51 protein-coding genes, 3 tRNA genes and 1 other RNA gene (1 of these 55 cut by a window edge) are annotated in these 57,671 nt (G+C 59.0%); 28 read left to right on the top strand and 27 right to left on the bottom strand.

Annotated features, from left to right (window positions below):
• The 4 genes from RE418_RS14330 to fruB form a co-directional block, all read right to left on the bottom strand.
• Positions 1-227, bottom strand: partial view of a DJ-1/PfpI family protein gene (locus tag RE418_RS14330; protein WP_080350738.1) — the beginning only. 367 nt of this gene lie to the left of the window's left edge; 227 of the gene's 594 nt are visible here — the first part of the coding sequence; it begins with the start codon at positions 225-227; its stop codon lies off the left edge, out of view.
• Positions 228-387: 160 nt separating this feature from the next.
• Positions 388-2,073 (bottom strand): PTS fructose transporter subunit IIBC, encoded by a 1,686-nt coding sequence (gene fruA, locus RE418_RS14325; protein ID WP_060433639.1) that lies wholly within the window; start codon positions 2,071-2,073, stop codon positions 388-390.
• 11 nt (positions 2,074-2,084) lie between these two features.
• Positions 2,085-3,026: a 1-phosphofructokinase gene (gene fruK, locus RE418_RS14320; protein ID WP_089181133.1), complete on the bottom strand. Its 942-nt coding sequence runs from the start codon at positions 3,024-3,026 to the stop codon at positions 2,085-2,087.
• Positions 3,023-4,156, bottom strand: coding sequence for a fused PTS fructose transporter subunit IIA/HPr protein (gene fruB, locus RE418_RS14315; protein ID WP_049294865.1), 1,134 nt, complete (start codon positions 4,154-4,156; stop codon positions 3,023-3,025). The genes fruK and fruB overlap by 4 nt, the downstream gene beginning before the upstream one ends.
• 247 nt (positions 4,157-4,403) lie before the next feature.
• Between fruB and RE418_RS14310 the strand changes: the two genes are divergently transcribed.
• The 4 genes from RE418_RS14310 (at position 4,404) to RE418_RS14295 (ending at position 10,019) form a co-directional block, all read left to right on the top strand.
• On the top strand, positions 4,404-4,826 hold the full coding sequence (locus RE418_RS14310) for an NUDIX hydrolase (RefSeq protein WP_043136420.1): 423 nt from the start codon (positions 4,404-4,406) through the stop codon (positions 4,824-4,826).
• 215 nt (positions 4,827-5,041) lie between these two features.
• Positions 5,042-6,202, top strand: a complete 1,161-nt coding sequence (locus tag RE418_RS14305; protein ID WP_043136424.1) for a NapC/NirT family cytochrome c — start codon at positions 5,042-5,044, stop codon at positions 6,200-6,202.
• A 12-nt stretch (positions 6,203-6,214) separates the two neighbouring features.
• Positions 6,215-8,689, top strand: a complete 2,475-nt coding sequence (torA, locus tag RE418_RS14300) for a trimethylamine-N-oxide reductase TorA (protein ID WP_089181134.1) — start codon at positions 6,215-6,217, stop codon at positions 8,687-8,689.
• Positions 8,690-8,843: 154 nt separating this feature from the next.
• Positions 8,844-10,019 carry a sugar efflux transporter gene (locus RE418_RS14295; RefSeq protein ID WP_025303547.1) on the top strand — a complete coding sequence of 392 codons (1,176 nt, stop codon included), beginning with the start codon at positions 8,844-8,846 and terminating at the stop codon, positions 10,017-10,019.
• Here RE418_RS14295 and RE418_RS14290 read toward each other — a convergent pair.
• Positions 10,016-10,270, bottom strand: coding sequence for a YkgJ family cysteine cluster protein (locus RE418_RS14290; RefSeq protein WP_019453627.1), 255 nt, complete (start codon positions 10,268-10,270; stop codon positions 10,016-10,018). The two genes, RE418_RS14295 and RE418_RS14290, sit on opposite strands and share 4 nt — an antisense overlap.
• A gap of 272 nt (positions 10,271-10,542) precedes the next feature.
• On the opposite strand from RE418_RS14290, the gene mtr reads away from it, so the two are divergent.
• Positions 10,543-11,787 (top strand): tryptophan permease, encoded by a 1,245-nt coding sequence (mtr, locus tag RE418_RS14285; protein ID WP_089181135.1) that lies wholly within the window; start codon positions 10,543-10,545, stop codon positions 11,785-11,787.
• A 126-nt stretch (positions 11,788-11,913) separates the two neighbouring features.
• Entirely contained in the window at positions 11,914-12,486 is a 573-nt protein-coding gene (gene yeiP, locus RE418_RS14280) for an elongation factor P-like protein YeiP (RefSeq protein WP_004935725.1), read from the top strand.
• A 43-nt stretch (positions 12,487-12,529) separates the two neighbouring features.
• Here the strand turns inward: yeiP and uxuA are convergent, their stop codons facing one another.
• Positions 12,530-13,720 (bottom strand): mannonate dehydratase, encoded by a 1,191-nt coding sequence (uxuA, locus tag RE418_RS14275; protein ID WP_049205260.1) that lies wholly within the window; start codon positions 13,718-13,720, stop codon positions 12,530-12,532.
• Positions 13,721-14,013: 293 nt separating this feature from the next.
• Here uxuA and RE418_RS14270 point away from each other — a divergent pair, with 293 nt between their 5' ends.
• Positions 14,014-15,486, top strand: a complete 1,473-nt coding sequence (locus tag RE418_RS14270) for a mannitol dehydrogenase family protein (protein ID WP_089181136.1) — start codon at positions 14,014-14,016, stop codon at positions 15,484-15,486.
• A 62-nt stretch (positions 15,487-15,548) separates the two neighbouring features.
• Here the strand turns inward: RE418_RS14270 and RE418_RS14265 are convergent, their stop codons facing one another.
• The gene (locus RE418_RS14265; protein WP_004935734.1) at positions 15,549-15,857 is read right to left on the bottom strand and encodes a type 1 fimbrial protein; all 309 of its coding nucleotides are present in this window, start codon (positions 15,855-15,857) and stop codon (positions 15,549-15,551) included.
• Between the two features lie 318 nt (positions 15,858-16,175).
• On the opposite strand from RE418_RS14265, the gene RE418_RS14260 reads away from it, so the two are divergent.
• The 8 genes from RE418_RS14260 (at position 16,176) to yejF (ending at position 26,557) form a co-directional block, all read left to right on the top strand.
• Positions 16,176-17,150 carry a GTP-binding protein gene (locus RE418_RS14260; protein WP_089181137.1) on the top strand — a complete coding sequence of 325 codons (975 nt, stop codon included), beginning with the start codon at positions 16,176-16,178 and terminating at the stop codon, positions 17,148-17,150.
• 78 nt (positions 17,151-17,228) lie between these two features.
• On the top strand, positions 17,229-17,939 hold the full coding sequence (locus RE418_RS14255; RefSeq protein ID WP_025303552.1) for a phosphatase PAP2 family protein: 711 nt from the start codon (positions 17,229-17,231) through the stop codon (positions 17,937-17,939).
• Between the two features lie 410 nt (positions 17,940-18,349).
• Positions 18,350-18,925: a bifunctional murein DD-endopeptidase/murein LD-carboxypeptidase gene (gene mepS / locus RE418_RS14250; RefSeq protein ID WP_025303553.1), complete on the top strand. Its 576-nt coding sequence runs from the start codon at positions 18,350-18,352 to the stop codon at positions 18,923-18,925.
• A 412-nt stretch (positions 18,926-19,337) separates the two neighbouring features.
• Complete coding sequence (locus RE418_RS14245) at positions 19,338-20,924, top strand: cyclic di-GMP phosphodiesterase (RefSeq protein ID WP_025303554.1); 1,587 nt, start codon at positions 19,338-19,340, stop codon at positions 20,922-20,924.
• 89 nt (positions 20,925-21,013) lie between these two features.
• Entirely contained in the window at positions 21,014-22,822 is a 1,809-nt protein-coding gene (locus RE418_RS14240) for an extracellular solute-binding protein (RefSeq protein ID WP_025303555.1), read from the top strand.
• 9 nt (positions 22,823-22,831) lie between these two features.
• Complete coding sequence (locus RE418_RS14235) at positions 22,832-23,923, top strand: microcin C ABC transporter permease YejB (RefSeq protein WP_025303556.1); 1,092 nt, start codon at positions 22,832-22,834, stop codon at positions 23,921-23,923.
• The gene (locus RE418_RS14230) at positions 23,920-24,945 is read left to right on the top strand and encodes an ABC transporter permease (RefSeq protein WP_089181138.1); all 1,026 of its coding nucleotides are present in this window, start codon (positions 23,920-23,922) and stop codon (positions 24,943-24,945) included. The genes RE418_RS14235 and RE418_RS14230 overlap by 4 nt, the downstream gene beginning before the upstream one ends.
• 1 nt (position 24,946) lies before the next feature.
• Complete coding sequence (gene yejF / locus RE418_RS14225; protein WP_043136443.1) at positions 24,947-26,557, top strand: microcin C ABC transporter ATP-binding protein YejF; 1,611 nt, start codon at positions 24,947-24,949, stop codon at positions 26,555-26,557.
• A gap of 8 nt (positions 26,558-26,565) precedes the next feature.
• Here the strand turns inward: yejF and RE418_RS14220 are convergent, their stop codons facing one another.
• From RE418_RS14220 to rsuA, 3 genes are all read right to left on the bottom strand, one after another.
• The gene (locus RE418_RS14220; RefSeq protein WP_004935763.1) at positions 26,566-26,910 is read right to left on the bottom strand and encodes a YejG family protein; all 345 of its coding nucleotides are present in this window, start codon (positions 26,908-26,910) and stop codon (positions 26,566-26,568) included.
• Positions 26,911-27,504: 594 nt separating this feature from the next.
• Positions 27,505-28,701 (bottom strand): Bcr/CflA family multidrug efflux MFS transporter, encoded by a 1,197-nt coding sequence (locus tag RE418_RS14215; RefSeq protein WP_025303559.1) that lies wholly within the window; start codon positions 28,699-28,701, stop codon positions 27,505-27,507.
• A gap of 41 nt (positions 28,702-28,742) precedes the next feature.
• Positions 28,743-29,456 carry a 16S rRNA pseudouridine(516) synthase RsuA gene (rsuA, locus tag RE418_RS14210; protein WP_025303560.1) on the bottom strand — a complete coding sequence of 238 codons (714 nt, stop codon included), beginning with the start codon at positions 29,454-29,456 and terminating at the stop codon, positions 28,743-28,745.
• Between the two features lie 318 nt (positions 29,457-29,774).
• On the opposite strand from rsuA, the gene RE418_RS14205 reads away from it, so the two are divergent.
• Together RE418_RS14205 and rplY are read left to right on the top strand one after the other, a co-directional pair.
• Entirely contained in the window at positions 29,775-31,532 is a 1,758-nt protein-coding gene (locus RE418_RS14205) for a DEAD/DEAH box helicase (protein ID WP_089181139.1), read from the top strand.
• A 162-nt stretch (positions 31,533-31,694) separates the two neighbouring features.
• Positions 31,695-31,979: a 50S ribosomal protein L25 gene (gene rplY, locus RE418_RS14200; RefSeq protein ID WP_019453645.1), complete on the top strand. Its 285-nt coding sequence runs from the start codon at positions 31,695-31,697 to the stop codon at positions 31,977-31,979.
• A gap of 84 nt (positions 31,980-32,063) precedes the next feature.
• Here rplY and yejK read toward each other — a convergent pair whose 3' ends face one another.
• Positions 32,064-33,071, bottom strand: coding sequence for a nucleoid-associated protein YejK (gene yejK, locus RE418_RS14195; protein WP_025303563.1), 1,008 nt, complete (start codon positions 33,069-33,071; stop codon positions 32,064-32,066).
• 210 nt (positions 33,072-33,281) lie between these two features.
• Between yejK and RE418_RS14190 the strand changes: the two genes are divergently transcribed.
• The 4 genes from RE418_RS14190 (at position 33,282) to RE418_RS14175 (ending at position 35,619) form a co-directional block, all read left to right on the top strand.
• Positions 33,282-33,509, top strand: coding sequence for a YejL family protein (locus RE418_RS14190; protein WP_004935782.1), 228 nt, complete (start codon positions 33,282-33,284; stop codon positions 33,507-33,509).
• Between the two features lie 9 nt (positions 33,510-33,518).
• Positions 33,519-35,300, top strand: a complete 1,782-nt coding sequence (yejM, locus tag RE418_RS14185; RefSeq protein ID WP_025303564.1) for an LPS biosynthesis-modulating metalloenzyme YejM — start codon at positions 33,519-33,521, stop codon at positions 35,298-35,300.
• A 78-nt stretch (positions 35,301-35,378) separates the two neighbouring features.
• Positions 35,379-35,455 (top strand) — tRNA-Pro (locus tag RE418_RS14180).
• 35 nt (positions 35,456-35,490) lie between these two features.
• Positions 35,491-35,619, top strand: a non-coding RNA gene (locus RE418_RS14175) — RtT sRNA.
• Between the two features lie 112 nt (positions 35,620-35,731).
• On the opposite strand, the gene RE418_RS14170 is transcribed toward RE418_RS14175, so the two are convergent.
• Genes RE418_RS14170 through RE418_RS14150 form a run of 5 tightly spaced genes read right to left on the bottom strand, consistent with a single transcriptional unit; the run spans position 35,732 to position 40,731 of the window.
• Positions 35,732-36,925 carry a 3-hydroxybenzoate 6-monooxygenase gene (locus tag RE418_RS14170; protein WP_043136451.1) on the bottom strand — a complete coding sequence of 398 codons (1,194 nt, stop codon included), beginning with the start codon at positions 36,923-36,925 and terminating at the stop codon, positions 35,732-35,734.
• 19 nt (positions 36,926-36,944) lie between these two features.
• Positions 36,945-37,589, bottom strand: a complete 645-nt coding sequence (gene maiA, locus RE418_RS14165; RefSeq protein ID WP_025303615.1) for a maleylacetoacetate isomerase — start codon at positions 37,587-37,589, stop codon at positions 36,945-36,947.
• Positions 37,590-37,608: 19 nt separating this feature from the next.
• Positions 37,609-38,310 carry a fumarylacetoacetate hydrolase family protein gene (locus tag RE418_RS14160; protein ID WP_060447936.1) on the bottom strand — a complete coding sequence of 234 codons (702 nt, stop codon included), beginning with the start codon at positions 38,308-38,310 and terminating at the stop codon, positions 37,609-37,611.
• Between the two features lie 15 nt (positions 38,311-38,325).
• Positions 38,326-39,363 (bottom strand): gentisate 1,2-dioxygenase, encoded by a 1,038-nt coding sequence (gene gtdA, locus RE418_RS14155; RefSeq protein ID WP_089181140.1) that lies wholly within the window; start codon positions 39,361-39,363, stop codon positions 38,326-38,328.
• 18 nt (positions 39,364-39,381) lie between these two features.
• A complete protein-coding gene (locus RE418_RS14150; RefSeq protein WP_025303618.1) occupies positions 39,382-40,731 on the bottom strand; it encodes an aromatic acid/H+ symport family MFS transporter in 1,350 nt (449 codons plus the stop codon).
• Between the two features lie 125 nt (positions 40,732-40,856).
• Here RE418_RS14150 and RE418_RS14145 point away from each other — a divergent pair, with 125 nt between their 5' ends.
• Complete coding sequence (locus RE418_RS14145) at positions 40,857-41,765, top strand: LysR family transcriptional regulator (RefSeq protein WP_043136460.1); 909 nt, start codon at positions 40,857-40,859, stop codon at positions 41,763-41,765.
• A 38-nt stretch (positions 41,766-41,803) separates the two neighbouring features.
• On the opposite strand, the gene ttrA is transcribed toward RE418_RS14145, so the two are convergent.
• From ttrA to ttrB, 3 genes are read right to left on the bottom strand one after another with little or no spacing between them, the layout of a single operon-like run.
• Complete coding sequence (ttrA, locus tag RE418_RS14140) at positions 41,804-44,875, bottom strand: tetrathionate reductase subunit TtrA (protein ID WP_089181141.1); 3,072 nt, start codon at positions 44,873-44,875, stop codon at positions 41,804-41,806.
• The gene (gene ttrC, locus RE418_RS14135; protein ID WP_049294873.1) at positions 44,868-45,893 is read right to left on the bottom strand and encodes a tetrathionate reductase subunit TtrC; all 1,026 of its coding nucleotides are present in this window, start codon (positions 45,891-45,893) and stop codon (positions 44,868-44,870) included. The genes ttrA and ttrC overlap by 8 nt, the downstream gene beginning before the upstream one ends.
• Positions 45,890-46,627 (bottom strand): tetrathionate reductase subunit TtrB, encoded by a 738-nt coding sequence (ttrB, locus tag RE418_RS14130; protein WP_049208488.1) that lies wholly within the window; start codon positions 46,625-46,627, stop codon positions 45,890-45,892. Before ttrB ends, ttrC begins: the two co-directional genes overlap by 4 nt.
• 228 nt (positions 46,628-46,855) lie before the next feature.
• Between ttrB and ttrS the strand changes: the two genes are divergently transcribed.
• The 4 genes from ttrS (at position 46,856) to RE418_RS14110 (ending at position 50,900) form a co-directional block, all read left to right on the top strand.
• Positions 46,856-48,577, top strand: coding sequence for a tetrathionate respiration histidine kinase TtrS (gene ttrS / locus RE418_RS14125; protein ID WP_233494408.1), 1,722 nt, complete (start codon positions 46,856-46,858; stop codon positions 48,575-48,577).
• Entirely contained in the window at positions 48,549-49,148 is a 600-nt protein-coding gene (ttrR, locus tag RE418_RS14120; RefSeq protein ID WP_399675174.1) for a tetrathionate respiration response regulator TtrR, read from the top strand. The genes ttrS and ttrR overlap by 29 nt, the downstream gene beginning before the upstream one ends.
• 340 nt (positions 49,149-49,488) lie before the next feature.
• On the top strand, positions 49,489-50,151 hold the full coding sequence (locus RE418_RS14115) for a VUT family protein (RefSeq protein WP_089181143.1): 663 nt from the start codon (positions 49,489-49,491) through the stop codon (positions 50,149-50,151).
• Positions 50,152-50,168: 17 nt separating this feature from the next.
• The gene (locus RE418_RS14110) at positions 50,169-50,900 is read left to right on the top strand and encodes a metallophosphoesterase (protein WP_049203389.1); all 732 of its coding nucleotides are present in this window, start codon (positions 50,169-50,171) and stop codon (positions 50,898-50,900) included.
• Here RE418_RS14110 and RE418_RS14105 read toward each other — a convergent pair.
• Positions 50,893-51,381, bottom strand: coding sequence for a hypothetical protein (locus RE418_RS14105; protein WP_043136490.1), 489 nt, complete (start codon positions 51,379-51,381; stop codon positions 50,893-50,895). The two genes, RE418_RS14110 and RE418_RS14105, sit on opposite strands and share 8 nt — an antisense overlap.
• Complete coding sequence (locus RE418_RS14100) at positions 51,382-52,035, bottom strand: helix-turn-helix domain-containing protein (RefSeq protein WP_043136493.1); 654 nt, start codon at positions 52,033-52,035, stop codon at positions 51,382-51,384. It abuts the gene before it with no gap.
• A gap of 871 nt (positions 52,036-52,906) precedes the next feature.
• Between RE418_RS14100 and RE418_RS14095 the strand changes: the two genes are divergently transcribed.
• Positions 52,907-53,149, top strand: a complete 243-nt coding sequence (locus tag RE418_RS14095) for a DinI family protein (RefSeq protein ID WP_399675173.1) — start codon at positions 52,907-52,909, stop codon at positions 53,147-53,149.
• Between the two features lie 225 nt (positions 53,150-53,374).
• On the opposite strand, the gene RE418_RS14090 is transcribed toward RE418_RS14095, so the two are convergent.
• The 4 genes from RE418_RS14090 to RE418_RS14075 all read right to left on the bottom strand — a co-directional run bounded on the left by RE418_RS14090 (position 53,375) and on the right by RE418_RS14075 (position 54,625).
• A tRNA-Thr gene (locus RE418_RS14090) sits at positions 53,375-53,450 on the bottom strand.
• 6 nt (positions 53,451-53,456) lie between these two features.
• Positions 53,457-53,544, bottom strand: a tRNA-Ser gene (locus tag RE418_RS14085).
• A gap of 157 nt (positions 53,545-53,701) precedes the next feature.
• Complete coding sequence (gene osmE / locus RE418_RS14080; RefSeq protein WP_025303630.1) at positions 53,702-54,031, bottom strand: osmotically-inducible lipoprotein OsmE; 330 nt, start codon at positions 54,029-54,031, stop codon at positions 53,702-53,704.
• Positions 54,032-54,157: 126 nt separating this feature from the next.
• Entirely contained in the window at positions 54,158-54,625 is a 468-nt protein-coding gene (locus RE418_RS14075; RefSeq protein ID WP_025303631.1) for a nuclear transport factor 2 family protein, read from the bottom strand.
• A gap of 107 nt (positions 54,626-54,732) precedes the next feature.
• Between RE418_RS14075 and RE418_RS14070 the strand changes: the two genes are divergently transcribed.
• Positions 54,733-55,311, top strand: a complete 579-nt coding sequence (locus tag RE418_RS14070; RefSeq protein WP_049203662.1) for a TetR/AcrR family transcriptional regulator — start codon at positions 54,733-54,735, stop codon at positions 55,309-55,311.
• Here the strand turns inward: RE418_RS14070 and RE418_RS14065 are convergent.
• Complete coding sequence (locus RE418_RS14065) at positions 55,305-55,721, bottom strand: VOC family protein (protein ID WP_025303633.1); 417 nt, start codon at positions 55,719-55,721, stop codon at positions 55,305-55,307. The two genes, RE418_RS14070 and RE418_RS14065, sit on opposite strands and share 7 nt — an antisense overlap.
• 158 nt (positions 55,722-55,879) lie before the next feature.
• Complete coding sequence (gene ompC / locus RE418_RS14060; protein ID WP_025303634.1) at positions 55,880-57,010, bottom strand: porin OmpC; 1,131 nt, start codon at positions 57,008-57,010, stop codon at positions 55,880-55,882.
• Positions 57,011-57,671 lie beyond the last annotated feature (661 nt).

Genomic DNA, 57,671 nt, shown 5'->3' with positions numbered 1-57,671 from the left:
CACAGGGTGCCGCCGACCACCACCAGCACCTCGGGGCGCCAATCCGCCAGTTCGGCCACGCTTTTTTCAACCTCGACCGTCAGCCCGCCCTGTGAGCGAAGCGTTCCGGCCTGCGGCGCAAAAAACGCCACCTCCAGCCCATAAAACGGGCCGCCAACGCCGGCAATCAGCGCGTATTCCCAATCGGCGAAACCGGGTGTGAGTACGATCGCCACTTTTTTAGCCACGGATGAATCTCCTTGAGTCATTGCTTGTTCGCAGGAACAAAGTCGCGCTATCAGCTTAGAAAGCGTTGTGGTTTCTGACCAGGGGTAAATCGTGCTAACTGCCTAAGGCACAAACAAAAACGCGCAGCTCGGGGCTGCGCGTTTTGCGGTATCGCGAGGCTTACGCCGCGGCGGTAACCGGTACTTCAGCACGTTTCAGCAGGGCATAAGCTACGCCCGCCAGCAGCGTACCGGCGGCGATCGCCACCAGGTACAGCAACACCGGCGAAATCGCGCCCGGGATCAGCAGCACGAACAGCCCGCCGTGCGGTGCCATCAGTTTGGCGCCGAAGGCCATCGACAGCGCGCCGGTCAGCGCCCCGCCGGCGATGCAGCACGGCAACACGCGCATCGGGTCGCGGGCGGCGAACGGAATCGCCCCTTCGGTGATGAAGCACAGCCCCAGCACCAACGCCGCCTTGCCGCCTTCCTGTTCGGATTTCGGGAACTTGCGGCGCGCCAGCAGCGTCGCCAGACCCATCGCCAGCGGTGGCACCATGCCCGCCGCCATGATGGCCGCCATCGGCGCATACACCGAAGAGCTGAGCAGCGCCACGCCGAACGCGTAGGCCGCTTTGTTCACCGGGCCGCCCATGTCGGTACACATCATGCCGCCGAGGATTGCCCCCAGCAGTACGGCGTTGGCGGTGCCCAGCGATTGCAGCCAATGGGTCAGACCTTCCATGATTTTCGCCACCGGCGTGCCGACCACGTAAATCATGATGAGGCCGGTGATCAGGCTGGCGACCAGCGGAATGATCAAGATGGGCTTCAGCGCTTCCATACTTTGCGGCAGGCGCAGCTTGCTGCTGATCGCCTTGGCGACATAACCCGCCAGGAAGCCGGCGATGATGCCGCCGAGGAACCCGGCGCCGGTGCTCACCGCCAGCATGCCGCCGATCAGGCCCGGCGTCAGGCCCGGACGATCCGCGATGGAGAAGGCGATAAAACCGGCCAACACCGGCACCATCAGCGCAAAGGCGGAGCCGCCGCCGATCTGCATCAGCGCCGCCGCCAACGTGCCTTTGACTTCAAACGCCTTGATGCCGAACACGAACGACAGCGCGATGCACAGACCGCCGGCCACCACCATCGGCAGCATGTAGGACACGCCGGTCAGCAGGTGGCGATACGGGCCGCTGCCCTCTTTCTTTTTCGCCGCCGGCGCCGCGCTACCGCGCTGCTGCGGCTGGAACACCTCCGCCTCGGCCTGCGCCTTGTCCAGTTCCTGCGCGGTTTTCTTCAGCGCCAGACCGGTGGAAGTACGATACATCGGCTTACCGGCAAACTTGTCCAGATCCACTTCGATGTCCGCCGCGACGATCACCAGATCCGCCGCCGCCACTTCTTCCGGGGTGATGGCGTTGCCGGCGCCGACGGAACCGCGCGTTTCCACCTTCACCCACCAGCCGCGTTTCTTGGCTTCACTTTCAATGGCTTCGGCCGCCATAAAGGTATGCGCCACGCCGGTTGGGCAAGCGGTGATCGCCACGATGCGTTTTTGCCCATTGGCTTTCACCGGTGCCGCCGCCTGCGGCACCTGATAGGTTTCAGCTTCGGCCTTGGCACGCGCCAGAAAAGCGTCCGGTTCCCGCACCGCCTGTTCGACATCGCCCACATACACCAATTTGCCGTTCAGCCCGGCGTCAGCAGGAGCAGCCTGCCCCGCCACCACCACCAGTTCGGCGTCCTGCAGTGACTCGACCAGCGTCAGGCCTGTTTTGGCCGCGGCGGCCTCCAGCATGCGTTTCGCCAGGTGGCCACGGGCCTGCCCCAGCGAACTGTCTACCATCAGCAGCGTTTTCATTCTGCCTCCTGCTATTGATTGAAAGGTTTCAGATCGACGCGCGCCATCATCGCGGCCAACTGGGGACGATCGGTCACGCCGACGTTGCTTTGGCTGACCGCCAGCGCCGCTACCGCCGTGGCCAGACGCAGAGTGTGTTCGCTGGATTCGCGCATCAGCAGGCCGTAAATCAGGCCGCCGACCATCGAATCGCCGGCGCCCACGGTGCTGACCACCTCACAGGACGGCGGTTTGGCGATCCAGGCGCCGGAGGCGTTAACCCACAGCGCGCCTTCCGCGCCGAGGGAGATGACCACGTGGGCGATGCCCTGTTCACGCAGCGCATGCGCGGCCTCGACCACGTCCGCCAGCGTCGGCAGCGGGCGACCGGCCCAGATTTCCAGCTCGCGGCGGTTCGGCTTCACCAGCCACGGCGAGGCCTTCAGCCCGGCGACCAGCGCTTCGCGGCTGCTGTCGAAAATGATGCACGGGCACTTGGCGCGCAGCTGGGTCATCCAGTCGGTAAAGGCGTCGGGATCGACACCGGCCGGCAGACTGCCGCTCACCGCCACCATGTCGAACTGGCCCAGCCAGCTCAGCGAGTCGCTGACGAAGCGCTCCCAGTCCTGTGATGTCACTTCAAAGCCGGAGAAGTTGAAATCGGTCACCTCGCCGTCTTTTTCCGTCAGCTTGACGTTGATGCGGGTGCGGCCCGGCACCACCTGAAAGCGATTGGCGATCCCCAGATCGCTGAACAGCAGTTGGAAACCGTCCTGATTGTCTTTGCCCAAGAAGCCGCCGACGGTGACGTCGATGCCTAAATCCTTCAACACTTTGGCGACGTTAATGCCCTTACCGGCGGCGTGCAGGCCGGCAGTTTTTACCCGGTTGACTTCCCCGCGCTCGATCTGCGGGCAGAAACCCACCAGATCGTACGCCGGGTTCAGGGTGATTGTTGCTACTCTTCTGCTCATGCTGCGCCCTCGCCCAGTCCTTCATTAATCGCTTCGCCAATCGCCTTCAGCGCGGCTTCAGCATCTTCTCCATTGGCGGTAAAGCGCAGGTGATGCCCTTTCTTCACGCCCAACGCCACCACCTTCATCAGGCTGCGCCCGTTGGCCGGCTTGCCGCTGCCGTCCAGGTTGGTGACGGTGATGTCACTGTTGAAACTTTTGATCACGTTGACCAGCGCCGTGCCGGGCCGCGCGTGCAGGCCATGCTCGTTGCGGATCACGAATTCGGCGCTCAGCACGCTGCTCTCTTCCGCCACGTCGCTGGTCAGCAGCGCCAGCACCCCGGCGGCATCCGCCTTCAGCAAGCGTTCAGCTTTGTTGGCCAGCAGCAGATCGCTGAGGTAGTTGAGCACCGCCAGCGGCTGCGCGTCGGCGACCGACACCGTCAGCAGCAGCGCCACCGGCTCGCCGTCTTCCACGAAAGCCTGCGCCGGGCGGCTGACGGTGGCCGCGCTGGCCAGGTTGCCTTCAACGCTGTCGCTCAGCCAAATGCCCTGCCCCAGATTCAGCGGCCTGCGGGTGATGACATCGCTGACGAACTGCGCGTTGACCGCCCCGATTTTTTGCAGACGGCCGGCGTTCAGCGCCTGCAGCGTCATCAGGCTGTCGGCCGCGACGTCGAGCGCAATCAGCGAAACGTCGAACTGGAATTCAGCGCTCTGCCGTTCGCCCATCAACAGGCTGCGCAGCTCTTCCGCGGAGGTGGTTTTCGCCAGCCGCTCCGCCACGCTGTCATCACTCAGCACGTGGGTGAGCTGACGCAGCAGCGCCAAATGCTCGTCGGAACGGGCGGCGATGCCGATCGCCACATAGGCGGTCTGGCCTTCCCCCCACGCGATGCCCTGCGGGAACTGGAACACCTGCACGCCGGTTTTCAACACCAGATCGCGGGTATCGGTGGTGCCGTGCGGAATGGCGATGCCGTTGCCCAGGTAGGTGGACGTCTGCAGTTCGCGCTGCAGCATGCCGTCCACGTAACCGGCGCTGACGCAGCCGGCTTCGGTCAGCGCGGCGGCCACCTGACGGATGGCCCCCTGCTTATCGGCGGCAGCGGCGCCCAGATGAATGTCTTGCGGTGACAACTGGAACATGATTCTCCTCTCCTGCTGAATTGAATCGTTTCAGCTTTATTGAGAAAAAGGAGCGTTACCCGCTGCCCACAAGCGGTCGGATAACGCTGAAACGTTTCAAGGAGTGTGTAAGCAGCGCAAGATGAAAGCAAGCTTTCTCCCTTTCGCCATTGCAGATTTTTGAGCTTACGCACACTTTCATCGGCGCATTGGTCAGCGCCGGGGCAAAGTGACATACTGTGCTGAAACTTTGCTGACGGAGAAAAGCATGAATGTAGTGACGGGCGTCGGGGTGATCATCGTCAACCCGCAAGGCGAGATTTTGCTGGGCAAACGCTGCGGCTCCCACGCGCCCTTTTGGTCGATCCCCGGCGGGCATCTGGATGCCGGTGAAACCTTCGAGCAGTGCGCCCAGCGCGAAATTGCCGAAGAAACCGGGTTGATCATCGATCCGCCGCGCTTCGTTGGCGTCAGCAACAATCTGCAAACCTGGCACGCCGAAGGCAAACACACCGTGTCTATCTGCCTGCAGGTGGATCACCCCGGCGGCGAAGCGGAGCTGAAAGAACCCGAAAAATGCGCCGAATGGCGTTGGTGCGCGCCAGACTCTCTGCCGGAACCCCATTTCGAAGCCAGCCGCACAGCGATCCGCCTGTGGCTGAGCGGCCAGGCCTATCTGCCCACGGCCTGACCCATCGCGAGCGCGTGCTGCGCCGCCCCACCGCTATATAAATTAGAATATAACGCTATTTTTTGCGATATAAACCATTTTTTTGACTACGGATAACCCCATGGGGTTAACCCTCTTCTATTATTACCCCTGCAATCGACGTGGCATTCTGACCTCCGGTCGGTGGCCTTTTGGCAAGATTTTATTTTAAATTCATAATTATAAGCGGGTTTACCATGAGCAAAAAACTGACTGGCTTTGAAAAAAAGCGCCGGTGGGGATGGTTATGGCTTTTGCTGCTGGGGATTATCCTCGGCGCGGCGCTGTTGGCCGGGACTGCCACCGTATTCCATAAAACCAGCGATACCGCCTTCTGCGTTTCCTGCCACACCATGCAACAACCGCTGGCCGAATATCAGGGCAGCGTCCACTTCCAAAACACCAAGGGCATCCGCGCCGAGTGCGCCGACTGCCACGTCCCCCATCAGCCGATCGATTACCTGTGGACCAAGATCCGCGCGGTAAAAGACATCTACGGCGAGATGGTCGGCACCATCGATACGCCGGAAAAATACGAAGCGCACAAGCTGGCGATGGCGCAGTCGGTCTGGAAGACGCTGAAAGAAAACGATTCGGCCACCTGCCGTTCCTGCCACAGCTACGACGCCATGGACATCACCGCCCAGCGCCCTGAGGCGCGCCTGCAGCACCCGGTGGCGATCAAACAGGGCGAAACCTGCATCGACTGCCATAAAGGCGTGGCCCACATCCTGCCGGACATGAGCGGCGAAACCCAGGCTGGCGCCGCCGAGCTGGCCAAGGCCGCAGCGCTGACCGCACCGGGCGCCACCACCCTCTACACCATCGCCACCGAACCGTTCTTCCTCAGCGCAGACGACAGCCATAATGCCGGCAACCTGATGCCGTCCACCGAAGTGCAGGTGGTGAAACAGGAGGGCGACAAGGTGCTGGCCACCGTGAGCGGCTGGCAGCAAGACGGCGTCAGCGAAGTGTTCTACGCCGCGCAGGGCAAGCGCATCCTCAGCGTGCTGCTGGGTGAAGACGCGCGCAAACAGCTGAAGACCGCGTCCACCCAGACCGATGCGGAAACCGGCCTGGTCTGGCATCAGGTCTCTCTGCAGGTGTGGCTGCCGCGCAAGCAGCTGATCGACGATCAGCAAAAAATCTGGCGCTACGCCGCGGACATGATGTCGGCCAACTGCACCGGCTGCCACGGGCTGACCGCGCTCGATCGCTTCAACGCCAACCAATGGATCGGCGTCATCAAAGGCATGGCGCCGCGCACCTCGCTGACGCAGGAACAGCTGCGCGTGCTGACACAATACGTACAAAAACACGCCAGCGACATGCCACCTGCCGCACCGGCCAAGCTTTAAGGGAGAAGCGCAATGAGCAACCAAAAACCGTTAACCATGAGCCGCCGCCGCTTTCTGACCGGCGCCGCCGCGCTGACCGCCGCCCCGCTGCTGGCGGGCTTATGGCCCAAAGCGGCGCTGGCGCAGGCCATCAGCGAAGCGCTGCCGCAGTTCATCGTCTTGCGTCAGGCGCAAAAAGGCATCCTGACCGGCGCCCACTGGGGCGCGTTTGAGGCCATCGTGCAGGACGGCAAGATGGTCGGCGTGCAGCCGGTGCAGGACGACCCGTATCCCAATGAGCTGATCACCATGGCGCCTTATCAGGTGCACGCCGAGAACCGCATCAAATACCCGATGGTGCGCAAAAGCTGGCTGGAAGGCGGCCCCGGCAGCCGCACCGAGCTGCGCGGCCGCGACGAGTGGGTGCGCGTCAGCTGGGACAAAGCGACCGAGCTGGTGTGCAATGAGATCACCCGCCTGCAGAAAGATCACGGCCCGCAGTCGATCTACGCCGGTTCCTACGGCTGGAAAAGCGTCGGCATGCTGCACAACAGCCGCACGCTGCTGCAGCGCCTGATGAACCTGACCGGCGGCTTCCTCGGCTACGCCGGCGACTACTCCACCGGCGCGGCGCAGGTGATCATGTCGCACGTGGTCGGCTCGATGGAGGTCTACGAACAGCAGACCGCCTGGCCGAACGTGATCGAAAACAGCGAGCTGGTGATCCTGTGGGGCTGCAACCCGATGGTCACGCTGAAAAACAGCTGGAACGTGCCGGATCACGTCGGCCAGACCGGCTTCGAGGCGCTGAAGAAAAAAGGCATCCGGGTGATCAGCATCGATCCGGTGCACAACGACAGCGCCAAGTTCGTCAATGCGCAGTGGATCGCCCCGCGCCCTTACACCGACGGCGCCATGCTGATCGGCATCGCCCATACGCTGCTGACCGAGAAGCTGCATAATCCGGACTTCCTGAAAACCTATACCGTCGGCTTCGACAAGTTCCAGGCCTACCTGCTGGGCGAGAGCGACGGCGTGGCGAAAACCGCCGAATGGGCGGCCGACATCAGCGGCGTCGATGCCGACACGCTACGCGGTCTGGCGCGCGAAATGGCGAAGCATCGCACCATGATCATGGGCGGCTGGGGCATTCAGCGCCAGCACCACGGCGAACAGCAGCACTGGCTGCTGGTGACGGTGGCGGCGATGCTCGGCCAGATCGGCCTGCCGGGCGGCGGCTTCGGCTTCAGCTACCACTATTCGTCCGGCGGCAGCCCGACCGCCAAGGGTGGCATCATCGCCGGCATCTCCGCCGGCAATGCGCCGAAAAACTCACCGGCGCCGATCCCGGTGGCGCGCATCGCCGAATGCCTGAGCAACCCGGGCAAAACCATCGACTTCAACGGCGCCAAGGTCACCTACCCCGAGGTGAAAATGGTGTATGTGGCGGGCGGTAACACCTTCCACCAGCATCAGGACACCAATAACCTGGTCAAAGCCTGGCAGCGGCCGGACACCATCGTGGTCAACGAACCTTATTGGACCGCCACCGCCAAGCATGCCGATATCGTGCTGCCGGCCACCACCAGCTACGAGCGCAACGATCTGGAGATGGGGGGTGACTATTCGCAGCTCTATGTGTTCCCGATGCATCAATGCGTGCCGCCGCAGCACGAATCGCGCAGTGACTTCGACATCTTCTCGGCGATGGCGGCCAGGCTGGGCGTGCAGGAGGCCTTTACCGAGGGCAAGGATGAAACCCAGTGGCTGAAAGGCATGTATGACGACATGAAAAACCAGGCGCGCGCCGCGCGGGTGGCGCTGCCGCCGTTCGACATGTTCTGGCAATCCAATAACTACGTGCGTTTCCCGGTGCCCGAGGCCAATAAGCAGTGGGTGCGCTTCGCCGATTATCGTGACAACCCGCTGCTGAACCCGCTGGGCACGCCGTCGGGCAAGATCGAGATCTACTCCGACGCGATCGCCAAAATGCATTATGCGGATTGCCCCGGCATCCCGACCTGGATGCCGCCGCACGAGTGGTATCGCGGGCCGGAAGCGGCCAAGTATCCGCTGTCGCTCAATACCGCGCACCCGACCAACCGGCTGCACTCTCAGCTCGACAACACGCCGCTGCGCGAGAAATACGCGGTAGCGGATCGTGAAGCGATCCTGATCCACCCGCAGGACGCGCAGCCGCGCGGCATCACTGGCGGCGATCTGGTACGGGCGTACAACGATCGCGGCCAGATCCTGGTGGGCGCGGTGGTCAGCGAAGACGTGCGGCCCGGCGTGGTGCGCATCAGCGAAGGCGCCTGGTTCGATCCGGCCGATCCGGCGCAGCCCGGCTCGCTGTGCAAGAACGGTAACGTCAACTGCCTGACCTTCGACATCGGCTCTTCCAGCCTGGCGCAGGGCAACTGCGGGCAGATGGCGCAGCTGCAGATCGAGAAATATCAGGGGCCGGCGCTGAAAAATACCGCGCACGCGGTGCCGCAAGGCGCCTGATTTACCAGCAAGCAAGGGGGCGCAACGCGCCCCTTTTTTCTCGTCGCCGCGCGACATATCCGTTTACCCTTCGCCGCAAAGGAGCGGTTTGCGTTTCATTTCAACGGGCGTATGATGCGCGCGACCTTCCTTTTTCGACGAATTCTCAACCACCATGCCGACTTCATCCGCAGTAACGCGACGCGCGCCCGATCTCACTTCGCTGGCCTTTTTGGCGGTGGCGTTTCTTACCGGCATCGCCGGCGCCCTGCAAACCCCGACGCTGAGCCTGTTTCTGGAAACCGAGGTCAAGGTGCGGCCGGCGCTGGTCGGGCTGTTCTTTACCGGCAGCGCGGTGATCGGCATACTGGTCAGCCAGTTTCTCGCCGGCCGCTCGGATAAAAAAGGCGACCGCAAATCACTGATTTTTCTCTGTTGCATGCTGGGTGCGCTGGGGTTCACTCTGTTCGCCTGGAGCCGCAACTATTACCTGCTGCTGCTCGTCGGCGTACTGCTCACCAGCTTCGGCTCCACCGCTAACCCGCAAATGTTCGCTCTGGCGCGCGAACACGCCGATCGCACCGGCCGCGAGGCGGTCATGTTCACCTCCATCATGCGCGCCCAGGTCTCGCTCGCCTGGGTCATTGGCCCGCCGATCGCCTTCGCGCTGGCGCTGGGCTTCGGCTTCAAGGCCATGTATCTGGCGGGCGCGGCGGCCTTTGTGCTGTGCGGCCTGCTGGTGTGGAAACGGCTGCCTTCCATGCCGAAAACTGCCGCGGCGAGTGCGCCCCTGGCCGCACCGCGCCAGCATCGCCGCGATGCGCTACTGCTGTTTGGCGCCAGCACTTTGATGTGGACCGCCAACAGCATGTACCTGATCAACATGCCGCTGTATATGGTGCACGAACTGCGGCTGCCGGAGCGGCTGGTCGGCGTGCTGATGGGCACCGCCGCCGGGCTGGAAATCCCGATCATGCTGATCGCCGGTCTGGTGGCGAAACGCTGCGGCAAGCGTTGTTTGATGCGCGGCGCCGCCGTCGCCGGCGTATTGTTCTATTGCAGCCTGCTGTTTATCACCGGCAGTTGGCAACTCATCGCCCTGCAGCTGCTGAATGCGGCGTTTATCGGCGTGCTGGCGGGGATCGGCATGCTCTACTTCCAGGATTTGATGCCCGGCCAGGCCGGCACGGCCACCACGCTGTTCACCAACACCATTCGGGTCGGCTGGGTCATTGCCGGCGCCATCGCCGGTGCGGTGGCGGAAATCTGGAACTACCATGCGGTATTTTACGCCGCGCTGGCGATGGCGGCAGGTGCGACGCTGTGTCTGTGGAAGCTGAGGGAAGCTTAGGGCGCGGTGTCCGCTTCCAGCCTGGCGAGGTAGATCAGCGCCTGATCGCGGTGATCGTGGCACATATCGCGGCTCGGCTGCAGGCTGCCGCACACTTTCGGCCGCAGCGGCGAATGAAACAGGCCGCAGCGCAGTTGTTCATCCAGATGAATGCAGCGGGTATTGGCGGGCTTACCGTTCGGCATGCCGGGGATCGGGCTGGATATTGACGGCGCGATACAGCAGGCGCCGCAGTCGCTGCGACAGTCCATCAGCGCTACTCCTGGTGGGCTGGGGAAAAGAAGCGCGACAATAGCAGCCGCGCGCGGTGGCCGCCAGCAGAATCCCTGCGCCTTGGCGATCTTTACACTCGTCCCGCAACCGTCTTGCCCCGGCCGATTCGCCGCCTGGCGAATAAACACCCAAAAAGCCGCAATTTAAAGACAAAAAACGCGTGAAACGTGCAATCCCCCCGCTTTACATGCGCCATGCACCCATGTACCATTGCGCTAGTACAAAAGAACTTCTTCCATCAGGAGCACGCATGTCTACGGACACCATCCAGAAGCTAGCCCGCCCTTCCGTCCTCGGCGGCGCGATGATCATTGCCGGAACCGCCGTTGGCGCCGGCATGTTTTCCATTCCGATCGTCACTTCCGGTGTCTGGTTCAGCGGCTCCGTCGCGCTGCTGGTGTATACCTGGGCCTGCATGTTGCTTTCCGGCCTGATGATCCTCGAAGCCACGCTGCACTACCCGAGCGGCGCCAGCTTCAACACCATGGTCAAGGATCTGCTGGGCAAAGGCTGGAACGCCGTGAACGGCCTGTCGGTGGCGTTCGTGCTGTACATCCTGACCTACGCCTATATCTCCGCGGGCGGTTCGATCATCGCGCACACGCTGGAGGGCATCGTCGGCGTCGGCCAGACCACCGCCGGTTTGGTGTTCGCGCTGGTCGTGGCGTTTATCGTCTGGCTCTCCACCCGCGCGGTCGACCGCCTGAGCACCATTCTGATCGGCGGCATGGTGATCACCTTCGTGATGTCGGTGGGCGACATGTTCACCCACGTGCAGCCTGCGGTGCTGTTCAATACCGGCGATAGCCAGGCCAGCTATCTGCCTTACGCCCTGGCGGCGTTGCCTTACCTGCTGACCTCGTTCGGCTACCACGGCAACATTCCCGGGCTGGTGAAGTACTACCACAAGGACAGCGGCTCCGTGGTGCGCAGCCTGGTGTACGGCACCCTGCTGGCATTGGCTATCTACATCCTGTGGCAGTATGTGATTCAGGGCAATATCGCACGCGACGCCTTTAAGCAGGTGATCGCCGAAGGCGGCAATATCGGCAGCCTGCTCAAGCAAATGGGCAACGTCTCCAGCAGCCAGACCGTCAGCCAACTGTTGAACGCCTTCTCTTATATGGCGCTGGCCAGCTCGTTCCTCGGCGTGTCGCTGGGCCTGTTCGACTACCTGGCAGACTTCTGCAAGTTCAAGGACGACGCCGTCGGGCGCAGCAAGACCGCGCTGGTGACCTTTGTGCCGCCGACCCTGGCCGCGCTGCTGTTCCCGAACGGTTTTCTGTACGCCATCGGCTTTGCCGGGCTGGCGGCCACCATCTGGGCGGTGATCGTGCCGGCGCTGATGGCGCGCGCCAGCCGCCGCCGCTATCCGCAGGCGGGTTACCGCGCACCGGGCGGTAACGGCGTGATCCTGTTCGTCATCCTGTTCGGCTTGATCAACGCCGCCGCGCATATTCTGTCGCTTTTCGGCCTGCTGCCGGTCTTCCACTAATCCCCGACGGGAGGGCGGCCGCCCTCCCTTTCCCGCACTGTTTTTGCGCCGGGCTATTGCCTGAAATCGGTGGCGCGAGTACCTTGTCGCAACTTCTCTAATACTCTTCATTGCGGATGAATTGAAATGGCAAGAGCTAACGAAATTAAACGCGGCATGGCGATCAGCTACAACGGCAAGCTGCTGCTGGTAAAAGATATCGACGTGCAGAGCCCGAGCGCCCGCGGCGCCAGCACCCTGTACAAAATGCGCTTCTCCGACGTGCGCACCGGCCTGAAAGTGGAAGAACGCTTCAAGGGCGACGATATCCTGGACACCATTTCCCTGTCGCGCCGCAAGGTGAACTTCTCCTATATCGATGGCGAAGAATACGTGTTTATGGATGACGAAGATTACACGCCGTACATCTTCAAGAAAGACCAGATCGAAGACGAGCTGCTGTTCATTCCGGAAGGCGGCCTGCCGGGCATGCAGGTGCTGACGCTGGATGGCCAGGTGCTGGCACTGGAGCTGCCGCAGACCGTGGATATGGAAATCGTCGAGACCGCGCCGGGCATCAAAGGCGCTTCCGCCAGCGCCCGCAACAAACCGGCCACCATGGCGACCGGTCTGGTGATCCACGTGCCGGAATACCTCAGCGCCGGCGACAAAATTCGCATTCATATCGCCGAACGCCGCTACATGAGCCGCGCCGACTAGTCGGTGCCAACGGGGCCGAGTCTTGGCCCCGTTTCATTTTCCGCTACGGCAACTCCGGGAAAAAACGCCGCTTGAGCGCCAGCTCGACGCCGCGCAACTCCGCCAGCCCTTTCAACCGCCCGATGGCCGAATAGCCCGGATTGGTTTTCTTTTTCAAATCGTCCAGCATCTGATGCCCATGATCGGGGCGCATCGGGATCGGCCGCCGATCGCCGGCCCGTTGCCGACGCAGCTCTTCGGTCAGGATCGCTTCGATCACCGCCACCATGTCCACATCGCCCTGCAGGTGCGCCCCCTCGTGGAAGCTTTTCGGGTTCTCCTCGCGGCAGGTGGCGCGCAGGTGGGTGAAGTGAATGCGATCGCCGAAGGTTTCAATCATCCGCACCAGATCGTTGTCGGCGCGCACGCCGTAGGAACCGGTGCACAGGGTGAAGCCGTTATGAATGCTGTCGACGGTCTGCTTCAGCCACTGCATGTCTTCAATCGTGGAGACGATGCGCGGCAGGCCGAGGATCGGCCGAGGCGGATCGTCGGGATGCACCGCCAGCCGGATGCCGGCCTCTTCCGCCACCGGCACGATGGCGCGCAGAAAGACCGCCATGTTTTCGCGCAATTGCGCCTTGTCGATGCCGTCGTATTCCGCCAGGCGGCGGCGGAACTGATCCAGCGTATAGCCTTCTTCCGCTCCCGGCAGGCCGGCGATGATATTGCCGGTCAGCGTGGCTTTCTCCTCCTCGCTCATGGCGGCGAAATAGGCTGCCGCCTGACTGCGCTCTTGCGGCGTATAGTCCGCCTCGGCGCCGACGCGCTGCAGGATATGCAGCTCGAACGCGGCGAAGGCGATCTGATCGAAACGCAGCGCTTTGGCGCCGTCCGGCAGCGAATAGGCCAGATCGGTGCGCGTCCAGTCGAGGATCGGCATGAAGTTATAGCAGACGGTATCGATGCCGCAGGCCGCCAGGTTGCGCAGCGTCTGCTGGTAATGGGCGATATGCCGCTGCCAGTCACCGCTGTGAGTTTTGATTTCCTCATGCACCGGCACGCTCTCCACCACCGACCACACCAGTCCTTTTTCCGCCAGTAACGTCTGGCGCGCGCGGATCTCATCAATCGGCCAGACTTCGCCGTTCGCGATATGATGCAGCGCCGTCACGACTCCGGTCGCCCCGGCCTGACGCACATCATCCAAAGAGACCGGATCGTTCGGGCCATACCAACGCCATGTTTGTTCCATGTTTTGTCCTTATGCCTGTCTCGCATCGCGATGCTGTTATACCAGTTTAACGTAGATGTCAGTTACCTTTAAGGTACTCTTTCGCAACGCGCTGTCAAAAGTGAACCGCGCATTGGTTGATCCACTTCACGATTTTGGCTTATTTTGGACTGACCAATTCCTTTAACCTGTCGACAGACCTACACTGGTCGCAGTTTTTTATCGCCGGCGCCACCCTGCCCATACGGCGGCAAACTGGTCCGCTAACTTGATGCAAGTGGCCCGCCAGCTGTCCTACACGCTTTGGAGATGAGATGAAAACGATCGCCAACACCCCGCTACCGGGCACCGTCCGGCAACCGAACTATGATCGCCGTGCCCTGCGCAGCCGTATCGTGCACCTGGGTTTCGGCGCGTTTCACCGCGCACATCAAGCGCTGCTGACGGATCGGGTATTGAACGCCCAGGGCGGCGACTGGGGCATTTGCGAAATCAGCCTGTCTGGCGGCGTGCCGCTGTTTGAGGCGCTGCGGCAGCAGGATCATCTGTACAGCGTGCTGGAGAAAGGCGCGGACGGCCATCAGGCCATTGTGATCGGCGCGGTGCATGAAAGCCTGCACCGCAAGCTGGAGGGCATCGCCGCAGTGCTGGAGAAGCTGGCAGAGCCGCAGGTGGCAATCGTCTCGATGACCATCACCGAAAAAGGCTACTGCATCGAGCCCGGCAACGGGCAACTGGATTGGCAGCATCCGGGGATCGTCGCCGATCTGGCGGCGCCGCATCAGCCGCAGACCGTGCCCGGCATTGTGGTAGAGGCGCTGCGGCTGCGGCGCGAACGCGGCCTGCCCGCCTTTTCCCTGCTCTCCTGCGACAATATTCCGGAGAACGGCCACGTGCTGCGTCGGGCGGTGCTCGATCTGGCGCAGGCGCGGGATCCGTCGCTCGCCGATTGGATCGTCGCCGCCGCCACCTTCCCCTGCACCATGGTGGACCGCATCGTGCCGGCCGCCACGCCGACCACGCTGGATGAGATCGCCGCCGCGCTGGGCGGCGTGCGCGACGAATGCGCCATCGCCTGCGAGCCCTTCATTCAATGGGTGGTGGAAGACAACTTCGTCGCCGGACGCCCGGCGTGGGAGCTGGCCGGCGCCCAGTTGGTCAGCGATGTGCTGCCGTTTGAACACATGAAGCTGCGCATGCTGAACGGCAGCCACTCGTTCCTGGCTTATCTCGGCTACCTGGGCGGCTACCGCTATATCAACGAGTGCATGGCGGATGAGCACTACCGTCGCGCCGCCCTGCGATTGATGCTGGACGAACAGGCCCCGACGCTGAGCGTCACCGGCATCAGTCTGGCCGACTACGCCGCACAGCTTATCGCGCGCTTCAGCAATCCGGCGCTGCAACACCTCACCTGGCAGATCGCCATGGACGGTTCGCAGAAGCTACCGCAGCGTCTGCTGGATGCCGTGCGCTGGCATCTGCGGCACGGCGGCGACTATAGCGGGCTGGCGCTGGGCGTGGCGGGCTGGATGCGTTACATCGGCGGCGTCGATGACGCCGGACAGCCGATCGACATTCGCGATCCGCTGGCAGACGTGCTGCAACAGACTGTCGCCGCCACGCCGGACGATCGGCGGCGCGTAACGGCGCTGCTGGCGCTCAAACCGGTGTTCGGCGAAGCGCTGGCGACGCATGGGGGGTTTACCGACGCAGTGACGCAAGCCTATTTGTCACTGCGCGATCGCGGTGCGCGTGAAACGGTGAAGGAGTGGGTGATGCGGTGAGGAGCCTGCAAGACCGAGAATAACCATGCCGGCGTAACGTTACGCCGGCATGGCGGAACGACTTAACGATAAACGACCGTCATAACAGCAAGTTTCTTCTGTTGGTCTACCCACTTCATTTCGGTTGTGCCAAGATTCAGCGGAAGTTCTTTGCGTGTAGTATCAAAACCTGACAACGCTTGCTGGGCCTGATAATGCTGGCCGTTGCGGTAACATTGCGTATTCGCCTTAGAATCTGCAATCTTGACCGTGCAAGGACTTTCAACGATAGAGCCGACGAAGCGAATTACCCCGCCGGCCACTCCTGCCTGACTCACTGCCGTCCATGAAAACAACATTCCTACGATCAAAAATAACCGAAAGGTATTCATGGCAACCTCATTTTTAGTTAAGCCAATTTAACCATAGAGGATCTTGTTAGGAATAATCGCAAGGAAAGGGACAGGATTTGATCGTTAATCGCGTCATTAACAATGTAAAAACAAGCTACTAACAAAAGTTAACCGTATCTAATACAGGGTTTTATCTAAGAATTTTCTTGCAAAGAAAGGTGGATTTTATCGGTTGAAAAGCGCAGGGTGACGTGCAAAATTTGCGAGATAGAGCACAAATTAAATCGCGGTCGTTTCACCGATACGGCTGCGTAACTCATTTATTAAGCAGGTTAATTTTTGCGCCAGGAATGATTAATGACCAAAACCAATTTGATTACCGGTTTCCTCGGCAGCGGTAAAACCACCACTATCCGCCATTTGCTGGCTCATAAACCCGAACATGAACGCTGGGCGGTATTGGTCAATGAATTCGGCGAGATCGGCATCGACGGCGCGCTGCTGGCGGACAGCGGCGCGGTGCTCAAAGAGATCCCCGGCGGTTGCATGTGCTGCGTCAACGGCCTGCCGATGCAGATGGGCTTGAATATGCTGTTGCAACAGGCCAAACCGGACCGGCTGCTGATCGAGCCGACCGGGCTAGGACACCCGAAGCAAATCCTGTCACTGCTGACCCAGGAGAGCTATGCCGGCTGGATCGATCTGCAGGCCACGCTGTGCCTGCTGGATGCCCGCCAGCTTAGCCAACCCCGCTACCGCGACAACGAAAATTTCCGCGATCAGCTGGCCGCGGCCGACGTTATTCTGGCCAGCAAAAACGACACCTATCAACCGCAAGACAGACTGGCGCTGGAAGCCTGGAGGGCGCAAGATTCGCTGCAGCGGCCCTGCTACGCCATCGCGCAAGGCGAAGCAGATGTCGCGCTGTTGTCACTTCCTCGCACAAATCGTACAGAATTGCCGGACGCGCAGCATCATCATGGTCAGGCGAAAAAGCAGGGGCTGGCGGCGCTGCGGCTGCCGGAACACGCCCGTTGGCGGCGAGCGCTGAACGAAGGGCAAGGCTTCACCAGCTGCGGCTGGATTTTTGACGGCGACACCCGGTTCGATACCGTCGGTTTCATGGAGTGGGTGCGGCTGGCGCCGGTCGAACGAATCAAAGGCGTGGTGCGCATCCCCGAAGGCACATTGCTGATCAATCGCCAGGGGCAGGATCTCAACATCGAAACCCGCCCGCTCGCACCGCTCGACAGCCGAATTGAACTGATCCACAGCGAAAATGCCGATTGGAACGCCCTGCAATCCGCCTTGTTTAAGATTCGTTTAAGTTAAACCCCGTACCGTTGCCCCCCGGTTGTCGCAGGGCAACCGGGTTTTGTTTCGTTTTCATTTTTCCAACAGGTTTATGTCATGACACGCCGCAATTTACCCTTCATTCTCTTCTTCAATTTACTGGGCGTTGCGCTGTTTCTGTCCTGGTTCCTGCCGGCCAATCACGGCGGCTGGTTTACCCTGGATTCGGCGATCTTCTTCTTCTTTAACCGCCATCTGGCCACCGACCCGGCGTTTTTGCACCTGGTCGCCATCACCAACAACCGCGCGTTCGACGCGATCTCGCTGCTCGCCATGGGGCTGCTGTATCTGTACTTTTATCTGAAGCAGGACGCCGCCGGCCGCCGCCGTCTGGTGATCACCGGCGTGGTGATGCTGCTGACCGCCGTGGTGCTGAACCAGCTTGGCCATCTGCTGCCGGTGAAGCATCCGAGCCCCACCCTGACCTTTGACAATATCAATCGCGTCAGCGAACTGACCGGCATCCCCACTAAGGACGCTTCCGGCGACAGCTTCCCCGGCGACCACGGCATGATGCTGATTATTTTTTCCTGCTTTATGCTGCGCTATTTCGGCCGCGGCGCCTTTGCCATCGCCCTGCTGATTACGCTGGTCTTCTCATTGCCACGCGTGATGATTGGCGCCCACTGGTTTACCGATATCGCCGTCGGCTCGCTGTCCGTGGTGCTGGTTGGTGCCAGCTGGGTGCTGATGACGCCTTGCAGCGACTGGATCGTCGATCGGTTGAACCGCCTGTTGCCCGGCAAGCACCGTCCCAGCCAACCATAATATGCATTTATGACTCATACCGGGAGGTGCCCGCCTCCCGGCCTTTCCCCCTTCGCCGAGCGCAAAATGTCGCCACCAGTCGTTAACGCTTTTGCAACCTGATTTCACGCCAGATTCATACATCGGACAATTGGCGTTTTTTATATGAAGATTTACATTATGTTACATCACAAATTCATATAAAAAAGACGGGAAAAAGGCTCGCAATCCCCTATTTGTTCCGGTAATCTCAGATGCGTTTGTGCCTGGTTTAAGTCGAATCAGTATGGAATCCGATAAAAATGTGCGTTCTCGCACGTTTTCAACGGTAACTGGTTGTCGATGCAACAGGTGCGGACTAGGCTCGTTCCGTTTGGCATTTTTCAGGTAGCGACTTTCGTCGTTAAGGACTTCAAGGGAAAACAACAACAATGGTCAAATCTCAACCGTTTCTGAGATATTTTTTGCGGGTAGTCCCTGCAATTGCCGCTGCGGTTATGCTGTCAGCGTGCAGCTCGACTCACACTTCGAACTTGAATAACGCACAAACTGAGATGCGTGCAGTTAATGACAAAGACGGTCTTTTACTGCAAGCCTCTCAGGATGAATTCGAAGCGATGGTCCGCAACGTTGACGTCAAGTCAAAGATTATGGATCAGTACGCGGACTGGAAAGGCGTTCGCTACCGCTTAGGCGGTGACACCAAGCGCGGCATCGATTGCTCGGCGTTTGTACAGCGCACCTTCCGCGAACAGTTCGGTATGGATTTACCGCGTTCTACCTATGAACAGGAAGATCTCGGCAAGAAAATCCAGCGCACCAAGCTGCGCGCCGGCGATTTAGTGCTGTTCCGCGCCGGTTCTACCGGGCGCCATGTCGGCATCTATTTAGGTAACGATCAGTTCGTTCACGCTTCTACCAGCAGTGGCGTCATGATTTCCAAGCTGACCGATAACTATTGGAATAAACGTTATCGAGAAGCACGCCGAGTGTTGACCAACGGCTGACGGCGCAACGCCCTGAAGATCCTGAATACCAAACGAGCGATAAGCGCCGCCTACGGGCGGCGTTTTTTTTGGCTGTCGAATGGGTATCATCAAGATTGATCCCTGCCTTATCGTCACCGTTCCCCACTTAACACTGCCGCACGTCGTTATTTTGATAAACTGTTGGCAGGAAATCGCGCCATCGAGGAAAAACTCGCCTATTATCGTCAGATGACGGCAACGGCGCCCCGGCGTTATTTAAAACGTTTCCGCTTAAAATAGGCGCATTATATTTCTGTCGGCGACGCCGCGTATTTAAACGGCGCCGCCGGTTGGTTCGGGATAAAAAGTCAAAAATGAAAAAAAAGCCGTTGGCACAATCCATTAACTGGCTGTGCGACACCCCTGACGCCCGGTTGCAGAGGACTCGGTTATGGGCTTGAAAAGAGCTTTTGCCCGCAGCGTGTCTCACCGACAGCGCAGCCTGGCTAAAAGCGGTGTCGCTGCCCTGGTATTTTTTACGCTCTTCACTGCGGTCACGCTTTCTTTGATCAACCACCAGCGCACGCAATATCAACACAAGGTCGAAGCGCGTACGCAAAAATTCACGCTGGGTTATATCTCGCACCTGACGGCAGTGATGCAGCAAATGATGCCGCTACTGGACAAGCCTTGCCTCTCCAGCCAGTCGGATATTACCTACCAAGCGGCCTTTACCAGCGGCGTGCGCACCTTCCTGTTGGTAAAAGGCGGCTACGCCTATTGCTCTTCCGCCACCGGTGACATGATGTTGCCGATGAAAAATCTCTACCAGGAAATCGACTGGGATCTGCCTTTGGATCTGAAGCTGCAGCAGGGCACGCCGATCGTACCGAACAAACCGGCGGTTGCGGTTTGGCTGCGGCATCCCGGCGAAAAGGCCACCGGCATCCTCGCTACGTTGGACATCGATCTGATGCCCTACTTACTGTTCACCTCGCATGACGAACAGGCGCCGGGCATCGCCATCGTGATGGGCAACCGCGCCCTGACCACCTTCAGCCCAAACCTGATGCCGGTCGATCAACTGCCGAAAGGCAAGGCGGATACCCTGACGATGCCCAATCTGCCGCTGACCATCCTGTTCTACAACGAGAAACTGACGCCCAATGACATTCGCCTGACGCTGCTAGGCAGCCTGGTGCTGTCGCTGATGATTGGCGTGCTCTGCTACTATATGCTGCTGTTGCGGCAAAGCCCGGAGCGTGCGCTGCTGCGCGGCATCAAGCGCAACGAGTTCTTTATCGAATACCAGCCGGTGTTCCATACCGACAGCAACAGCATTGGTGGGCTGGAAGCGCTGATCCGCTGGCAGCATCCGCTCGAGGGCCGCATCCCGCCCGATGTCTTTATCCCCTACGCCGAAAGCAACGGGCTGATCGTGCCGCTTACCCGCCATCTGTTCAGGCTGATCGCCGAAGATGCGCCGCAGCTCGCCAAAGCGCTGCCACGGGGAGGCAAAGTCGGTCTCAATATTTCCCCCGCCCACCTTAGCGCGCCGTCGTTCCATCAGGACGTGTATGAACTACTGACGCAGCTGCCGGGCGATTACTTTACGCTGGTGTTTGAAATCACCGAACGCGGCATGGTGGAAGAAGAGAGCGCGCTGGCGGAGTTCGACTGGCTGCACAAACAGGGTATCGAGATCGCGGTGGACGATTTCGGCACCGGGCACAGCGCGTTGATCTATCTTGAGCGCTTCACCATGGATTACCTGAAGATCGATCGCGGCTTCGTCAACACCATCGGCCAGGATACGGTCACCGCGCCGGTGCTGGATGCGGTGATCTCGCTGGCGAAAAAGCTGAAAATGCTGACGGTGGCCGAGGGCGTAGAAACCGCCGAGCAGATGCAGTTCCTGCAAGAACACGGCGTCAACTTCATGCAGGGCTACTACTTCAGCAAGCCGCTGAGCATCGATGATTTCGTCGCTTACTGCAATGCTAATCAGGTCTTTGATTATCAGGAAAAAAATAGTTAATCTTTAGGCAACTTTACCCTGCGCCCACCCGAAGAATGTTATGCTGGGCGCAGGTTGTACCTTATTCCACAGCAGGAGCTTACCGTCCGATGTCCGTGCGCATTTTCGCTGCTCTGGTGCTCTCGGCACTGAGTTTCGGTCTGCAGGCCGAAGCCCTCAACGAAAGCTACGCTTTCGCCCTGCTCGGTGAACCGAAATACGCCACCGACTTCAGCCATTTCGACTACGTCAACCCGGCGGCGCCCAAAGGCGGCGACGTACGGCTGGCGGCCATCGGCACCTACGACAACTTCAACCGTTTCGCTACCCGCGGCGTACCCGGCGAGCGCACGATGGAGCTGTACGATACGCTGTTCACCAACTCCGACGACGAACCCGGCAGCTATTACCCGTTGATTGCCGAATCGGCCCGTTTCCCGGCCGACATGCGCTGGATGGAATTGGATATCAACGCCCGCGCCCGCTTCCAGGACGGCAGCCCGATCACCGCCGCCGACGTGGCCTTTACTTTCAATAAATTCATGACCGAAGGCGTACCGCAGTTTCGCTCCTTTTACAAAGGCGTCACGGTCAAGGCCATTTCCCGGCTGACGGTGCGCATCGAGCTGCCTAAGGCAAATCGCGATCAAATCCTCAGCCTGCTCAGCCTGCGCGTATTGCCGGAAAGCTTCTGGAAAAACCATAAGCTCAACGAACCACTCAGCACCCCGCCGCTCGCCAGCGGCCCGTACAAAATCGGCGATTACCGCCTCGGCCAGTACATCACCTATCAGCGGGTGCGCGACTACTGGGCCGCCAACCTACCGGTGAATCGCGGCCGCTATAACTTCGACAGCATTCGCTACGATTATTACCTGGACGATAAAGTGGCGCTGGAAGCCTTCAAGGCCGGCGCTTATGATTTCCGCATCGAGCCGTCGCCCAAGAGCTGGGCCACCCAGTATCAGGGTGGTAATTTCGCGCGCAACTACATCATCAAACAGGACGAAACCAATCAGGCGGCACAGAATACCCGCTGGCTGGCGTTTAACCTGCAAAAACCGCTGTTCGCCGATCGTCGGGTACGGGAAGCGATCGGCCTGGCTTTCGACTTCAACTGGATGAACAAAGCGCTGTATTACAACGCCTATCAGCGCGCCGACAGCTATTTCCAAAACACCGCCTACGCCGCCCGCGGCTACCCGGACGCCGCTGAACTGGCCTTGCTGGCGCCGCTCAAAGGCCAGATACCGCCAGAGGTGTTTACCAGCATCTACCAACCGCCCTCCTCCGATGGCAGCGGCAACGATCGGCAAAACCTGCTGAAGGCGACCCAACTGCTGAAAGAAGCCGGTTGGGTGGTCAAAAATCAAAAGTTAGTCAACGCGAAAACCGGCCAGCCGTTCACCTTTGAATTGATGCTGCTGAGCGGCAGCAACTTCCAATATGTGCTGCCGTTCCGCCACAACCTGCAGCGGTTGGGCATCGAAATGCAAATCCGCGAGATTGACGCCTCGCAGTACACCCGCCGTCTGCGCGAGCGCGATTTCGACATGATGTCGACGGTGTATATGGCAATGCCGTTCCCCAGCGCCAACTTGCAAATCATTTGGGATTCGCAGTACATCGATTCCAGCTATAACACCCCCGGCGTCAAGGACCCGGCGGTTGACAGCCTGGTCAGGCAAATCGCCGCCCATCAGGGCGATGAAAAAGCCCTGTTGCCGCTCGGCCGCGCGCTGGACCGGGTGCTGACCTGGAACAACTACATGCTGCCGATGTGGTACTCCAACCACGATCGCTATGCCTATTGGGACAAATTCTCCACGCCGTCGATCCGCCCGGCCTATGCGATCGGCTTCGACAACTGGTGGTACGACGTCAACAAGGCGGCGCGCTTACCGGCTCAGCGGCAATAAGGAGTCGGAATGGCGGCCTATCTGATACGCAGACTGTTATTGGTGATCCCCACGCTGTGGGCGATCATCACCATCAACTTTTTTATCGTGCAAATCGCGCCCGGTGGCCCGGTGGATCAGGCCATCGCCGCCATCGAGCTGGGGCACGGCAGCGGTTTTGGCAGCGGCGGTGTCGGCGAAGGCCTGGGCCATGCCCGGACGGGCATCGCGGCAGGCGACGGCCAATATCGCGGTTCGCGCGGCCTGGATCCGGAGGTGATCGCCGAGATCACCCAACGGTACGGCTTCGACAAACCGCTGCATGAGCGTTACTTCACCATGCTGTGGAACTATATGCGCTTCGACTTCGGCGACAGCCTGTTTCGCGGCGCTTCGGTGATGCAACTGATTAGCCAGAGCCTGCCGGTCTCCATCACGCTGGGCCTTTGGAGCACGCTGATCATTTATCTGGTGTCGATCCCGCTCGGCATCCGCAAGGCCGTCCACAACGGCAGCGCATTCGATACCTGGAGCAGCACGCTGATCATCATCGGCTACGCCATTCCGGCTTTCCTGTTCGCTATCCTGATGATCGTGCTGTTCGCCGGCGGCAGTTACCTCGACTGGTTCCCGCTGCGCGGCCTGGTGTCCAGCAACTTCGACACCCTCTCGTGGCCGGCGAAGATCGCCGACTACCTCTGGCACATCACATTGCCGGTGCTGGCGACGGTGATCGGCGGCTTCGCCACCCTGACCATGCTGACCAAAAACGCGTTCCTTGATGAGATCCGCAAGCAGTACGTCACCACCGCCCGCGCCAAAGGGCTGGACGAAAAAAAGATCCTGTACCGCCACGTGTTCCGCAACGCCATGCTGCTGGTGATCGCCGGTTTTCCGGCCACCTTTATCAGCATGTTCTTTACCGGCTCGCTGCTGATTGAGGTGATGTTCTCGCTCAACGGCCTGGGGCTGCTGGGCTACGACGCCACGCTGCAGCGCGACTACCCGGTGATGTTCGGCACGCTGTATATCTTCACCCTGATCGGCCTGCTGTTGAACATCCTCAGCGATGTCACCTACACCCTGGTCGATCCGCGCATTGACTTCGAGGCCCGCCAATGAGCCGCCTTAGCCCGATCAACCAGGCGCGCTGGGCGCGTTTTCGCCGCAATCGCCGCGGCTACTGGTCGCTGTGGATCTTTCTGGTGCTGTTCACCCTGAGCCTGGCCGCCGATCTGATCGCCAACGACAAACCGCTGTTGGTGCGTTATGAAGGCCGCTTGTACCTGCCGTTTATGATTAGCTACAGCGAAACCGCCTTCGGCGGCGAACTGAATACCGAAGCCGACTATCAGGATCCGTTCGTCCAGCGGCAGATCGAACGGCACGGCTGGGCGGTCTGGGCGCCGATCCGTTTCAGCTACGACACCATCAACTTCGCCACCGAGGTGCCCTTCCCTTCGCCGCCTTCGCGCCATAACCTGCTGGGCACCGACAGCAACGGCGGCGATGTGCTGGCTCGGGTGCTGTACGGTTTTCGCATCTCGATGCTGTTCGGCCTGGCGTTGACGCTGTTTTCCAGTCTGATCGGCGTGTGCGTCGGCGCGACCCAGGGGTATTACGGCGGGCGTTTCGACCTGTGGGGGCAGCGATTTATCGAAGTGTGGTCGGGCATGCCGACGCTGTTTCTGATCATCCTGTTGTCGAGCATCGTCCAGCCCAATTTCTGGTGGCTGCTCGGCATCACCATCCTGTTCGGCTGGATGAGCCTGGTGGGCGTAGTGCGCGCCGAATTCTTTCGCACCCGCAACTTTGACTACATCCGCGCCGCGCGCGCCATGGGCGTGCCGGATCGCGTGATCATGTCCCGCCATATGCTGCCTAACGCCACGGTGGCGACGCTGACCTTCCTGCCGTTTATCCTTTGCGGCTCGATCACCACCCTGACGTCGCTCGATTTCCTCGGCTTCGGGCTGCCGATAGGCTCGCCGTCGCTCGGCGAATTGCTGCTGCAAGGCAAAAACAATCTGCAGGCGCCGTGGCTCGGTATCACCGCCTTCTTGGTATTGGCAGTGCTGCTGTCGTTATTAATCTTTATCGGCGAAGCGGTGCGCGACGCCTTTGACCCCAGCAAGGCGCATTGATATGGCCACTCCTTTGCTCGCAATTCAAGATCTCAGCATCGCCTTCCGCCAGGGCGACACCGTCACGCCGGTGGTCAACGAACTCTCTCTGCAAATCGCGCCGGCGGAAACGCTGGCGCTGGTAGGGGAATCCGGCTCCGGCAAAAGCGTCACCGCCCTGTCGATACTGCGCTTGCTGCCCGCACCGCCGGTGGTTTACCCTGCCGGCGATATCCTGTTCAACGGCGACTCGTTGCTGCATGCGCCGGAAGCGGCGCTGCGCAAGGTGCGCGGCAATCAGATCGCGATGATCTTTCAGGAGCCGATGGTGTCGCTTAACCCACTGCACACCATCGAAAAACAGCTGGCGGAAGTGTTGATGCTGCACCGCGGCCTGCGGCGCGAAGCCGCGCGCGCAGAGATCGTCGAGTGCCTGGAACGCGTCGGCATCCGTCAGGCCAAGAGCCGGCTGCAGGATTACCCGCATCAGCTGTCCGGCGGTGAGCGCCAACGCGTGATGATCGCCATGGCGGTGTTGACCCGCCCAAAACTGCTGATCGCCGACGAACCCACCACCGCGCTCGACGTCACTATCCAGGCGCAGATCCTGACGCTGCTGCAAGAACTGAAGCAGGAGATGGGCATGGGGTTGCTGTTTATCACCCATAATCTGAATATCGTGCGCCGCCTGGCGGACAACGTGGCGGTAATGCGTCAGGGGCGCTGCGTGGAGCAAAACGCCCGCGCGCAGCTGTTCAGCCGCCCGCAACATCCCTACACGCAGCAGCTGCTGGCGGCCGAAGACGTCGGTGAGCCGCTGCCGTTGCCTGCCGCGGCCAAAGCGCGCCCCGGCGACGAGCGGCCGCTGCTCAAGGTGGAAAATCTGCAGGTGCGCTTCCCTATTCGACGCGGCCTGCTGCGCCGCACGGTGGATTATCACTATGCGTTGAAGTCATTGAGTTTCGAGCTGCGCGCCGGGGAAAGCGTGGGGCTGGTGGGAGAATCCGGCTCGGGCAAAAGCACCACCGGGCTGGCGCTGCTGCGCCTGCTGGCCTCTCAGGGCGCCATCTGGTTCGACGGCGAACCGCTGCACCCGCTCACGATGAAGCAGATGCTGCCCTACCGCAGCCGAATGCAAATCGTCTTCCAGGATCCCTATTCCGCCCTGAACCCGCGCCTGAACGTACAGCAGATCATCGCCGAAGGGCTGGAAGTGCACCAGCGGCTTACCGCCGAGCAGCGGGAACAGCGCGTGATCGCGGTGTTGCAGGAGGTCGGGCTGGATCCGCAGCTGCGCCACCGCTATCCCACCGAGTTCTCCGGCGGCCAGCGCCAGCGTATCGCCATCGCGCGCGCACTGATCCTGCAGCCACAGTTGCTGATCCTCGACGAGCCGACCTCTTCGCTGGATAAATCGGTGCAGGCGCAGATCCTGACGCTGCTGAAATCGCTGCAGCAACGCCACCGGCTGGCTTATCTTTTCATCAGCCATGACCTGCAGGTGGTGCGTTCGCTATGCCACCAGGTCATCGTGTTGCGACAGGGAGAAGTGGTTGAACAGGGAGACTGCCGGGCGATTTTCGCGGCGCCCGCCGCCGACTATACCCGTCAACTGCTGCAGTTGGCGGACTAGCGGCGAATTTAGAAAGGGTATTGCGCGCTGAGCGGTTCGGCGATCGCGGCGCCGACGTTTTTCAGGCGGCACATGGTGGCGCTCTCGTCGCTGCGCTGCACGAACAGGCAAGGTTCCCCTTCCCATTCAACAATCGCGCAGTCGACCTGAATCTCCTGCAGCGACAGATTGAGCTGTTGCATGACCTGCCAGGCCTCGGCCCCTTCATGGCTGAGTAACTTCAGACCAATCAGGTTGTTATCTTCGTCTATTCCGTTAAACGGAATCGGTTCGACCTTCACGCCGGTGAAACCAGATAGCCAACGATAACTTTGCGGCAAGCGATGCACTACCGAAAGTTGGATACTCTCCACATGAAATCCCTAGATTGAAAAGGTGAAACACTTTTACCTGACAGGGTTACTAAGTTATAGCCGCTGACTCCCGACTCTGCCGCGCACAAATGTTATTTAAATGTAAATTTTGCCGCTAGCCATTAACCTGACCCCGTGCTTGCCGATGCCGTGCCATTTTTTGGCGCGCCGTGCGGTGTTATTTCACGGCATTTTGCGACTCAGCTCGCATTTTTGCGTTATATGTAACCCTTTCCCGCAGCGATCTCAACTCTTTTTTCTTGCAATGCGACTACTTTTCCGTCGCCATATTTTTACAATGAAGAAACATTTAGCCCACCACGTTAGCGCAACTGTCTCTTCTAATAGCTTGATTTATATCAATCCTAATACAAACCGCTCACGCTGTTCAGCCGACAGAGCGCCGCGCCTCCCGGGGAATATTGGGCGGCACGATGGCGGAATTTTTTAACAAAAAGCACACAGAGGGGAAAACGGCCAATTAATTAGCTTGCGTATATTTAGCAACAAATCTTTCATTGCCAGTTGCACCCTGAAATGGCAAGGCGCAACCCTAAGGCGATGCGGGGCAAAACGCCCCGAATCGGGAGAACGTCAGGCTGCGCGATCGCGCGGCCGGCTGGCGTAAACATAGAACAGCACCGCCACGATGCTGCACAGCGCCATCGAGGTGACCATGGGCCAGGCGCTTTTGCCCGGCGCCATCGACAGCACCGCTCCCACCAGCGCACCGATGCTGAAGCGCAACGTACCGGCCAGGGAAGAAGCCGTGCCCGCCATATGCGGGAAATCATCCAGGATCACCGCCATGGCGTTGGAGGAGATCATCGCGATGCACCCCAGATAGACCGCAACGCCGATCACCAGCGCCCAGAAACCCAGACCGACAGCGCTCACCGCCAGCAGCCACAGCCCCATCGCCAGCTGTACCAGCAGCCCCAGCTTGAACATCTTGACCGCGCCGAACCGCCGCACGTTGCGGCTGTTGATCAGCGTCGTCAGGAACAGGAACACGATGTTCAGCGCAAAATAGTAGCCGAAGTGTTGCGGCGAAACGTGGTTCAGTTCGATGTAGACGAACGGCCCGGCGCTGAGGAACGAGAACATGCCGGCGAACGAGAAGGCGCTGGCCAGCATGTAGCTCAGCACCCGTTTGTGGCGGAACAGCGAACCGAAGTTGCCCAGCGTAGTGCGCAGGTGGAACCGCTGTCGCCGTTCTTTCGGCAGCGTCTCCTTGATGAACAGGGCCACCAGCAGTGAACCGATCAACGCCGCGGCGCCCATGGTCCAGAAGATGGCGTGCCAACTGAACCACAGCAGCAGCGCCCCGCCGATCATCGGCGCCAGCAGCGGCGCGATGGTCATCACCAGAATGACGAACGACATCATGCGCGAGAACTCGTCCTTGGTGAACATGTCGCGCATCAAGGCGTTGATCACTACGCTGGCGGCGGCGGCGGCCAAACCGTGCAGGAAACGCAGCCCGATCAGCTGATCGATCGATTGCGCCATGGCGCAGGCGCAGCCGGCGATGGCGAAGATCAGCGTACCCCACAGGATCACCGGCTTGCGGCCGATGCTGTCCGACATCGGCCCATAGAACAGCTGCCCGAAGGCAAAGCCGAGCATATAGGCGCTGAGCGTCATCTGCACGCTGCCGGACTCGACGCCAAACTGGGCGGCGATCACCGGCATACTGGGCAGGTACATGTCGATGGCCAACGGCATCAACATGGACAACAGGCCCAGAATGAAAATCAAACCGAGATGAGAGGTTCGGTTCTGTTGCACGTTCCACGACTCCTTAATCGGCCGCAATCGATGATCGGTTATCAGTCCTGCAGGTGCGGCGCGCCCACGCTGGCGATCTCTTCTTCGGTCAGTGGGCGGTATTCACCCGGCGCCAGATCGTCATCCAGCACGATGGCGCCGATGCGCTCGCGGTGCAACTCGATCACCCGATTGCCGACGGCAGCGAACATCCGCTTCACCTGGTGGTAGCGCCCTTCGCTGAGGGTCAAGCGCACCACGTGCTCGTCGACCTGCTCCAGCGTCGCCGGCCGCGTCAGATCTTTCTCGTTGTGCAGTTGCACCCCTTCGGCGAAACGCTGCGCGGTGTCTTCCGCCAGCGGGTGCTCCAGCGTCACCAAATAGGTTTTCTCACAGTGGTGGCGTGGCGACGTGACGCGGTGCGACCACTGGCCGTCGTCGGTCATCAACACCAGCCCGGTGGTGTCGATATCCAGTCGCCCGGCGGCGTGCAGCTTGTACGCGACCGGCTCATCGAGAAAATACAGCACCGTCGGATGATCGGGGTCATCGGTAGAGCAAACGTAGCCCTGCGGTTTGTTGAGCATGAAATAGCGCGGGCCGTTCTGCTGCTGCAGCGGATTGCCGTCGAACGCCACTTCTTGCTCCGGGGTCAGTTTGACAGCCCCGCTCTTCACTACCTCACCGTCCACGGTGACGCGTTTAGCCCGAAGTTCGCGCGCAACCAGCGCACGGCTAATGCCTAACTGCTGAGATAAAAACTTGTCCAATCGCATGGGATCTGCTTTGCCTGTCGTTGTTATGATCGCATTGATCGTATTGCCAAAATATGACGCCCGCCGTTGCACCGGGTGCAAATGGCAGGTTCAGGGGGGGAATCGCGTGGGGGAACAGCGATTGCTGTCACACGAGTATAGCGGCACAACGCGTTGCCCGACAGAGGTAATTTTCACGCTCCTCGCACCGCGCGCGCTCAGAAGGCATAATAATAGAAATTTTTCGGCTGTCCGGGGAGCAGAGTGTCACGGTTTCTGTGGGAACCGAGGTGACACAACCGCTTCCCGACGGCCCATCTCAACCCACGGCGTTCATTTATGGCCTTTACCCTACGCCCCTACCAACTGGAAGCGGTCGAAGCCACCATCAACCATTTCCGGCGGCATCCCGAACCGGCGCTGATCGTGCTGCCGACCGGCGCCGGCAAAAGCCTGGTGATTGCCGAACTGGCGAAGCGCGCCCGCGGGCGGGTGCTGGTGTTGGCGCACGTCAAGGAACTGGTGGCGCAAAACCACGCCAAATACTGCGCCTACGGCCTGGAAGCGGATATCTTCGCCGCCGGCCTGCAGCAGAAAGAGAGCGCCGGCAAGGTGGTGTTCGGCAGCGTACAGTCCGTCGCGCGCAACCTGCCGCTGTTCGACGGCGCCTTTTCGCTGCTGATCGTCGATGAATGCCACCGCATCAGCGACGACGACGACAGCCAGTACCAGCAAATCATCCAGCATTTACAGAAAACCAACCCGCAGCTGCGGCTGCTGGGGCTGACCGCCACGCCTTACCGACTGGGCAAGGGCTGGATTTACCAGTATCACTACCATGGCTTCACCCGCGGCGACGGCGCCAGTCTGTTTCGCGACTGCATCTACGAGCTGCCGCTGCGCTACATGATTAAGAACGGCTTCCTGGTGCCGCCTGAGCGGCTGGATATGCCGATCGTGCAATATGACTTCAGCCGGCTGGAGGCCAGGAGCAACGGCCTGTTCAGCGAAGCGGATCTGAACCGCGAGCTGAAGCGGCAAAACCGCGTCACGCCGCACATCATCAGCCAGATCGTGGAGTACGCAGAGGATCGCAAAGGCGTGATGATCTTCGCCGCCACCGTCGAACACGCCCGCGAGATCCACGGCCTGTTGCCGAACGGCGAAGCCGCGCTGGTCAGCGCCGAAACGCCGCCCGCCGAGCGCGATGCGCTGATCGACGCGTTCAAACAGCAGCGGCTGCGCTATCTGGTCAACGTCGCGGTATTGACCACCGGTTTCGACGCGCCGCACGTCGATCTGATCGCGATCCTGCGCCCCACCGAGTCCGTCAGCCTGTACCAGCAGATCGTCGGGCGCGGGCTGCGTTTGGCGCCCGACAAAAAGGATTGCCTGATCCTCGACTACACCGGCAACCCGCACGATCTGTTCACGCCGGAAGTCGGCGTCAGCAAGCCGCACGGCGACAGCCAGCCGGTGCAGGTATTCTGCCCGGCCTGCGGCTTCGCCAACCTGTTCTGGGGCAAGTGCACCGAGAACGGCGATATCATCGAGCACTACGGCCGCCGCTGCCAGGGCTGGCTGGAGGACGACGACGGCCACCGCGAGCAGTGCGATTACCGCTTCCGGTTCAAGAGTTGCCCGCACTGCGGCGCGGAGAACGATATCGCCGCACGCCGCTGCCATCAATGTCAGGAAGTGTTGGTCGATCCCGATGACATGCTGAAGGCGGCGCTGAAGCTGAAAGACGCGCTGGTGCTGCGCTGCGGCGGCATGGAACTGCAGAGCGGCCGCGACGACAAGGGCGAATGGCTGAAGGCCACCTATTACGACGAGGACGGCACCAGCACCAGCGAGCGCTTCCGCCTGCAGACGCCGGCGCAGCGCAAAGCGTTCGAGATGCTGTTCCTGCGCCCGCATCAGCGCGCGCCGGGCGTGCCGTTCGCCTGGCACACCGCCGCCGACGTGCTGGCGCAACAGCAGGCGCTGCGCCATCCGGATTTCGTGGTGGCGCGCAAGCGCGGGCAGTTTTGGCAGGTGCGTGAGAAAGTGTTCGATTATCAAGGCCGTTTCCGCCGCGCCAATCAGTTGGCCTGAGCGAACTGTCCCCAACCTGGGCAGGTTTTCGTTGCCCTGCGGGCGGCTTTCCGTTAAAATGCCGCGCGCTTTACCTGGGCCTGCCCAGCGTTAAAGCGGGTTTCCGAACTTGCTACTTGGGTCGCCTGTAGCAGGGTAAATTTTCTTTTAAGAGAAAAAACAATGTTCACTATCAATGTAGAAGTACGTAAAGACCAGGGTAAAGGTGCGAGCCGCCGCCTGCGTGCAGCAAACAAATTCCCAGCTATCGTTTACGGTGGCAAAGAAGCTGCAGTTTCCATCGAATTGGACCATGATTCTGTTAAGAACATGGAAGCTAAACCAGAATTCTACAGCGAAGCAGTAACTCTGGTTATCGACGGTAAAGAAACCAAAGTTAAGGTTCAGGCTGTACAGCGTCACCCGTTCAAGCCAAAACTGGCTCACATCGACTTCGTTCGCGTTTAATCGCTACGTTTTCGAACCTTTCGGGACGCCGAAATAAAGAACGCCGCAATTGCGGCGTTTTTTATTGTCTGCGATTCGGCACGCTTACTTGCCGCTGCCGGTCCGGCGCTGCAGCTGATCGCGCAGGTTCGGCGGCGTGCCTCTGATGGTCAGCGTGTCAGTGGCCGCATCCCAGAAAATGCGTTCGCCCAGCAGCATGGCGTCGAAGTTCAGGCTGATGCCGCCGCCGCTGCCGGCAAATTTGGTCAGTTGGCGCAGCGTGCCGCGATCCGCCGGGAAGCTCTCTTCCAGCTCATACCCTTGCTCGCTGGAGAACTGCATGAAGTCTTTCTCGCCGAGCGGCGACAGCTCCTGCGACAAGGCCTGCAGTTCAATCTCTTCGCCGGCCTGCAGCTGTTCGTTGCAGTAGCTGTACACCTGCTGGCGCACCGACTGGCGCTCGTTCTTGTCCAGCTGCGCATCGGCGCAGTAGTCGTCTACCGCCTGCAGCAGCCCGCGGTTTTGCGCCTTGGTGTCCAACCCTTCGGACGCCGCCAGGAAATCCATGAAGAAGTCGGCGACCTTGCGGCCTACGCGCCCGCGCAGGAAGGTCAGATAGCGGGTCGATTCCGGGTTGGTTTCCCATTCGGTCAGATCGATGCGCGCGACAATATCGGCGTTGTTGATGTCCAGATAGTGCGTGGTGTTGATATCCAGCTCTTCGTTGACGCGCATGCTGTTACGGCTGTTCAGCACCGCGATCAGCAGGTACTCCACCGCCAGATAACGGTATTGGCCGAACAGCACCACGCCGCCTTCGGCAAACGGATACTTCGCCAGTTCGTCGCGCAGGCGGCCGGTCGCCGCGCGGCTGAAGGCCAGAAAGTCCTTATCGTCCTTGCGGCAGGTGCGCAGCGCTTCCGCCAGCTCGCTACCTTCGTTGAACAGGCCTAAGGCCTTGCTCTTGGCGCTGTAGACGCGATGCAGTTCCGTCATCATTTCTTCCACCGCCGCGTTGGTAGGAAGCAAGGAATCGCGCAGCACCACGTCCAGCGTTTGCTCGTCGCGTTTCACCAACTGATGCAAAGCGATCTGGTCGATATCCAGACTCATGGTAAATCCTCCTGTTCTTTAGGCGCGTATTCAAACACTGAAGGCCCCGACCTGCAATACTAAAAACCGCGGCAAACCGGAAAGGCGCTGCGAGGAGCAGCCCCGCCACGGGCGCCCCCTTCCCCAAATGACAGGAAGTGATAAAAGAGCGGAAAATCACTGCCCTATACGGTAAGATAGGGCACTTTGCAGATTACTAAGCGCAATTTTATGCCACAATCATCCCGTTACAGTGACGAACACGTTGAACAACTGCTCTCAGAGCTGGTCAATGTTCTGGAAAAACACCATACCCCCACCGATCTTTCCCTGATGGTGCTGGGCAACATGGTCACTAATTTGATCAACACCAGCGTTGCCCCCGCGCAGCGGAAAACCCTGGCAAGATCGTTCGCGGAAGCCCTGCAGGCTTCTGTCCGTGAAGACAAAGCACATTAATATTGACTTATGGTGACAAACCGTCAGCGTTATCGTGAAAAAGTCTCCCAGATGATCAGCTGGGGGCACTGGTTCGCCTTATTCAACATCCTGCTCGCCCTTGGGCTGGGCAGCCGCTACCTGTTTGTTACCGACTGGCCCGCATCCCTGCTGGGCCGGGTCTATGCCTTTGTCAGCCTGCTGGGGCATTTCAGCTTTATCGTGTTCGCCGGCTATTTGCTGGTGATTTTCCCGCTCACCTTCGTGGTGATGTCGCAGCGGCTGCTGCGATTTATTTCCGCCGCGCTGGCCACCATCGGGCTCACGCTGTTACTGGTCGACAGTGAAGTGTTCTCCCATTTCCACCTGCACCTCAATCCGGTGGTGTGGGATCTGGTGGTCAACCCGGACCAGAGTGAGCTGTCGCGCGACTGGCAGCTGATGTTTATCTGCGTGCCGGTGATCTTCCTGGTGGAGATGTTGTTCGGCACTTGGAGCTGGCAGAAGCTGCGCAGCCTGAACCGCCGCCGCTTCGGCAAACCGCTGGCGGCGCTGTTTATCAGCGCCTTTTTCGCGTCGCACCTGATTTACATTTGGGCTGACGCCAACTTCTATCGCCCGATCACCATGCAGCGAGCCAATCTGCCGCTCTCGTACCCGATGACCGCGCGCAAGTTCCTCGAAAAACACGGCCTGCTCGACCAGCAAGAGTATGAGCGCCGCCTGATGCAACAGGGCAACCCGGAAGCGGTGGCGGTGGAGTATCCGCTCAGCGATCTCAGCTACGGCGATAAAGGCAGCGGCTATAACCTGCTGATGATCGTGGTGGACGGCATTCGCGCCAAAGACGTGGCGCAGGACATGCCGGCGCTGACGCGCTTCGCCCAGGAAAACGTGCGCTTCAGCGATCACTACAGCTCGGGTAATCATGCCGACACCGGGCTGTTCGGCCTGTTCTACGGCATTTCTCCGACCTATCTGGACAGCGTGCTCGCCGGCCGCAAGCCGTCGGCGCTGCTCAACGCGCTCGGCGATCAGGGCTACCAACTGGGGCTGTTCTCTTCCGACGGTTTCAACGCCAGCCTGTACCGCCAGGCCCTGTTGACCGACTTCTCGCTGCCGACGCCGGCGCCGCAAAGCGACGCGCAAACCACGCAGCAATGGCAGCGCTGGCTGACGGATCAGGGCGGCAAAGAGCCGTGGTTCTCCTATATCAACTTCAGCGGCGCCGAGCCGGCCGAAGGCGACAAAACCCCGGCGCCGGCCGATTTTATCCAACGCTATCGCACCGGCGCGCAAGACGTGGATGCCCAGATAGCCCAGGTGCTGGATACCCTGAAACAGCGCGGTCTGCTGGACAAAACCGTGGTGGTGATCACCGCCGAACACGGCGTCGAATTCAACGACAGCGGCAAAGGCCAATGGGGCGCCGGCACTGCCTTCAACCAGGCGCAACTGCAGGTGCCGTTGGTGATCCACTGGCCGGGCACCCCGGCGCAGACCATCAGCAAGCTGACCGGCCATAACGACGTGATGCGCACCTTGATGCAACGGTTGCTGCACGTGAAAACCGCGCCGAAAGACTATTCGCAGGGCGAAGATCTGTTCACCGCCCAGCGCCGCAACGACTGGATCGCCACCGGCGATGGCAATCAGCTGGTGATCACTACGCCGACGCAGACGCTGATGCTGGACAACAGCGGCAACTATCGCGTCTACGATCAGAACGGCGAAGAAATAAAAGACGAGAAACCGCAGCTTGCTCTGCTGCTGCAGGTGCTGACCGATGTAAAACGCTTTATCGCCAACTAACTGCTTAAAACTAAAGCAATCAAGTGGCGAGGCGCTTGCATTAACATCGGGAATCGGTAGTATGATTTTTCATAGCGTCGGCATGTAGCGCAGCCTGGTAGCGCACCGTCATGGGGTGTCGGGGGTCGGAGGTTCGAATCCTCTCATGCCGACCAAATTTAAGAAAACCTGCTGTTACAGCAGGTTTTTTTTCGTCTGCACGTCGAGAGGATGAGAATCTCCGAAGGAGGTTTGAGCCGAACGTAGTGAGACCACGTTGCTTTAGCAACGGCCCGCAGGGCAAGCATCGAAGATGCGCATAATCCTCTCATGCCGACCAAACTCAAGAAAACCTGCTGTTACAGCAGGTTTTTTTTCGTCTGCATATTGAGAGGATTAGGCCGCACCGGTTTGGCCCATGCGCTAGCGGAGGCCTGGGCAGGGCCTCTCTCTCAGCGCGGCTGCAGGCAGTTTTCTTCTTTCCAGCCGTACAGCCATTCCATTCCGCGATAAAATTCCGCCTGAGATTTGCCTTTCCATAACAGATTACGCACCTGGCGCTCAACGCCTGCGGCGTGATAAACACGGCCCATCTCACGGGTTGACCAGACGATGCGCGCCGTGCGTGGAATACGTACCGACTCGTACAGGGCAAGCGCTTTTGCCGCATCCCCTCCATGCTCTTCCAGCGCTTTACCCAGCGTTACCGCATCCTCCAGCGCCATGCAGGCTCCCTGTGCCATATACTGTGCCACCGGGTGCGCTGCGTCTCCCACCAGCGTGATACGGTCGTTGCCCCATTTCTCCACCGGTTCACGATCGGCGGTTGACCAGCGGCGCCATGAGGTCGGCTTATCCAGCATCTGGCGCGGACGCGGGTGAATACCGGAAAAATAGGAAAGTACCTCCTCTTTACTGCCCTCCTTCACACCCCATTCCTCCTGCTGACGGCTATGGAACGTCACCACCAGGTTATACTGCTTCCCGCCGCGCAGCGGGTAATGCACCAGATGGCAGTGCGGCCCCGCCCACAGTACCGGCGCGTTAATGCGTAAATCCTCCGGCATCTCATCGCAATTAATCACGGCGCGGTAAACCACATGTCCGGTCACCCGCGGCGCATCGCCCAGCAGGTACTGCCGCACCACCGACCTCACGCCATCGCAGCCGATAAGAATATCCGCCGTCCAGCGATTACCCTGCTCATCAAATACCGTCACATCGTCCACCGTTTGGCTGATACCCGCCACCTGCGTTGAGGTACGGTATTCCACATCCGGATGGGTCAATACCGCTTCCCAAACAGAGGCGTGGATATCCGCCCGATGGATAACCGCATAGGGACCGCCAAAGTGATCGCGAAATGCTTGCCCGGTCTCAATATGCACCACCTCCTGGGCATTGACCGCATCCATCAGGGTAATGTGATCGGTAAAGACGGCGCGCTGACGCGCTACGCCGCCCACACCCAGGCTATCCAGCGCGGAAAAGGCGTTGGGGCCGAGCTGAATACCCGCCCCAATCTCACCAATCTCGTGCGCCTTTTCCAACAACATCACTTTAATGCCCTGGCGAGCCAGCGAGAGCGCAGTCGCTGCGCCGCCAATGCCTCCCCCGACGATAATTGCGCGCATCACTTTAGCCATTGTTTTCCTCCTTTCGGGCTCAGGCTGAGATTTTGTCTTGTTGGTTTTCGGGCGCCGCGGCGATGAACGCCGGGAGACGAGTACAGGCGTCGTAAACCGCTTTACAGCGCGGGTACCCGCTCAGATCGCACCCCATCCGCAGGGCATTCGCCCACTGAGGGATCAGGCAGCAATCCGCCAACGTCGGGGTATCGCCAACGCAGAAGGGTCCTGGCGGCCTCTGGAGCAACAGCTGTTCTACGGCGCTCAGCCCTTGCCGGATCCAGTGCGCATACCAGCGTTTTTTCTCTTCCTCACTCACCTTCAGCTCTTCACTCAGGTAGCGTAAAACCCGCAGGTTATTTACCGGATGAATATCGCAGGCAATAACATAAACGATTTCCAGTATCCGGCTGCGCGCCGGGTCGGCCGCCGGCAACAGCGGCGACTGAGGAAAATGGCGATCCAGCCAGTCAATAATCGCCAGCGACTGGCTGAGAGACTCACCGTCGTCCGTGAGCAGCGTCGGCACCAGTCCGACCGGGTTCATTCGCCGATATGCCAGCTCATTCTGCTGCCCGATGCGAATATTGACCCCCACCGTCTGGTAATGGAGGCCTTTCAGCGCCAGCGCAATGCGCACGCGGTAGGACGCTGAGCTATTAAAGAAACTGTACAGCTTCATCATTCACCTCTGAATCGGCTCAGACAATCTTCACGGCGATTGGGGTTAGCCCCTCTACATTGCCGGTAATCACATCGCCTTTCACCACCGCGCCCACCCCTTCCGGCGTCCCGGTAAAAATCAGATCGCCGGGCTGCAGCTCAAAAAAGCCGGACAGATAGCTGATGGTTTCATTCACCGACCAGATCAGATGGCGGATGTCGCTGCGCTGGCGATCGCTGCCGTTGACCTGCAGCCAGATAGGCGCGTTGTTCACGTCGGCGCTGTCGCCGGCTTTATGCAATGGCGCGATGGGCGCAGAAAGATCGAACGACTTGCCGATTTCCCATGGGCGCCCCATCTGACGCATGTCCATCTGCCGATCGCGGCGGGTCATGTCCAGGCCTGTGGCATATCCCCAAATGTATTCATGCGCCTTGTCCAGCGGAATATCGCTCCCCCGTTTGCCAATCGCCACCACCAGTTCGATTTCGTAGTGATAGTTGTCGGTTTGCGACGGATACGGCAACGCCAGCGTTTCGCCGGCCGCCACCGGCACCACCGCATCGGCAGGCTTGCAGAAGAAAAACGGTGGCTCACGATCCGGGTCAAAGCCCATTTCGCGGGCATGCGCAGCATAGTTACGCCCGACGCAGTAGACACGGCGCACGGGAAACTGTTTATCACTCCCCACAACAGGAACCGTCACAGGGGCTTGCGGTGCAAATACGTATTGCGTCATTTTGTCTCTCCCAAATTAATAACGTGCTTCGCGGAACAGTCCCAGGGCTTCCTGAACCGGCCTGTCCGAGAAACTGAATAACACGGTGTCTTCGTCCGCCTGAAACGACACGTCGAACCAGGTCGGCGCCACGAAGATATCTTTTGCCGAAAAGTGAAGGGTTTCGCTGCCGATGCTGACCTGGCCGCGCCCTTCCACCACGTGGTAAATGGTGCTGTCCGTGGTGCGCGCCTTCCGTGAGGAAAAGCCTTTCGGCAGCAGCTGCAGGAAGGCGCCCATCGAGGGCATGGAATAGCCGCCGGTCACCGGGTTGGCGTAGCGCATCTTGTAGCCGTCCCACTCGTCGGCGTCCCCCATGCGGGTGAGGTCGTGCAGCGCTTCCCGGCTGCGATCGTAGCGGTAGTTGAAAATGGGCGATGAGTTGCCTTTCTGATGGCGCAGCGGCAGCATATTGGCCGCATAGCGCGGTAAATAATCCCCCTCCTGGCGCGTCACGGGCTGCTGCTCTTGCGGATAGTCTTCCGCGAAACCGCAACCCAGCAGGTTCACCAGCGGCAGATCCAGCCCGTCCAGCCATACCACCGGCTCCTCGCCGGGATTACCGTGATCGTGCCAGCGCCACTGCGGCGTCAAAATGAAGTCGCCTTCATGCATTTGCGTACGTTCACCGTCAACGGCGGTAAATGCCCCTTTCCCTTCGACGATAAAACGCAATGCCGACTGATTATGGCGATGGCTCGGCGCGACTTCGCCCGGCATGATCAACTGCAATCCGGCATACAGCGTCGGGGTGATGGAGGACTGTCCGCGCAGCATCGGGTTTTCCAGCACCAGCACGCGGCGAACCGCCTCTTTGGCGCCAATCAACTCGCCGCTGGCCAGCAGGTGCGGGCGAATCGCCTGATAGTTCCAGTAAGCCGGAGCGCAGTTTGCATTCGGCGTTTGCGGCACCAAATGGTGCAGCGACTCCCACAATGGGGTCAGGTTCTGCCCTGAAATATGCCGGTAGAACTGCTGGCGGCTGGGATTAACATCCTGATTGCGTTCAGGCATAGGGATTCTCCTTTTCATTCACGACGCTGCGCGAGGCAACGTATCAGGGGCTGGAGCAGACTGGCGAACAACAGCCGTCAGCAGCATTAACATCACCGTACTGATCGCCGCCGGCACGGCAATAATGAAAAATAGCGTATCGAATGAGAAATTCATCGCCATCATCACGCCGCCGGCAAGCGAGCCGACAATCGCGCCGCAGCGGCCAATGGCATTGGACCAGCTGACGCCGGTCGCCCGGCTTTGTGTCGGATAGAGCGTGGCGGTCAAGGCATTCAGCCCAACCTGCGAACCGCTGATGCCGATGCCGGTGCCGAAGATGGCCAGCGCCATCAGCCACAGGCCGTTCTCGCTCAGACCAATCATGACGATACACGCGGCGCCCAGGGCGTAGCTCGCCGCCAACACCCGGAAGGGATTGTATTTGTCCATCAACGCGCCCAGCCCCAGCGCCCCCAACGTTCCGCCCATCTGGAAAGCGGCGGTCACCCAAGAGGCATGCTGCAGATCTATACCGCGATGGTTAAGCAGCGTCGGCATCCAACTGGAGAGCAGATAGATAATCAACAGGCTCATAAAAAAAACCGCCCAGAGCATGAGAGTAATGCGCAGCTGGCGGCCGGCAAACAGCGGGCTGATGCTCCCTTTGGCCGCTGTAGCGGCTTCGTTGAGGTAAAAATGGGTCTCTTCATCGCACTCTCGGGTGATGCCGCTGACCGTTTTGGCAATCACCTTGCGCGGCAGTTGGCGGCGGACCTGCCAGCGCGGGGATTCCGGCAGGGCAAACAGCAGCACCACAAAGAGCATCAGCGGCAAAACGCCTCCGAGCACCAAAATGCCGTGCCACCCCATCACCGGCACCAGTTGGGCGCTGACGATCCCGCCCAGGGCTGAACCGAGCGTGAAACCGCAGAACATCAGCGTGACCAGCGCACCACGGCGGCGAGCAGGCAGATATTCAGAGGTCATCGTGATGGTGTTCGGCATCGCGCCCCCCAACCCCAGGCCGGTGAGAAAACGTAAAATGACCAGCGTTGGCATATCGGGGGAGAAGGCCGAAATCAGGCTCAGCGTGCCAAACAGCGCCACGCAAAGTTCGATGACGCGCTTGCGGCCAAACCGGTCAGAAAGCGGGCCGCAAAGCAGTGCGCCCGCCGTCAATCCCAGCAGCCCCGCGCCAAACAGCGGCGCCAGTTCGCCGGCGGTCAGTTGCCATTGGGTACGGATGTCGGGTGCGATGAAACCAATGGCGGCGGTGTCAAAACCATCGAACATCACCACCAAAAAGCAGCAGATGATAACGCGCCACTGCGTCTTACCGATGGGAGCAGCATCGATCAGTGCTTGTAAATCACGCCGTTGAGTCATAGTGAGCGCCTCGGTGCAGGTAGGGAGATGTCTGTCTTGTTTTAGGTATGTTACGAATTTGTATCCTTAGCGATAAAATGTACAATGGCTTTTCAGGCAGAGACATAACCGGAGGGTTATAGCAAATGGCGAACTGGGCGCAGAAAATGAAACTTCACCATCTGCAAATGTTGGTGGCGTTGGGTGAGCAGGGAAATCTGACCCACGTTGCCCGGATGATGAACATCTCCCAACCCGCTCTGTCAAAATGGTTGTCACAGCTCGAAGATGAGATTGGGATCACGCTGTTTGAGCGGCATAGCAAAGGGCTGCGCCCCTCCGAGGGGGGGAAACTGCTGCTTCAGCATGCGCAGCGCTTGGTCAACGATCTCGAGCGTTCGCAGTCTGAAATCGCCCGCTTTAAGCAAGGCGGGCTGGTGGGAAGCCTGAAAATCGGCTGTTCGCCGGTCGCCACCGACTGCGTTTCGCAGGCCATATTGAGCCTGCTGCAGGAAATGCCAACGCTGCATCTCAATATTGAGGAAAAGGTGATGACCCCGCTGCTGCACGATCTGATCGCGGGCGCGGTGGACGTCGTCGTGGGCCGCGTTGGCGGGCGGGCGCTGCAACTGCCGCTCAACTATCAAGTGCTCTACACCGAACCGGTATGCTTTGTTGCCCGCCCTCACCATCCGCTGGCGGAATCCGCCTCCCTCACCTGGCGCGATCTCACCCACTGGCGCTGGATTGTCTGGCCGACCGGCACGCCCATCCGCCTCAGCATTGATAATGCGCTGGCGGATAACGGCGTGATGCTGCCCGAAAACACGGTTGAATCGGCATCCATGAACGTCAGTACCAACCTGCTGCAAAGCAGCGATATGATCTCCATTCTTTCCCTACGGCTGGCGCAGCGTTATGCCAGCCAGGGGCAGCTGGCGATCCTGAATCTGCCGAAGATAGAGCAGAAAGGCAGCGTGGGCGTCTTCTGGCGCAACAGCGAACCGCCTTTTACCGCGCTGAGCCGCTTTTTGCAGCTGCTTACGCAGGCTTAACACCCCCACCTGCAGCCACAGCAGATTTACGGCTGCGCCTACGCGGAAAGCTTGACGATGGTCGCAGGGATCCCCTGACGCACCGCCGCTCCGGTCACCCAATCCAGCCAGGTATTCGGCACTTCACGCGTCGGATCGGCAAAGCCCAAATCGTTGAGGTTGATGCCGGCGGCAATGCGCTCATCCATCGCCAGCGGTTCACCGTCCAGGTAGTGCTGACTGGCCCCCATCTCCCGGTGGCCGTAGCCGTGCTCCACCGCGATCACGCCGGGCATCACGCCTGCCAGTAAACTGATCCGCACCTCTCGACTGCCGCCCGGCGTGCTGATACGTACCCGGTCGCCGTGTTGAATGCCGAAACGTGCCCCGTCTGCCGGATTCAGCGCCACCAGGTTCACCGGTTTCACGTCGTGCAGGCGCCGGATCACCGCGGTGGAGCTGCTCATCACGTTGGATTTGAAGGACATCAGGCGCAGTGGCCACTGCTGCTCAGGGTAGAGCGCTTCCACCGCGCGGCCGTCCGACAAACGCGCCGGATAGCAGGTGGGGCAGCCGCTGAAACGCTCACCGGTGATCGCATGCCGGTGCTTCGCCACTTCCGCATTCCAGATCTGCAGCGGTTTCTCCCAGCGGTTGCCCACGCTGCCGTCGCGGCGGCCGCTGTCGTGAACGGCGAAGCGGCCGCCGCGGCTGTAAATAAACGCCACGCGGTCGATTTCATCGGCGCGCAGCGTCTGTGCAAGCTGCGGCAACAAGCGATCGACACCGCTCAGCGTCAGTTCGTCCGCCCTCGCGGCCGACACCGGCGCCTTGCCGGCAAACGCCACGTTGGCGGCGGCGCGCAGATAATAATCCTCGGCGCAGTTGAGCGGCAGCAGCTCGCCCTGGCCGTCGCCGATAGCGCGATCGCCGAACCCCGGCAGCGCCAGGCGTTTAGCGACGGCGATGCAAAACGCCTCCATGGAAATCGGCTGCCCTTGCGCCGTTTTCGCGGTCGCCGGCGTCACTATCGGCCAGCGCGCGGTAGTGGCCTTGCTGGCGACGCCGCCCCAGGGGGCGCTGAACCCCCAGCTCTCAAAGTTATGGGTGTCCGGGACGATATAGTCGGCCAGCGCCGTCGTTTCGTTGATAAACGCATCGATAGCGATAAACAGCGGCAAACGCGCCGGATCTTTCAATCGTTCCTCCGCCACGCTACGCAACCCGGCGATACCGTACAAGGGGTTGGTCATGTTCGAGATCCAGGCTTTCAGCCCGTACGGATACCCTGCCAACGCCGATGTCAGCAGCTCGGTCAGTTGCCCGGCGACGAACGGATACCAGGGCGCCCTGGCCGGCCAGGGGGAAACGCCCGCCGCCACTTTTTCGCGGTACTCGTCGGAGGTTTCATAGGCGGCCTTGCTGCGCGCGATATTCAGGCCCTTCGGTTTTACCAGGCCGGGAAACTCGACCAGGTTATAGCGCGGCCCCTCAGCGAAGCCGTTGAATTTTCCGCCGCCGACGAACACGCCTCCCGCCAGGCTCAGGTTGCCGATCAGCACGTTAAGCATCATCACCGACCAGGTATTGTAAAACCCGTTTGCCGCCATCATCCCGCCATGGGCGATCACCGCCGCCTTGCGCCCGTGGGCGGTAAAGGCCTCGGCCAGTGCCGCGATGCGTGCCACCGGCACGCCGCATTGCCGGCTGTACGCCTCCGGCGACAGCTTGTCGGCGGCCTCTTTCAAACACTGGAAGCCGCTTTTCACCCCCACCTGCACGCCGTCGTGCAGCGTCACCGTACGGCTTACCCACAGCTCGGCGCTGTCGCACGCCTCGGCCGCCACCAGTTCCCCCGCGCCGTTGACCACCAACGGCGACGCCGACTCGGCGCCATTCAGATCGGCCAACGTCAGATGCTGCCCCGCCCGCGGATGCTCGCTCTCGGCGATCACCAGATGCGTGGCGTTGGTCCAGCTCTTCTCGCCGGCACGTTGCATGGCGGCCTCGGACGGGATGGCGAGATAACCGGCCTGATAACGCCGGTGGTCGAGGATCCAACGGATCATTGCCATCGCCAGCGCCGAGTCGGTGCCCGGCAATATCGGGATCCAATGGCCATGATCGTCCGCCAATGTGGTGGTCAGTGGCAGCGCCGGCGCCACTACCGCATAACGGAACTCGCTGCGCAATCTGGCGCTGGCCAGTTGCCGAGCCTGGCGCTTGAACGGGTTGCCGGACTGTGCCGGCGAGGTTCCCATAAACAGCGCGAATTCGACCTGTTCCCAGTCGGGTTTTACGTGCGGATTTTTGTCCAGATCGTTCATCAGCGCACCGGAACCGGCACGGTAGGCCAGCCCGCAGTAAGCACCGTGCGCGCCGAAGTTTTTGCTGCCGAAACTGTTCTGAGCGAAGCGCCGCAGGAAGCCGTCGCGCCCATCGTCACCGGCGTTGGTCACCAGCAGCTGATTGGCTTTCGGCCCCAGCCCCGGCTGTCGGGCATCGATCGGCGTCTCCAGATCGCGGATCGCCCGCAGGCCCTCCACATGCCCCTCGCCGAACAGATCGCCGCCTTCCACCACTTCAGCGATCAACTGCTCAAAGCTGATGCGCTGCCACTTGCCCTCGCCACGTTTGCCGACGCGCTTCATCGGCTCCAGCACCCGCAGCGGGCTGTAAAGCCCCTCCAACAGCGTGGCGCCGCGGGCGCAGGCGGTGGAACGGGCATCTAGGCCGCTTTCGCCGCCCAGCTGCGCCAACGCGTCCTGCAGCGGCAAGGCCGAGTCGACGTGCCGTTCCTGAGACAGCGGATGATACGGGTTGCCGGCAATGCGCAATACCCGGTCGGTCTGCCTGTCCACCCGAACCCGCACGCCGCATTGCGTCCAGCAGCCGAAACACTGGGTCATCGAGATGGCCTGCTGCGGATTGCCTTGCCATTCCGGCATTGCCCGCCCTTCGGGTGGCAGGGAGTTGCCGTTGATGCGATCCAGGGTCACCCGCCCTGAAGTGCCGTGAATCAAGCCGTCGATCGCCCGTTTGGCGACCTCGCGATAGCTCAGGCCAAAGGCGGACAATCCACCGAAGGCCAGGCCCACTTTCAACCACTGACGCCGGGTGAGTTTAGCCATGTTGTTTTCTCCGCAGTAAAAACGCCTGTGCTTCACGCACCATGATCATTAACGCCAGCCACAACCCGAAAGTGCCGACGATCGCCAGCAAGCCATCGGTGCCGAGCGGCAGGCTATAAGGGGAATACGTCGCGTTGTATTTCGGGATGGTTTGCACCTCGATCAACAGCGTCCAGCGCATCAGCCAACTCAGCCCCAGTGCGCCGGCCACCAGCAGCGTCGTACCGCCGCGCGGCAAGCGCCGAGAGCCGGCCCAAGCGGCGCACGCCAGCGTCAGCCCCCACAGAGCAATCCATCCCACGGCATACCGGCGCGCCATCGCCTGCGTCTGCAGCCAGTGGCGTACCGCCGCGCCGGATAACGTATCGCCGCATACCCACAGCAGGATCGCCCCGCCGAGCAGCAGTAACGTCAGCAGCATCCCGCGCGCCAGCGGCGCCTGCAGACCGGGCCGTTCGCGCAATGTCAGCAGCAGCAAGGCCAAGAGCGCCTGCAGCGCGCTGAGGAACATCACGATCGGAAATCCGTAGCTGAACCAAATGGGGCGGGCACGCACGACGGAAACCTCACGCCCGGTGTACAACAGCAGGCCGATAGCCACCAGCGCGCAGGCGGGCGCAATCCCACGCAGCAGCGCAACCGGCCTACCCGTCAGCCGCGCAAATTCGAGAGCGAGAAACCACAGGCCGATCAGCAGGGTAAACAGCGGCAAGAACAGCGCGCCCCACGGCATCCACGACCAGGGCGTCGGATAGGCGTAGAAATGCCAGAAGCGGGCGGTTTGATGCAGGTCGGCGGTCAGCGCCAGCGGTGCGGTGATGGCGCACGTCAGCCCAATAAACAGCGCCATGCGCTCCAGATGCGCGGCGTTATCTCCACCGCGCCAGCGCCACACGCAGGCCAGCAGCGCAGCACAGGCAGCGATGCCGATAAAGAAGAAATATTGCACGGCCCACGGCAGCCAGCTCACCGCCTGCGGTTGGCCCAGCACTTCTGCGATCATCAGTTGGCGACTCATCGTCCCTCCCCCCATAAGGCAACCTGCGCCCGCCCCGGCAGCGGCGTGACGAAGGCGTCATCCAGCCCCAGATAAAACACATGGGGCGCGGTTTGGTTCTCCGGCTTGAGGACGTTGATCTCGGCCTCGTGGCGCCGCAGCATCTTGCTCAGCGTGCTGTGCGGATCGCGCATATCGCCGATGATCCGCGCTCCCCCCACGCACGACTCCACGCACGCCGGCAACAATCCCGCCTCCAGCCGATGCACGCAGAAGGTGCATTTGTCCGCCGTTTGGGTGGCGTGATTGATAAAGCGGGCATCGTACGGGCAGGCCTGCACGCAATAGGCACACCCCACGCAGCGCGTGTTGTCGATCACCACGATCCCGTCCTCACGCTGGAAAGTGGCCTGTACCGGGCACACCGGCACGCAGGGTGGGTTGTCGCAGTGGTTGCACAGCCTGGGCAGCAGCACGTTGGTCGCCACCGCTTCACCTTCGAGGCTGACCTGGTACTGGTTTACCGTGGTGCGAAACTCGCCGTGCGGCGTCTGGTTTTCAATGGCGCAGCTCACGGTACAGGCCTGGCACCCGACGCAACGCCGCAGATCGATCAGCATCGCGTAGCGGCGGCTCGCATCCCCCTCGCGCCGCGTCGGCGCTAACGTCAGCCCGGCCTCCGCCACGGGGATCAGCGAAGCCCCCGCCGTCAACACGCCCAGCTGCTGCAAAAACTGCCGTTTACTGAAGTCCATGCGCCTCTCCCACGCCCTGGGCATCACCCCGATCACGCTATTGATGCCCGTTAGATGAATAAACAATGTCGATGATTTACAGTGTAAAAATGGCATCGATGGCGCTCTATTGTGGTTAACCACATACCGGCCCCAACGTTGATCTAAAACAAGTGGCTGCAGGCAAATTGCCCATCAGGAGGGGCTGTGAGGGTCGTGTTATTACTGCTGTTCAGTCTCGGTTGGGGGATGGCGGCACAGGCGGGAGAGTGGTCGATCGGCGTGCTGGCGATGCGCGGCGATGCGGCGACTGCGCGTGACTGGCAGCCGCTGATCGACAGCCTCAACGGCAGTGTCGGCGGTGAGCGCTTCCGCCTGCAGCCGCTCGATCTGGCGCAGATGCGCGAAGCGGTCAATCGGGGCAGCGTGCAGTTCGTGGTCACTAATCCGGCGCAGTTCGTGCAGTTGAACAGCCGCTATCATCTGCGCTGGCTGGCATCGTTGCGCGCCGCCAACGGCGATCGGGCAACGGGCAACATCATCGGCAGCGTGATTCTAGTGCGGCGCGACAGCGGCATCACGACGCCGCAGGCGCTGATGGGCAAAACGGTGGGCGCCATCGATCCGCAGGCCTTCGGCGGCTATCTGACCGGCTATAAGGCGCTCAGCGATGCCGGTATGCGGCCCGATCGCGATTTCCACCTGCGCTTTACCGGTTTCCCTGCCGATGCCCTGCTCTATCTGTTGCGCGAGCGCGCCATTCAGGCCGCCATCGTCCCCGTCTGCCTGCTGGAGAAAATGAATCGAGAAGGCCTGATCAACCCGGCGGATTTTCGCCCGCTGTTGCAACGGCCCACATCGGTTCCCTGCGTCAGCAGCACGCCGCTTTACCCCAACTGGTCGTTCGCCGCCCTGCCCGGCCTGGATAACTCACTGGTGGATGCGGTGGCAAGAGCTTTGCTGACCGCACCTCCGCAGTCTCCCTTTCAATGGGGCGCACCGGTCTCGACCAGCGAGGTGGAAGCCTTGCTGCGCGCCGTCAATCAACACCCGGAACAGCGGCGGCTGTGGCTGGATATCAAGAGCTGGCTGATCCAGCATCAGACGGCCGTCGGCCTGTCGCTGGCGGTGCTGGCGCTGTTGATCGCCAACCATATCTGGATCGCGCTGCTGGTACGCCGGCGCGGGCGGCAGTTGCTCCATGCCGGAGAGCAACTGCGGCGGCAGGAGCAGGCGCTGGAGAACGCCAGGCAGCTGAACGTGCTGGGGGAAATGGCCTCCGGCTTCGCGCACGAGCTCAATCAACCGTTGGCGGCTATTCGCCTTTATGCGCAGGGATGCCTGATCCAACTGCGCAAAACGGACGCCGGGCATCCGCTGTTGGGGCCGTTGGAAAATATCGACCGACAGGCGCAGCGCGGCGGCGAGACGATTCATAACCTGCGCCAGTGGGTGCAGCCCACCGCTGAGGCGATAGACCAAACACGCTGGCGACCCGCGGCGGTAAGCGAAACCGCCGAGCGGGTGTGGACGCTGCTGCGCCTGACGCAGCGCTATCCCGACCTGAAACTGTTCAACAACGTGGCGCCTTCGCTGACGCTAACCCTGCCGCCGGCGCTGCTGGAACAGCTGCTGGCAAACCTGCTGCTGAATGCGGCGCAGGCCGGAGCCAATGCCGTCTGGCTTTCCGCCGTCCAGAGCGAACGGGCGATCGAGTTGCATCTGCAGGACAACGCGGGCGGCATGACAACGGCCGGGCTGGAACAGGCTTTTCGCCCCTTCAACACCACCAAAGCCGGCGGCATGGGGCTGGGGTTGGCCATTTGCCGGCGCCTGGCCCGCTACGGCGGCGGCGAAATCCGCCTGGCTAACCGCTCCGCCCCCGACAGCCGCAATGGGCTGTGCATAACGCTGCATTTCATATTGAACGATGAGGAAAACCATGTCGCTAATTCATCTGGTGGACGATGACGCCGTCGTCACCGACGCCTGCCATTTTTTGCTGACCAGCCTCGGCCACGACGTGCAGTGCTGGAATGACAGCGCCGGCTTTTTGGCGCAGGCCGATCTGTTTCAGACCGGGATCGTCTTGCTGGACATGCGGATGCCGATACTCGATGGGCATCAGGCCTACGCTGAGCTGCGCCGCCGCAGCAGCACGCTGGCGGTGGTGTTCCTGTCCGGCCATGGCGACGTGCCGATGGCGGTGGAGCAGATGAAGTACGGCGCGGTGGACTTCCTGCAAAAACCGATCGCCGCTGAACCGTTAATCGCCGCCCTCGAACGGGCGCAGCAGGTCTCGGCCAAAGCCCAGCAGCGCCATGAAACTTGCGGCCGCTACCATACGCTCACGCCGAAAGAACGCGACATCGCGCAGCTGGTGGTGCGGGGCATGATGAATCGGGAAATGGCGGAGCGGCTGAATATCGCGCTGCGCACCGTAGAGGTTCACCGGGCAAAAGTGATGGAGAAAATGCAGGCCGCCAGCCTGGCGGAATTGGTGATTCAGCTGCAGGCTCTGCCGCCCACGCCCCGGGAGTGAATGCATAAAGCCCTCATCAAGCTAACGTCCCGTATTCCTCTTTCCTTGATTGACACAGCGCGATCCAGGCAATATATTTATTAGAAATATTAATGAATTACGGTAGAATCACCTTTTCTCAACCAACAGGCTATCAGCATTCTCCGCAAAACCCAGCGTAGCGCTTTCGCCTTCAGGAACCCCGTGAGGGAAAGGAGAGGCGTTGTTTTGAATAAAGAGAGATGATGTCCATGTGACATGGCTCGAGCATCATTACGCCACTATCTGACCGCCCGGTTGACGTTTTAAATAAGTATGGATTATGAATAACAGAAGAACACGGACTAAATAAGGAATAAAAATGCAAGGAAATCTCAAGCTCTATGGCCTTTTTGTTGGCCTGACGGTGACCATTATGATCACCTGCGACACGTTGGTTTATAAGGTCTTTGATATCTATGGTTTTAAAATAACGGCAAGCGGCATTGTATTCTCCTTGTGTTTCTTGATATCCACATTGCTGACTGAGGTTTATGGCTATAAATTGTCGGTAAGAGCAATATGGATCATGGTGTTCTGTCAAAGCTTATATGTCATAATACTTAATCTCTCAGCCGTTATTCAGCCAGAAAATAACGATATCGCCACACACTATTATTCTTTATACCATGAATTCTGGCGAGTCATGATAGGCACCTGGGTGTCCGTTCCGGTCGCTTATTTCGTCAATGGTTTTATTATTTCAAAGATGAAGATTATCTTCTCCGGCAAATACTTCTTTGTCCGATATGTTGTGGGCTCCATGTCTACACAGGCCGCCCTGTTGCTGACAGCCTATCCGATCAGTCTTTCAGGAAAATACACCTTCATGGAGTTGGTTAACATCATAAGCACGACGTGGTCTTATAAAGTTGTCGTCTCTATTGTCTTGCTGCCGCTCGCCATCGCCTTAGTCGAGTGGGTGAAGAAGATAGAAAACACCGATCATTATGATTGGGGCACCTCATACAATCCATTTAAGTAATATCAACAGGGTCTCGCATGAAAGTAATTCAGATTAGCGACATACATATTATGCCTAATGAAAGCGCGCTGGCTTCGAAGCATCTTGCTAATTTCGACAGGGCCATTGACTTCATTAATGCCAATGCCGATAAAATCAATGCCGACTTAATCATTGTGACGGGTGACATCTCTCATGATGGCGATATCCCCTCTTATGAGCGCTTCTTTAAGATAATGAACCGCACTTCCTTACCTTTCTATTTTTTCCCAGGCAACCACGACAACAAAAAGAACCTGGACGATACAGCCCGTAAACAGGGCGGCAGCTACGATATAAACTCGTTTGAAGATGACGAATGGCGCATGCTCAGCATCGACTCGGTGGTCGATAACGAAGATTTCGGCAGGGTCTCGACGCATGCGCTCGACACGCTTGAAAAAGCCATCGTCGCAAGTGACAATAAAAAGCTCGCCGTCTTCTTGCATCATCACCCTATTCCGGTAGGCACCCCGATTGTTGATAGCTGTATGTTAAACAATGCCGAGGAGTTTTTGAGCCTCTGCCAACGATTAAACGTTAAGTTTATCGGCTCAGGCCATGCACATACGCTATTCCAAAGAAAGCTGGGGGAAACCTTAGTCTCTGTTTCCCCGGCGATTTGTTCGCAATGGAAGAACGGCACAAGCGCTGTCAGCAGCATAGACAATTCGGCCTTCAGCGTGATTACGTTCGATGAGCATATTCACGTCGAACCCTGGTTTATTTAATCAACGTCAGTATTGTTTTTTTAGATCTGTCGCTTTTCTTAGCATTTTTCAATGAGGCAGAGAGTGCTCTGCCTTCCTTGACCCCGGCATAGAAGGCTATTTTCGTCGCATCCAAGGACTCGGTTTTGTCGACAAGATCGCGATCCCTTAGAAAATCCGCCCCTGATATTGATATCGAGTCAACATCGTTTTTCAACGTCCACATACAGTTTCGTTTCTCTTCATGAATCGACAGTTTGGCCGAGGCGATTTTTATTTTAGATTCGGTCTCGGCGATAAAAGCGATATCTTTCGGGTTAACATGCCTGAGAAAATCGCCCTCGATGAGTTGCCCCCAGTTTTTTTTCACGAAAGTATGGGTGCCAAACTCTTTGAAAAGCCAATATCCATCCGCCGTTCGGATCACGCTACGATCTAACGTATAGAGGTAACTGGGAGAGTATATTTTTCTTAACCTTCTCATTATGTTAAATAAGTCCATTTATTTCAGCCTCTTTATCGTTTTCAATAGAACACCGACGATCGCATAATCGCTATAGGACTTCACACTGCTATCTGAATCTAATGAGATGTTTGTAAACAACAAGTCGCCGTCGGAAACAAAAACTCGCCTTAAGCATATTGGGTAATTTTTCAGCTTAACCAGGACGATATCGCCATCGCAAAATGGCTCTTTGAGCGAGATCACACAATACGTTCCACGGTCTAATTCAGGCGACAGTGAATTATTCGTTATCTCTACCACAAACAGCGAATCGTCCGTCATGTCATCGACTTCTGTCGTATAGGTATCTGCCGTTCTGATCGTGTTGGCCAGAAAACGTTCTACATCGCTGTAGCTAATGAGTGGAAGCGATCTCACATTGTGTTTGGCCTCTCCCGTGACGCTTAAATCCTTGTCAGTCAGCTCCCCTACTTTTACGCTGAAAAATTCACCAATGGACGCAAGCGTAGAGATCGTGGGATTCCCCACGCCTTTCCTCAGATTATTGATCGTGGCAATACCTATCCCTGTTTCGCTGCTCAACCGACTGGCGTCAATCCCGTGCATGCGCATGAGGTAAGTAAGGTTTTCACCTATCATTTTCAATGACATACCATTTTCTTCTGATATTTTAATGTTGTTTGGTTGCATTATAATGTTTTAAACCTATACTTTAGTGTCATTAAAGTGAATTAAAAACATTAAACCACTTCCAGGGTGGCTATGACAATGACTCGGGGCCTTTTGTATACGAAATATAAATATAATACATTGTAATATAATAATTTTATTGTAAATCACCGATCTTGCCGAACATGACTGGCTGCCTTTTAAATGATTCAATTTACTTATAAAAATGCTGTCTGCACAGGCTAACTCATATGCCCGTTCATCAAACATCAGAGGCGCTTTACAACGCCCGGGATATCTTCATCGCATTCACGCCATAGCCGACGCGGGAGAAACCCAAAATGCTAAACATTAACCCCGCAGCAATTTAACGCACAGAAGCCAACCTGGAGAGCAAACCGCATCCCGGTTCGATAATTTTAAAGGAAATGAGATGAGTGCTTTATTCATCGCTCTTCGAGCGACCATTGGCCAATACTCGGGATTTTTTCTCTGTCAGAACGCGAAGAAGCTGCGTCAGCGCCCGTAGCGCCGAGTTCCGGCGCATACCTGCATTGATCGATATTATGCCAAGAACGGCGACCAGAAAGGTGGCGTCGGGCCCCCAACACCAGGGAGCCCCCAGCCCGACGCCACCGCCTTACATACTGATTAGTAAGGGAGAAAAATGTAGGTTGCGGAGGATAATCGTGCCCTTTGAATATTCACGCACGAAGTGAGCGAGGAAAATGCAGACCACTGGCCAGACGTAAAGAAAAGATTCAGTGGCAGGCTTGGCAGCCCGCTGCGCAAGTAAGAATAAACGCCTTATGCAAAATTGCGCCCCCCTCTTGCCAACCCGCCTTCCTCAGGCCAGAATACTGTACATTAAATCAGTGTTTACAGGTGAGTCATGTTTGTAGAATTAGTGTACGACAAGCGCAACGTCGCTGGGCTACCCAACGCCGCCGAGATTATTCGCAACGAGCTGGAAAAACGCGTGCATGTGCTGTTCCCGGAGGCGGAGGTGCGCGTGAAGCCGATGCAGGCCAACGGCCTGAACTCCGACGCCAGCAAAAGCGATCGTGAGAAGCTGAACCGAATGTTGGAAGATATGTTCGAAGAAGCGGATCAGTGGCTGGTCACTGATATTTGAACCCTGTCTGATAGCCGGGCTCGCCCACCGGCTATATTTCCGCCAGTATATGCAAACGTTCAGCCCTTGGCTAATGGGATTGACGCGGTGCCTCCCCCATCCGGTTATCGGTTGGTTAATGTTAATATCGATGCTATTCGAAGCGCGCACTGCTGCAGTGTGCACTTTTCTAGCGCACCAATACCATAACAAAAAGCCCCAGCATCGCTGCTGGGGCCTCTGTCATGGTGCCGGCTACCGGAATCGAACTGGTGACCTACTGATTACAAGTCAGTTGCTCTACCTACTGAGCTAAGCCGGCTGAATTTGGCGGAAGGACAGAGATTCGAACTCTGGGAGCTGTTACACTCGACGGTTTTCAAGACCGTTGCCTTAAACCACTCGGCCATCCTTCCAATGGGCGCTGATATTAGCGATACCGTTATGAAATGTCTATCGTTTTGATGCAAAAAAATGGCACAACCGGTGCAGTTGCCTAAACTTCAGGCCTTAAACGCTTAAAAAATGAAAAGCCCCGCGCAAGCGAGGCTTTTTTGGTCGGCCGAAACGCGATTATTTCGGCTGAGAATCGTAGTCTGAACAGGTTTGATAGCCCTTGTTCATGACATGGCCCGTGTCGTTGTAGCTGACAAAGTAGGTTTGCACCTTGCCGTCGCGCGGCGCCACCGCATAGGTGTCGCAGGTGCCCTGCGCATGAACCAGTGTGGCAGTGGTCGACGGTGGACCCGCGATAGCCCGCACCTGCTGCTTGGTCATCCCTACTTTGACATCGCTGACCACCGGCTCATTGACATAGCTGGCTGCGCGATCATAGGTGGTACAACCGGCAAGAATGGAGAATACCGCCGCAGTGCCGACGGCCAAAACCAACTTCTTCGTCATAGCTTGTCCTCTTGGAGTGCATTTGTTGTTCCCTAAGTCTAGAAGCGGGAAGGCTTTTCTACAAATTCCCCTTTGTCGATCGGTGCGCTTTTGCTCTCAAAAGGCCATCGCAGCATCCCATCAGATTCAAAAACCGAAATCGCTCAGGGCCGGGACATCGTCCGGGCGCCGGCCGAGCGGCCAATGAAAACGCCGATCCTGTTCGCGGATCGGCATGTCGTTGATGCAGGCGTGACGGTTGATCATCAGCCCCTCCTGATTGAACTCCCAGTTCTCATTGCCGAAGCTGCGATACCAGTTGCCGGAATCGTCGCGCCATTCATAGGCAAAACGCACCGCGATGCGCGCGCCGTCAAACGCCCACAGCTCCTTAATCAGCCGATACTCCAGTTCTTTCGCCCACTTGCGTTGCAAAAAGCCGACCACCGCCGCGCGCCCATCGACAAATTCCGCGCGGTTACGCCAGTGGGTATCGAGGGAATACACCTGCGATACACGTTCGGGATCGCGGCTATTCCAGGCATCCTCCGCCAGCCGCACCTTCTCGATAGCGGATTCGCGGGTAAAAGGCGGCAATGGGGGTTTAATGCTCATGTTTATCTCCTAAGTGAAGGCGTGTAGACAACTCTGTCTACATCATTACGCTAGCGCATGTAGACAGAGTTGTCTACAATCACTCGGAAATAGCCAGGGAGAAAATGATGACCGCCGATCTCAACGCCTTACCCGCCCGCCAGCGCATCCTGCTGACGGCGCACGATCTGTTTTATCAAGAAGGGATCCGCGCCACCGGCATCGATCGCATCATCAAAGAATCGGGCGTGACCAAGGTGACCTTCTATCGCCACTTTCCCAGCAAGAATGATTTAATTACGGCGTTTTTGACCTATCGCCATCAGCAGTGGCTCACCTGGTTCAGCACATCGCTGGCCCATCATGTGGCGCAAACCGGTGGGCTGCTGCCGGCGTTGGCGCCCTGCCTGGCGGAGTGGTTCGACGAACCGCGCTTTCGCGGCTGCGCATTTATCAATACAGCGGTGGAAATCGCCGATCTGCTGCCGGAAAGCCTGCACATCGCCAGCCGGCATAAGCGGCAAATGGCGGAGGAACTGGCACGTCACCTGCCCGCCGGCCCACAGCAGGAACAGCAGGCAGCAATGCTGGCGATGCTGATCGACGGCGCCATCGTCAGAGTGCAGATAGAGCGGCAACCGCAGGCGGCGCTGCAGGTGCTGAATGCCGCTCTGGCGTTGCTGGCACAAGGCGGGTTCGATCAGTAATTGGCCCAGATGCCCGGCGTCACCAGTTCTAACAGGTGGGCGTCGGGATCGCGAAAATAAATACTCTCCCCGCCGTGTTCCCAGCGCATCCGCCCCTCAATCTCCACGCCGTTGGCCGTCAGATGCCGTTCCCAGTGTGGCAGTTGCGCTTTCGCCACCGCCAGCCCGATATGCGCTGGCCCCACGCCATCGTGCGCAGGAATAAACCCGGTAGGATAGTGCGCCCCACGCAGCGAGTCGCCTTCGATAAACAGCAACAGTACGCTTCGATCGCCGACGTTATAGGCGCGAAACCGTTCGTTAGCGACCATCGCCGGCAGTTTCAGCACCTCCCGGTAAAAAGCGTCCGCGCGTTCAATATCGCTGACGTACAGCACCGTTTCGATCACCTTGTCGATCTTGAGTTCCATATCATCCCCCTCTTTTTCTGTACTGACAGCGTAGGCTTAGAGGAGGAAAACCACGGTACTTCCCGTGCCGATAGCGGATCAATCCGTGCTTTTTTACCGGCTTACAGGCAAAAAAAACGCGGCCCGAAGGCCGCGCGATGACGTTCACACTGAGGTGCTTAGAACTGGTAAACCAGGCCCACGGCAACCACGTTGTCGGTGTTGATACCGGCAGCGTCGGTGAAGTCGTTGTTGTCCACCAGGTTGATTTTGTAATCAACATAGGTGGACATGTTTTTGTTGAAGAAGTAGGTCGCACCCAGGTCGACGAATTTGACCAGATCTTGATCGCCGTAGTCCTTGCCGTTGCCGGCGCGGCCCAGGTCTTTACCTTTGGTCTGGTTATAACCCACGAACGGACGCAGACCGAAGTCGAACTGGTAGTGCGCGTAGGCTTCGAAGCTCTGCGCCTTGTTGGCGTAGCCATAAACGCTGCTGTCAGAACTACCGAAACGCGCCGCATTGTAGGACTGGGTGAACATCACCGCCAGGTAGACGTCGTTGGCGTCATATTTCAGACCGCCGGAGTACCCTTCGGCCTTGTCGCCGCGACCCATGATGTTCTGATGACCGTTACCGCCGTTCTGCTCGCTGGTACGACGCGAGTTGAAGAAGGCACCTGCGGCGCTGATGCCGTAGCCCATGTCATAGCTCATGGACATACCGTAGCCTTCGCCGTTTTGACCCAGAACGTCACGACCGTTGTTGGTCTCTTCGCCGTTGCCGTTTTTACCCTGGTACTGCAGGGCGAAGTTCAGGCCGTCAACCAGACCGAAGAAGTCGTTGTTACGGTAGGTCGCCAGGCCGCTGGAGCGCTGGAACATGAACTGGTCGGCGCCGTAGGTCATACCGTCGAACTCAGGCTGCAAGTCGGTATACGCCGCGACGTCGTACAGCACGCCGGTGTTACGGCCGTAGTCGAAGGAGCCGTAGTCGCCGAATTTCAGACCGGCGAAGCCGTAACGGGTGAAGTTCTTGTTGTCCTGGCTTTCAGCGTGATTCAGGTTCGCCTGATATTCCCACTGGCCGTAACCGGTCAGCTGATCGCTGATTTGCGTTTCGCCGCGCAGGCCAAAACGCATATAAGACTGATCGCCATCCACGCCGTTGTTGCTGGAGAAATAGTGAAGACCGTCGACTTTACCGTACAAATCCAGTTTATTACCGTCTTTGTTGTAGATTTCCGCCGCGCCTGCTGTGCCTGCAACCAGCAGTGCGGGTACCATCAGAGAGAGTACTCGAAGTTTCATCGTTATTATCCTCGTTAATTATGTCGAGCTACGGCCACTGCCCTTTTCGAGCATTATTAGCACGACTGTGCATTACCATTCTGGTAACAAGGGTTATATTAATCCAGAAAGAAAATGATACCAAGTATCCGATAGTGTTTCAGTGTAATTAATAAAGGTTTCCAAATGTAAATACGCGCGAACTTTCACAAAACATTACAGACAAACAAAATAAAGCACTTAAAGACAAAGAATAGATTAATTGATAAAAAATCATGTAGTTATACATATCTTTAAGAAAAAAAAGCCAACCATACAATTGAGCCAGACAATAAGCACATTGTGCCAAAACGCCGTCCGCACGCAGCCGCTATAATCACCTCGCTATCATCATTATTTTCATTATTACCTTCATTATCCGAGATCCGAGGATAATTTCTGCACTCCTTTAACCGGCTTCTGGCCGTTTTTTTATTTTTCTCCATACTCTCCTCACAATTCCGACTCGTACAAATAGCACGCAAATAAATAACCTAATGATATAGTTTCATTAATTTACTTTCGCACTAATTGCTAATCTTTTCCCTTATTTTAGTCTACAAATTGAAATTACTTTTCATTTCGTGCTTTATCCCACCGATTATTTCCCGCCACAGGCACAATTAGCCGCAGAGTTTCAATT

It is taken from the genome of Serratia sp. szju (assembly GCF_044594185.1).
Taxonomy (GTDB): Bacteria; Pseudomonadota; Gammaproteobacteria; order Enterobacterales; family Enterobacteriaceae; genus Serratia; species Serratia bockelmannii.
The sequence above is the reverse complement of the archived record's forward strand: the minus strand, read 5'-3'. Positions and strand labels throughout refer to the sequence as shown.

Coding starts and splice junctions, on each gene's coding strand:
- fruA (WP_060433639.1), bottom strand. CDS start 2,073: ATGAAAACGCTGCTGATGGTAGACAGTTCGCTGGGGCAGGCCCGTGGC.
- fruK (WP_089181133.1), bottom strand. CDS start 3,026: ATGAGCAGAAGAGTAGCAACAATCACCCTGAACCCGGCGTACGATCTG.
- fruB (WP_049294865.1), bottom strand. CDS start 4,156: ATGTTCCAGTTGTCACCGCAAGACATTCATCTGGGCGCCGCTGCCGCC.
- RE418_RS14310 (WP_043136420.1), top strand. CDS start 4,404: ATGAATGTAGTGACGGGCGTCGGGGTGATCATCGTCAACCCGCAAGGC.
- RE418_RS14305 (WP_043136424.1), top strand. CDS start 5,042: ATGAGCAAAAAACTGACTGGCTTTGAAAAAAAGCGCCGGTGGGGATGG.
- torA (WP_089181134.1), top strand. CDS start 6,215: ATGAGCAACCAAAAACCGTTAACCATGAGCCGCCGCCGCTTTCTGACC.
- RE418_RS14295 (WP_025303547.1), top strand. CDS start 8,844: ATGCCGACTTCATCCGCAGTAACGCGACGCGCGCCCGATCTCACTTCG.
- RE418_RS14290 (WP_019453627.1), bottom strand. CDS start 10,270: ATGGACTGTCGCAGCGACTGCGGCGCCTGCTGTATCGCGCCGTCAATA.
- mtr (WP_089181135.1), top strand. CDS start 10,543: ATGTCTACGGACACCATCCAGAAGCTAGCCCGCCCTTCCGTCCTCGGC.
- yeiP (WP_004935725.1), top strand. CDS start 11,914: ATGGCAAGAGCTAACGAAATTAAACGCGGCATGGCGATCAGCTACAAC.
- uxuA (WP_049205260.1), bottom strand. CDS start 13,720: ATGGAACAAACATGGCGTTGGTATGGCCCGAACGATCCGGTCTCTTTG.
- RE418_RS14270 (WP_089181136.1), top strand. CDS start 14,014: ATGAAAACGATCGCCAACACCCCGCTACCGGGCACCGTCCGGCAACCG.
- RE418_RS14265 (WP_004935734.1), bottom strand. CDS start 15,857: ATGAATACCTTTCGGTTATTTTTGATCGTAGGAATGTTGTTTTCATGG.
- RE418_RS14260 (WP_089181137.1), top strand. CDS start 16,176: ATGACCAAAACCAATTTGATTACCGGTTTCCTCGGCAGCGGTAAAACC.
- RE418_RS14255 (WP_025303552.1), top strand. CDS start 17,229: ATGACACGCCGCAATTTACCCTTCATTCTCTTCTTCAATTTACTGGGC.
- mepS (WP_025303553.1), top strand. CDS start 18,350: ATGGTCAAATCTCAACCGTTTCTGAGATATTTTTTGCGGGTAGTCCCT.
- RE418_RS14245 (WP_025303554.1), top strand. CDS start 19,338: ATGGGCTTGAAAAGAGCTTTTGCCCGCAGCGTGTCTCACCGACAGCGC.
- RE418_RS14240 (WP_025303555.1), top strand. CDS start 21,014: ATGTCCGTGCGCATTTTCGCTGCTCTGGTGCTCTCGGCACTGAGTTTC.
- RE418_RS14235 (WP_025303556.1), top strand. CDS start 22,832: ATGGCGGCCTATCTGATACGCAGACTGTTATTGGTGATCCCCACGCTG.
- RE418_RS14230 (WP_089181138.1), top strand. CDS start 23,920: ATGAGCCGCCTTAGCCCGATCAACCAGGCGCGCTGGGCGCGTTTTCGC.
- yejF (WP_043136443.1), top strand. CDS start 24,947: ATGGCCACTCCTTTGCTCGCAATTCAAGATCTCAGCATCGCCTTCCGC.
- rsuA (WP_025303560.1), bottom strand. CDS start 29,456: ATGCGATTGGACAAGTTTTTATCTCAGCAGTTAGGCATTAGCCGTGCG.
- RE418_RS14205 (WP_089181139.1), top strand. CDS start 29,775: ATGGCCTTTACCCTACGCCCCTACCAACTGGAAGCGGTCGAAGCCACC.
- rplY (WP_019453645.1), top strand. CDS start 31,695: ATGTTCACTATCAATGTAGAAGTACGTAAAGACCAGGGTAAAGGTGCG.
- yejK (WP_025303563.1), bottom strand. CDS start 33,071: ATGAGTCTGGATATCGACCAGATCGCTTTGCATCAGTTGGTGAAACGC.
- RE418_RS14190 (WP_004935782.1), top strand. CDS start 33,282: ATGCCACAATCATCCCGTTACAGTGACGAACACGTTGAACAACTGCTC.
- yejM (WP_025303564.1), top strand. CDS start 33,519: ATGGTGACAAACCGTCAGCGTTATCGTGAAAAAGTCTCCCAGATGATC.
- RE418_RS14170 (WP_043136451.1), bottom strand. CDS start 36,925: ATGGCTAAAGTGATGCGCGCAATTATCGTCGGGGGAGGCATTGGCGGC.
- maiA (WP_025303615.1), bottom strand. CDS start 37,589: ATGAAGCTGTACAGTTTCTTTAATAGCTCAGCGTCCTACCGCGTGCGC.
- RE418_RS14160 (WP_060447936.1), bottom strand. CDS start 38,310: ATGACGCAATACGTATTTGCACCGCAAGCCCCTGTGACGGTTCCTGTT.
- gtdA (WP_089181140.1), bottom strand. CDS start 39,363: ATGCCTGAACGCAATCAGGATGTTAATCCCAGCCGCCAGCAGTTCTAC.
- RE418_RS14150 (WP_025303618.1), bottom strand. CDS start 40,731: ATGACTCAACGGCGTGATTTACAAGCACTGATCGATGCTGCTCCCATC.
- RE418_RS14145 (WP_043136460.1), top strand. CDS start 40,857: ATGGCGAACTGGGCGCAGAAAATGAAACTTCACCATCTGCAAATGTTG.
- ttrA (WP_089181141.1), bottom strand. CDS start 44,875: ATGGCTAAACTCACCCGGCGTCAGTGGTTGAAAGTGGGCCTGGCCTTC.
- ttrC (WP_049294873.1), bottom strand. CDS start 45,893: ATGAGTCGCCAACTGATGATCGCAGAAGTGCTGGGCCAACCGCAGGCG.
- ttrB (WP_049208488.1), bottom strand. CDS start 46,627: ATGGACTTCAGTAAACGGCAGTTTTTGCAGCAGCTGGGCGTGTTGACG.
- ttrS (WP_233494408.1), top strand. CDS start 46,856: ATGGCGGCACAGGCGGGAGAGTGGTCGATCGGCGTGCTGGCGATGCGC.
- ttrR (WP_399675174.1), top strand. CDS start 48,549: ATGTCGCTAATTCATCTGGTGGACGATGACGCCGTCGTCACCGACGCC.
- RE418_RS14115 (WP_089181143.1), top strand. CDS start 49,489: ATGCAAGGAAATCTCAAGCTCTATGGCCTTTTTGTTGGCCTGACGGTG.
- RE418_RS14110 (WP_049203389.1), top strand. CDS start 50,169: ATGAAAGTAATTCAGATTAGCGACATACATATTATGCCTAATGAAAGC.
- RE418_RS14105 (WP_043136490.1), bottom strand. CDS start 51,381: ATGGACTTATTTAACATAATGAGAAGGTTAAGAAAAATATACTCTCCC.
- RE418_RS14100 (WP_043136493.1), bottom strand. CDS start 52,035: ATGCAACCAAACAACATTAAAATATCAGAAGAAAATGGTATGTCATTG.
- RE418_RS14095 (WP_399675173.1), top strand. CDS start 52,907: ATGTTTGTAGAATTAGTGTACGACAAGCGCAACGTCGCTGGGCTACCC.
- osmE (WP_025303630.1), bottom strand. CDS start 54,031: ATGACGAAGAAGTTGGTTTTGGCCGTCGGCACTGCGGCGGTATTCTCC.
- RE418_RS14075 (WP_025303631.1), bottom strand. CDS start 54,625: ATGAGCATTAAACCCCCATTGCCGCCTTTTACCCGCGAATCCGCTATC.
- RE418_RS14070 (WP_049203662.1), top strand. CDS start 54,733: ATGACCGCCGATCTCAACGCCTTACCCGCCCGCCAGCGCATCCTGCTG.
- RE418_RS14065 (WP_025303633.1), bottom strand. CDS start 55,721: ATGGAACTCAAGATCGACAAGGTGATCGAAACGGTGCTGTACGTCAGC.
- ompC (WP_025303634.1), bottom strand. CDS start 57,010: ATGAAACTTCGAGTACTCTCTCTGATGGTACCCGCACTGCTGGTTGCA.